Source organism: Pseudomonas sp. G1002 (genome assembly GCF_013385455.1).
Lineage (GTDB): Bacteria > Pseudomonadota > Gammaproteobacteria > Pseudomonadales > Pseudomonadaceae > Aquipseudomonas.
Genome location: NZ_JACAPY010000027.1, coordinates 210,453 through 265,093 on the forward strand (window position 1 = coordinate 210,453; position 54,641 = coordinate 265,093).

59 protein-coding genes (1 of these 59 only partly in view) are annotated in these 54,641 nt (G+C 62.7%); 26 read left to right on the top strand and 33 right to left on the bottom strand.

Annotation, left to right across the window (positions count from 1 at the left end; all coding sequences use genetic code 11):
• Positions 1-10 precede the first annotated feature (10 nt).
• From HX801_RS15180 to HX801_RS15190, 3 genes are read right to left on the bottom strand one after another with little or no spacing between them, the layout of a single operon-like run.
• Positions 11-913: a transporter substrate-binding domain-containing protein gene (locus HX801_RS15180; RefSeq protein ID WP_177022319.1), complete on the bottom strand. Its 903-nt coding sequence runs from the start codon at positions 911-913 to the stop codon at positions 11-13.
• 27 nt (positions 914-940) lie between these two features.
• Positions 941-1,294: a RidA family protein gene (locus HX801_RS15185; protein WP_177022320.1), complete on the bottom strand. Its 354-nt coding sequence runs from the start codon at positions 1,292-1,294 to the stop codon at positions 941-943.
• 10 nt (positions 1,295-1,304) lie between these two features.
• Complete coding sequence (locus HX801_RS15190) at positions 1,305-2,546, bottom strand: D-amino acid dehydrogenase (RefSeq protein ID WP_177022321.1); 1,242 nt, start codon at positions 2,544-2,546, stop codon at positions 1,305-1,307.
• Positions 2,547-2,654: 108 nt separating this feature from the next.
• Here HX801_RS15190 and HX801_RS15195 point away from each other — a divergent pair, with 108 nt between their 5' ends.
• The gene (locus HX801_RS15195; RefSeq protein WP_003216829.1) at positions 2,655-3,557 is read left to right on the top strand and encodes a LysR family transcriptional regulator; all 903 of its coding nucleotides are present in this window, start codon (positions 2,655-2,657) and stop codon (positions 3,555-3,557) included.
• On the opposite strand, the gene HX801_RS15200 is transcribed toward HX801_RS15195, so the two are convergent.
• Positions 3,552-4,169 carry a hemolysin III family protein gene (locus HX801_RS15200; RefSeq protein WP_003216828.1) on the bottom strand — a complete coding sequence of 206 codons (618 nt, stop codon included), beginning with the start codon at positions 4,167-4,169 and terminating at the stop codon, positions 3,552-3,554. The two genes, HX801_RS15195 and HX801_RS15200, sit on opposite strands and share 6 nt — an antisense overlap.
• 235 nt (positions 4,170-4,404) lie before the next feature.
• On the opposite strand from HX801_RS15200, the gene HX801_RS15205 reads away from it, so the two are divergent.
• From HX801_RS15205 to HX801_RS15215, 3 genes are read left to right on the top strand one after another with little or no spacing between them, the layout of a single operon-like run.
• Complete coding sequence (locus tag HX801_RS15205; RefSeq protein ID WP_134327457.1) at positions 4,405-4,971, top strand: chromate transporter; 567 nt, start codon at positions 4,405-4,407, stop codon at positions 4,969-4,971.
• A complete protein-coding gene (locus HX801_RS15210; protein ID WP_008434119.1) occupies positions 4,971-5,513 on the top strand; it encodes a chromate transporter in 543 nt (180 codons plus the stop codon). Before HX801_RS15205 ends, HX801_RS15210 begins: the two co-directional genes overlap by 1 nt.
• A gap of 37 nt (positions 5,514-5,550) precedes the next feature.
• Entirely contained in the window at positions 5,551-6,465 is a 915-nt protein-coding gene (locus HX801_RS15215) for a LysR substrate-binding domain-containing protein (RefSeq protein WP_003216822.1), read from the top strand.
• Positions 6,466-6,621: 156 nt separating this feature from the next.
• Here the strand turns inward: HX801_RS15215 and madM are convergent, their stop codons facing one another.
• The 18 genes from madM to pilG all read right to left on the bottom strand — a co-directional run bounded on the left by madM (position 6,622) and on the right by pilG (position 26,086).
• The gene (gene madM, locus HX801_RS15220) at positions 6,622-7,386 is read right to left on the bottom strand and encodes a malonate transporter subunit MadM (protein WP_003216820.1); all 765 of its coding nucleotides are present in this window, start codon (positions 7,384-7,386) and stop codon (positions 6,622-6,624) included.
• Position 7,387: 1 nt separating this feature from the next.
• On the bottom strand, positions 7,388-7,801 hold the full coding sequence (madL, locus tag HX801_RS15225) for a malonate transporter subunit MadL (protein ID WP_003216818.1): 414 nt from the start codon (positions 7,799-7,801) through the stop codon (positions 7,388-7,390).
• Positions 7,802-8,047: 246 nt separating this feature from the next.
• A complete protein-coding gene (gene mdcH, locus HX801_RS15230; protein ID WP_177022322.1) occupies positions 8,048-8,953 on the bottom strand; it encodes a malonate decarboxylase subunit epsilon in 906 nt (301 codons plus the stop codon).
• Positions 8,950-9,546, bottom strand: a complete 597-nt coding sequence (locus HX801_RS15235) for a malonate decarboxylase holo-ACP synthase (protein ID WP_177022323.1) — start codon at positions 9,544-9,546, stop codon at positions 8,950-8,952. Before HX801_RS15235 ends, mdcH begins: the two co-directional genes overlap by 4 nt.
• Positions 9,540-10,316, bottom strand: a complete 777-nt coding sequence (mdcE, locus tag HX801_RS15240; RefSeq protein WP_102604128.1) for a biotin-independent malonate decarboxylase subunit gamma — start codon at positions 10,314-10,316, stop codon at positions 9,540-9,542. The genes HX801_RS15235 and mdcE overlap by 7 nt, the downstream gene beginning before the upstream one ends.
• On the bottom strand, positions 10,313-11,155 hold the full coding sequence (locus HX801_RS15245) for a biotin-independent malonate decarboxylase subunit beta (RefSeq protein ID WP_177022324.1): 843 nt from the start codon (positions 11,153-11,155) through the stop codon (positions 10,313-10,315). The genes mdcE and HX801_RS15245 overlap by 4 nt, the downstream gene beginning before the upstream one ends.
• Positions 11,148-11,447, bottom strand: a complete 300-nt coding sequence (locus tag HX801_RS15250; protein ID WP_003216806.1) for a malonate decarboxylase subunit delta — start codon at positions 11,445-11,447, stop codon at positions 11,148-11,150. Before HX801_RS15250 ends, HX801_RS15245 begins: the two co-directional genes overlap by 8 nt.
• On the bottom strand, positions 11,447-12,295 hold the full coding sequence (locus HX801_RS15255) for a triphosphoribosyl-dephospho-CoA synthase (RefSeq protein WP_008434131.1): 849 nt from the start codon (positions 12,293-12,295) through the stop codon (positions 11,447-11,449). Before HX801_RS15255 ends, HX801_RS15250 begins: the two co-directional genes overlap by 1 nt.
• Complete coding sequence (mdcA, locus tag HX801_RS15260; RefSeq protein ID WP_023659312.1) at positions 12,296-13,966, bottom strand: malonate decarboxylase subunit alpha; 1,671 nt, start codon at positions 13,964-13,966, stop codon at positions 12,296-12,298. It abuts the gene before it with no gap.
• Between the two features lie 327 nt (positions 13,967-14,293).
• On the bottom strand, positions 14,294-14,722 hold the full coding sequence (locus tag HX801_RS15265) for a hypothetical protein (RefSeq protein ID WP_003216800.1): 429 nt from the start codon (positions 14,720-14,722) through the stop codon (positions 14,294-14,296).
• Complete coding sequence (locus HX801_RS15270) at positions 14,685-15,314, bottom strand: nucleotidyltransferase domain-containing protein (protein WP_003216798.1); 630 nt, start codon at positions 15,312-15,314, stop codon at positions 14,685-14,687. The genes HX801_RS15265 and HX801_RS15270 overlap by 38 nt, the downstream gene beginning before the upstream one ends.
• 62 nt (positions 15,315-15,376) lie before the next feature.
• Positions 15,377-15,703, bottom strand: a complete 327-nt coding sequence (locus tag HX801_RS15275; RefSeq protein ID WP_023659313.1) for a DUF6124 family protein — start codon at positions 15,701-15,703, stop codon at positions 15,377-15,379.
• A 490-nt stretch (positions 15,704-16,193) separates the two neighbouring features.
• Positions 16,194-16,649, bottom strand: a complete 456-nt coding sequence (locus tag HX801_RS15280; protein WP_003213725.1) for a chemotaxis protein CheW — start codon at positions 16,647-16,649, stop codon at positions 16,194-16,196.
• Positions 16,642-22,482 (bottom strand): Hpt domain-containing protein, encoded by a 5,841-nt coding sequence (locus HX801_RS15285; RefSeq protein WP_177022325.1) that lies wholly within the window; start codon positions 22,480-22,482, stop codon positions 16,642-16,644. The genes HX801_RS15280 and HX801_RS15285 overlap by 8 nt, the downstream gene beginning before the upstream one ends.
• A gap of 198 nt (positions 22,483-22,680) precedes the next feature.
• Positions 22,681-24,732, bottom strand: coding sequence for a methyl-accepting chemotaxis protein (locus tag HX801_RS15290; protein ID WP_003213729.1), 2,052 nt, complete (start codon positions 24,730-24,732; stop codon positions 22,681-22,683).
• Complete coding sequence (locus tag HX801_RS15295) at positions 24,729-25,253, bottom strand: chemotaxis protein CheW (RefSeq protein ID WP_102604124.1); 525 nt, start codon at positions 25,251-25,253, stop codon at positions 24,729-24,731. The genes HX801_RS15290 and HX801_RS15295 overlap by 4 nt, the downstream gene beginning before the upstream one ends.
• Before the next feature lie 12 nt (positions 25,254-25,265).
• The gene (gene pilH, locus HX801_RS15300; RefSeq protein WP_003213734.1) at positions 25,266-25,631 is read right to left on the bottom strand and encodes a twitching motility response regulator PilH; all 366 of its coding nucleotides are present in this window, start codon (positions 25,629-25,631) and stop codon (positions 25,266-25,268) included.
• Between the two features lie 47 nt (positions 25,632-25,678).
• Positions 25,679-26,086 (bottom strand): twitching motility response regulator PilG, encoded by a 408-nt coding sequence (gene pilG, locus HX801_RS15305; protein ID WP_003213736.1) that lies wholly within the window; start codon positions 26,084-26,086, stop codon positions 25,679-25,681.
• Between the two features lie 239 nt (positions 26,087-26,325).
• Here pilG and gshB point away from each other — a divergent pair, with 239 nt between their 5' ends.
• From gshB to HX801_RS15340, 7 genes are all read left to right on the top strand, one after another.
• On the top strand, positions 26,326-27,279 hold the full coding sequence (gshB, locus tag HX801_RS15310) for a glutathione synthase (protein WP_003213738.1): 954 nt from the start codon (positions 26,326-26,328) through the stop codon (positions 27,277-27,279).
• Between the two features lie 77 nt (positions 27,280-27,356).
• Positions 27,357-28,256 carry an energy transducer TonB gene (locus HX801_RS15315; RefSeq protein WP_177022326.1) on the top strand — a complete coding sequence of 300 codons (900 nt, stop codon included), beginning with the start codon at positions 27,357-27,359 and terminating at the stop codon, positions 28,254-28,256.
• 67 nt (positions 28,257-28,323) lie between these two features.
• Positions 28,324-28,893: a YqgE/AlgH family protein gene (locus HX801_RS15320; protein ID WP_003213742.1), complete on the top strand. Its 570-nt coding sequence runs from the start codon at positions 28,324-28,326 to the stop codon at positions 28,891-28,893.
• A complete protein-coding gene (gene ruvX / locus HX801_RS15325) occupies positions 28,893-29,330 on the top strand; it encodes a Holliday junction resolvase RuvX (RefSeq protein WP_003213744.1) in 438 nt (145 codons plus the stop codon). Before HX801_RS15320 ends, ruvX begins: the two co-directional genes overlap by 1 nt.
• A 72-nt stretch (positions 29,331-29,402) precedes the next feature.
• Positions 29,403-29,909: a bifunctional pyr operon transcriptional regulator/uracil phosphoribosyltransferase PyrR gene (gene pyrR / locus HX801_RS15330; RefSeq protein WP_177022327.1), complete on the top strand. Its 507-nt coding sequence runs from the start codon at positions 29,403-29,405 to the stop codon at positions 29,907-29,909.
• 24 nt (positions 29,910-29,933) lie between these two features.
• Complete coding sequence (locus tag HX801_RS15335; RefSeq protein ID WP_003213748.1) at positions 29,934-30,938, top strand: aspartate carbamoyltransferase catalytic subunit; 1,005 nt, start codon at positions 29,934-29,936, stop codon at positions 30,936-30,938.
• Positions 30,935-32,206 carry a dihydroorotase gene (locus HX801_RS15340; RefSeq protein WP_177022328.1) on the top strand — a complete coding sequence of 424 codons (1,272 nt, stop codon included), beginning with the start codon at positions 30,935-30,937 and terminating at the stop codon, positions 32,204-32,206. The genes HX801_RS15335 and HX801_RS15340 overlap by 4 nt, the downstream gene beginning before the upstream one ends.
• Before the next feature lie 134 nt (positions 32,207-32,340).
• On the opposite strand, the gene HX801_RS15345 is transcribed toward HX801_RS15340, so the two are convergent.
• Positions 32,341-32,769, bottom strand: a complete 429-nt coding sequence (locus HX801_RS15345) for a TM2 domain-containing protein (RefSeq protein ID WP_003213752.1) — start codon at positions 32,767-32,769, stop codon at positions 32,341-32,343.
• Between the two features lie 250 nt (positions 32,770-33,019).
• Here HX801_RS15345 and HX801_RS15350 point away from each other — a divergent pair, with 250 nt between their 5' ends.
• Complete coding sequence (locus tag HX801_RS15350) at positions 33,020-33,655, top strand: C40 family peptidase (protein ID WP_023659314.1); 636 nt, start codon at positions 33,020-33,022, stop codon at positions 33,653-33,655.
• A gap of 115 nt (positions 33,656-33,770) precedes the next feature.
• Here HX801_RS15350 and HX801_RS15355 read toward each other — a convergent pair whose 3' ends face one another.
• Entirely contained in the window at positions 33,771-34,805 is a 1,035-nt protein-coding gene (locus HX801_RS15355; RefSeq protein ID WP_177022329.1) for a type IV pilus twitching motility protein PilT, read from the bottom strand.
• A 57-nt stretch (positions 34,806-34,862) separates the two neighbouring features.
• Between HX801_RS15355 and HX801_RS15360 the strand changes: the two genes are divergently transcribed.
• The 9 genes from HX801_RS15360 to HX801_RS15400 all read left to right on the top strand — a co-directional run bounded on the left by HX801_RS15360 (position 34,863) and on the right by HX801_RS15400 (position 41,602).
• Positions 34,863-35,549 carry a YggS family pyridoxal phosphate-dependent enzyme gene (locus tag HX801_RS15360; RefSeq protein ID WP_008434154.1) on the top strand — a complete coding sequence of 229 codons (687 nt, stop codon included), beginning with the start codon at positions 34,863-34,865 and terminating at the stop codon, positions 35,547-35,549.
• 33 nt (positions 35,550-35,582) lie between these two features.
• A complete protein-coding gene (proC, locus tag HX801_RS15365; RefSeq protein ID WP_177022330.1) occupies positions 35,583-36,401 on the top strand; it encodes a pyrroline-5-carboxylate reductase in 819 nt (272 codons plus the stop codon).
• A 24-nt stretch (positions 36,402-36,425) separates the two neighbouring features.
• The gene (locus HX801_RS15370) at positions 36,426-37,013 is read left to right on the top strand and encodes a YggT family protein (RefSeq protein ID WP_003213764.1); all 588 of its coding nucleotides are present in this window, start codon (positions 36,426-36,428) and stop codon (positions 37,011-37,013) included.
• Between the two features lie 230 nt (positions 37,014-37,243).
• Positions 37,244-38,383 carry a homoserine O-acetyltransferase gene (locus HX801_RS15375; RefSeq protein ID WP_008434158.1) on the top strand — a complete coding sequence of 380 codons (1,140 nt, stop codon included), beginning with the start codon at positions 37,244-37,246 and terminating at the stop codon, positions 38,381-38,383.
• Between the two features lie 7 nt (positions 38,384-38,390).
• Entirely contained in the window at positions 38,391-39,011 is a 621-nt protein-coding gene (gene metW / locus HX801_RS15380) for a methionine biosynthesis protein MetW (protein WP_003213768.1), read from the top strand.
• Between the two features lie 21 nt (positions 39,012-39,032).
• Positions 39,033-39,467, top strand: a complete 435-nt coding sequence (locus tag HX801_RS15385; protein WP_003213770.1) for a DUF4426 domain-containing protein — start codon at positions 39,033-39,035, stop codon at positions 39,465-39,467.
• Positions 39,464-40,060: an RdgB/HAM1 family non-canonical purine NTP pyrophosphatase gene (rdgB, locus tag HX801_RS15390; RefSeq protein WP_177022331.1), complete on the top strand. Its 597-nt coding sequence runs from the start codon at positions 39,464-39,466 to the stop codon at positions 40,058-40,060. Before HX801_RS15385 ends, rdgB begins: the two co-directional genes overlap by 4 nt.
• Positions 40,057-41,259, top strand: coding sequence for a radical SAM family heme chaperone HemW (gene hemW / locus HX801_RS15395; protein WP_256343980.1), 1,203 nt, complete (start codon positions 40,057-40,059; stop codon positions 41,257-41,259). The genes rdgB and hemW overlap by 4 nt, the downstream gene beginning before the upstream one ends.
• Before the next feature lie 19 nt (positions 41,260-41,278).
• Entirely contained in the window at positions 41,279-41,602 is a 324-nt protein-coding gene (locus HX801_RS15400) for a DUF3392 domain-containing protein (protein ID WP_003213776.1), read from the top strand.
• A 143-nt stretch (positions 41,603-41,745) separates the two neighbouring features.
• Here the strand turns inward: HX801_RS15400 and trmB are convergent, their stop codons facing one another.
• From trmB to HX801_RS15420, 4 genes are all read right to left on the bottom strand, one after another.
• Positions 41,746-42,471: a tRNA (guanosine(46)-N7)-methyltransferase TrmB gene (gene trmB / locus HX801_RS15405; protein ID WP_003213778.1), complete on the bottom strand. Its 726-nt coding sequence runs from the start codon at positions 42,469-42,471 to the stop codon at positions 41,746-41,748.
• Between the two features lie 9 nt (positions 42,472-42,480).
• On the bottom strand, positions 42,481-43,275 hold the full coding sequence (locus tag HX801_RS15410; RefSeq protein ID WP_093204048.1) for a thiazole synthase: 795 nt from the start codon (positions 43,273-43,275) through the stop codon (positions 42,481-42,483).
• Between the two features lie 65 nt (positions 43,276-43,340).
• Positions 43,341-43,541 (bottom strand): sulfur carrier protein ThiS, encoded by a 201-nt coding sequence (gene thiS, locus HX801_RS15415; protein ID WP_177022332.1) that lies wholly within the window; start codon positions 43,539-43,541, stop codon positions 43,341-43,343.
• 71 nt (positions 43,542-43,612) lie between these two features.
• Entirely contained in the window at positions 43,613-43,990 is a 378-nt protein-coding gene (locus tag HX801_RS15420; protein ID WP_177022333.1) for a DUF423 domain-containing protein, read from the bottom strand.
• 74 nt (positions 43,991-44,064) lie between these two features.
• Between HX801_RS15420 and mtgA the strand changes: the two genes are divergently transcribed.
• Positions 44,065-44,787: a monofunctional biosynthetic peptidoglycan transglycosylase gene (mtgA, locus tag HX801_RS15425; RefSeq protein WP_177022334.1), complete on the top strand. Its 723-nt coding sequence runs from the start codon at positions 44,065-44,067 to the stop codon at positions 44,785-44,787.
• A 135-nt stretch (positions 44,788-44,922) separates the two neighbouring features.
• Here mtgA and rpoH read toward each other — a convergent pair whose 3' ends face one another.
• From rpoH to ftsY, 4 genes are all read right to left on the bottom strand, one after another.
• Entirely contained in the window at positions 44,923-45,777 is an 855-nt protein-coding gene (gene rpoH, locus HX801_RS15430; RefSeq protein ID WP_003176698.1) for an RNA polymerase sigma factor RpoH, read from the bottom strand.
• A gap of 129 nt (positions 45,778-45,906) precedes the next feature.
• A complete protein-coding gene (ftsX, locus tag HX801_RS15435; RefSeq protein WP_003213783.1) occupies positions 45,907-46,929 on the bottom strand; it encodes a permease-like cell division protein FtsX in 1,023 nt (340 codons plus the stop codon).
• Complete coding sequence (ftsE, locus tag HX801_RS15440) at positions 46,926-47,597, bottom strand: cell division ATP-binding protein FtsE (RefSeq protein WP_003213784.1); 672 nt, start codon at positions 47,595-47,597, stop codon at positions 46,926-46,928. The genes ftsX and ftsE overlap by 4 nt, the downstream gene beginning before the upstream one ends.
• Complete coding sequence (gene ftsY / locus HX801_RS15445; protein ID WP_177022335.1) at positions 47,594-49,003, bottom strand: signal recognition particle-docking protein FtsY; 1,410 nt, start codon at positions 49,001-49,003, stop codon at positions 47,594-47,596. The genes ftsE and ftsY overlap by 4 nt, the downstream gene beginning before the upstream one ends.
• Before the next feature lie 232 nt (positions 49,004-49,235).
• Between ftsY and HX801_RS15450 the strand changes: the two genes are divergently transcribed.
• The 4 genes from HX801_RS15450 (at position 49,236) to HX801_RS15465 (ending at position 53,871) form a co-directional block, all read left to right on the top strand.
• The gene (locus HX801_RS15450; RefSeq protein WP_003213786.1) at positions 49,236-50,591 is read left to right on the top strand and encodes a pitrilysin family protein; all 1,356 of its coding nucleotides are present in this window, start codon (positions 49,236-49,238) and stop codon (positions 50,589-50,591) included.
• A complete protein-coding gene (locus HX801_RS15455) occupies positions 50,584-52,074 on the top strand; it encodes a pitrilysin family protein (protein WP_003213787.1) in 1,491 nt (496 codons plus the stop codon). Before HX801_RS15450 ends, HX801_RS15455 begins: the two co-directional genes overlap by 8 nt.
• Positions 52,074-52,685 (top strand): 16S rRNA (guanine(966)-N(2))-methyltransferase RsmD, encoded by a 612-nt coding sequence (gene rsmD, locus HX801_RS15460; RefSeq protein ID WP_063026488.1) that lies wholly within the window; start codon positions 52,074-52,076, stop codon positions 52,683-52,685. Before HX801_RS15455 ends, rsmD begins: the two co-directional genes overlap by 1 nt.
• A gap of 190 nt (positions 52,686-52,875) precedes the next feature.
• Positions 52,876-53,871 (top strand): hydrolase, encoded by a 996-nt coding sequence (locus HX801_RS15465; protein WP_177022336.1) that lies wholly within the window; start codon positions 52,876-52,878, stop codon positions 53,869-53,871.
• A gap of 47 nt (positions 53,872-53,918) precedes the next feature.
• Here HX801_RS15465 and HX801_RS15470 read toward each other — a convergent pair whose 3' ends face one another.
• Positions 53,919-54,641, bottom strand: the 3' portion of a protein-coding gene (locus HX801_RS15470; protein ID WP_087693253.1) for a sulfurtransferase. Its footprint extends 132 nt past the window's final position; the window shows 723 of its 855 coding nt (coding positions 133-855); its start codon lies beyond the right edge, outside the window — the gene reads right to left on this strand; its stop codon occupies positions 53,919-53,921.

Here is a 54,641-nt window from a genome sequence, read left to right on the forward strand (position 1 = left end):
TTGCACTCCGCTACTCCACTGGGTCACTCACAGGCGTCGCAATAATCGCCTTCAACTCACTGGTCATCGGGAATTCCAGGTTCAAGCCCTTGGGCGGGATCGGCTGCTCAAACCAGCGCTGGTAAATGCCGTTGATCTCCCCCGAGCTGTACAGCCCGGCCAGGGTCTCGTTGACCACCGCGAGAAAATGCGGGTCGTCCTTGCGCACCATGCAGCTGTAGATTTCCCGCGACTGTTCTTCCCCGACCACCACCCACTTGTGCGGGTCCCTGGCCTTGGCGCGCTCGCCGTAGAGCAACGCGTCATCCATGTAGAACGCCGCCGCCCGTCCGGATTGCAGCATCTGGAAGGCTTCGCCGTGGTCCTTGGCGCTGATCACCGACATGTTCAGTTTGTGATCGACGTTGTAGCTCTTGAGGAACCGCTCGTTGGTGGTACCGGCAGTGGTGACCACGTTCTTGCCTTGCAGGTCGGCGAAGCTTTTGATGCCGCTGTCGTTGGCGGTCAGCAACTGGCCCTTCACGTAGATAAACCCGTAGGAAAACGCCACCTGCTTCTGCCGCTCGGCGGTCACGCCGGTGGAACCGCATTCCAGGTCCACGGTGCCGTTTTGCACCAGGGCTATGCGGGTCTGGGAAGTCACCAGATTGTACTTCACGTTGAGCTTCGGCACACCGGTTTTCTGCTGGATACGCTCGACGATCTTGTTCGCCAGCTCCACCGAATAGCCCATGGGCTTGCCGCTGTGATCCCCCACATAGGAAAACGGCACCGAGGCATCGCGATAGCCGAGGGTGATGCTCCTGGCGTTGGCGATCTTGCTCAGCGTGCCGTCCAAGGGGGCCTCGGTGGCATGGGCCTGAGCCCCCAACAACAGCCCCAGGGTGCAGCCGATCAACGTGATTTTTTGCATTGTTATTCTCCGTTGGTGGTTAAAGGTTCAGGTACGGCGCACTGCAATGACACTGATCTCGACCAGCACGTCCGGTCGCGCCAACTGCGCCTGCAACGTGGTACGCGTCGGTGCCTGCCCCGGCGATAGCCAGGCGGACCAGACTTCATTCATCGGCGCAAAACCCTCCTGGATATTGTTCAGGTAGATGGTCGCATTCAGCAGATGATCCTTGTCGCTGCCGGCCTCGGCCAGCAGTGCATCAATCCTGGCCAGCACCTCCTCGGTCTGGGTCTTCACATCGCGGCCTTCGCCCGGCACCTGGCCGGACAAAAACACCAGGTCCTGAAACACCACGGCGCCAGACAAGCGGCTGTTGCTGTTGATTCGGGTGATGGTCATCGAAATATCCTCAAGCGGCTCGGGGCGCGAAGCCCTGCATATCAATGGAAGTGGTGTGCCGGCCAATCAACTCGGCCAGTACCTGGCCGCTGCCGCAAGCCAGGGTAAACCCGAGGGCGCCGTGGCCGAGGTTAAGCCACAGGTTGCTGTAGGCGCTGGCACCAATCAACGGCACGCCGGTCGGCGTGGCCGGGCGCATACCGGCCCATTCGACCGCGTGCTGGTAGTCACCGGCCAGCGGGAACGTCTCAAGTGCCTGGCGTTTAATCAGCGCCAGGCGCTTGGGTTCCAGGCGGGTGTCGAAGCCGACAATATCCACCATCGCCGCCACCCGCAGTTGCTCACCGATGCGCGCGTAGACGATCTTGCGGTCGTAATCGGTGATGCTGATGTTCGGCGCCTGATGCTGCGCGCCAATCGGCACGCTCAGGCTGTAACCCTTGAGGGGATACAGCGGCAGCGACATACCCGGCAAGGCCAGCTCGGGGCTGCGGTGCCCGGCGGCCAACACCAGGTGCTGCACCGGCAAGACTTCACTGCCCATTTCGATAGCCTGCACGGCGCCTGCGCTGTGACGAATCGCCGTCACCTTGCGCCCCAACAGGAACGTGCAACGCCCCGACGCTTCAAGGCGCGCCGCCAGTTGCTGGCAGAACCCATGGCAGTCGCCGACCTCTTCATTGGGCGTATAGATGCCGCCGGCAAAACTGGCGCTGTCCAGGGTCGGTTCCAGCCGTGCGCAGTCCGCCGCCGAGAGCACTTGCTGTTGCAGCGGGTCGGTCACTTTATTCAAGGCGCGTTCATAGCTGTCGAGGCTGCGAAAGGTCACCAGCTTGCCGTTGCGCCGCCAGTGGAAACCGCCCAGTTGGTCTTCTTCACGCCAGCGTTGCAGGGTGCCCTGGCTCAAGGACGCCAGGCGCAGCAGGTGGGCCGCATTGCGCTGGTTCACCGAGCCACGACAAGCCCCCAGGAACGAGGCCATCCAGCGCCACTGCGCCGGGTCCATGCGCGGGCGCAGCTTCAGCGGCGAGTCACCGCGCAGCATCCAGCCGATGGCTTGCAACGGTACGCCCTTGTCGGCCAACGGCGCGACATAGCGGTAGGACAGTTGCCCGCCGTTGGCGAAGCTGGTCTCGCTGCCCAGGGTTTCCCGGGCTTCGACCACCGTCACCTGCATGCCGGCACGCACCAGCGCGTAGGCACTCGCCAGGCCGATAACCCCGCCACCGATGATGCAAACCTGCTGAGCCATGTGCGTCCCTTAACCGTGCGATGTCAGGCTTGAAGGTTAGAGGCAGGTGACAGCGGCGGGACAATGAATAAAGATGGGTCACCCATAAACAAAGGTTATGGACTGCCCATGCGCTTGCGTCATATCGAAATCTTCCAGGCCATCCGCCAGACCGGCTCCATCAGCGCCGCGGCTCAACTGCTGCATGTCTCGCAGCCGGCGGTGAGCAAGGTGCTGCAGCACGCCGAGTTGCAGTTGGGGTTCCCGCTGTTCCTGCGTATACGCGGCAAGCTGCAGCCAACCCCGGAAGCGCTGGCGCTGGAGCGCGAAGTCGACAAGGTGACCGAAAGCCTGCAAGGCGTGCGGCGCTTGGCGCAGAACCTGCGCCGCGAGCCGGGCCAGAGCCTGCGTATTGGCGCAACACCGGCGCTGGCCCTGTCGTTGCTGCCGCCGGCCATCCGCGAATGGACCCAACGCTACCCGGACATCGCCTGCGAGCTGTCCAGCGCCCACAGCCGCGAGCTGGTGCAAAACCTGTTGATGCGTGAGGTCGACGTGGCGCTGACCCTGCAACCGCCCGATCACCCGGGTCTGACCGCCCAGGCCCTGGCCCACGGCGTGCTGGTGGCGCTGGCGCCGCAGGGTTACTGGAAGGAAAACGAGCTGGGCAAACCGTTGCCGCTGATGGCCCTGGCGGGCGCGCCGTTGATTGGCCTGTCCAGCGCCGACCCGTTGTCGGCGAAGCTGGACAGCTACCTGGAAGCGGTCGATCCACCGCCACGGGTCAGCATCGCAGTGCAGACCTATTCCCTGGCCAGGGCCATGGTCGAATCCGGCGCCGGGCTGGCGGTGATTGATCCGTTCACCGCCCTCGGCGCATCACCGGCCACCACCTGCATTCGCCCGCTGGCGCCGCCGCTGCCAATCACCTTGTACGCCCTGACCCGCGCCGACGAACCGCCGCCGCATATGCTGGCGAGCCTGTTGGAGATCTTCGGCAGCCGGGCCCAGGAGCAATTGGACCGGCTATAACACGTACCCCATGATCGCCACGAAATGCAGCAGGCTGCCGCCAATCACGAACAAATGCCAGATCCCGTGGGAGTGCCGCAAGCGGTCCTCCAGGGCAAAGAAAATAATGCCCACGGTGTACAGCACCCCGCCCGACGCCAGCCAGGCAAACCCGGTAGGCCCCAGCGCAGCAATCAGCGGCTTGACCGCCACCAGCACAATCCAGCCCATCACCGCATAGATCACGATCGACAGGATCCGCGCCTCGGAGCGTGGCTTGATCTCCTGCAGGATGCCGATCACCGCCAGCCCCCACACAATCCCGAACAGCGTCCAGCCCCACGGCCCGCGCAGCGTCACCAGGCAAAACGGCGTGTAACTGCCAGCGATCAGCAGGTAGATCGAAAAGTGATCGACCTTCTGCATGATCGCTTTCTTGCGCCCGCGCACGCTGTGGTAAACGGTGGACGCGCTGTACAGCACCAGCAATGTGAAACCGTAAATGGCCACGCTGACAATCTTCCAGGGGTTGCCGTCCATACTGGCCACCACCAACATCCATACCGCACCCACAAAAGCCGCAACCGCCCCGAGCAAGTGGCTCCAGGCGTTGAATCGTTCCCCGTGATACATGTGTCACTCACCTCGAATAACGGTTATCACCTCGACCATTCTGACGTCACCCACCCAATATCAGGTAACAACCTTTCTTCATTTGCCCAAATACACATGCCGATGGATGATTCGCTTCATCCTGTGGGAGCTGGCTTGCCGGCGATAGCGGTGGGTCAGCAGCAGATGCATGTCTGACCCACCGCTATCGCAGGCAAGCCAGCTCCTACATAAAAGCCCCTCATCGGTAACGCCCATGGCCGACCTCGAACCTGCCCAGCCCCACCCGAGTCTGTGGCAATTGTTTTACAACTTCGCCATGGTCGGCCTGTTCGGCTTTGGCGGCGTGATGCCCTGGGCGCGGCAGATGATGGTCGACCGCAGGCAGTGGGTCAGCGAACAAGGCTTCAACGAGTTGCTGACCACCGGCCAATTTTTCCCTGGGCCGAATATCGCCAACGTCGGCATCATCTACGGTCGGCGCCTGCACGGTTTGCCGGGTGCGGTTGTGACCGTGGTCGGCTTGTATCTGTTCCCCTCGCTGATCACCGTGCTGGCCGGCTTCGCCTATGCCAAATGGTGGAGCCATGACGTGGTGCAGCAGATCTTCGGCGCGGTGATGCCGATCGCCACCGGGCTGATGCTCGGCACCACTCTGCGCCTGCTCAAGGCTATGCCCAGGACCCTGGCGAATTACAGCGCGTTCGTCCTGACCTTCGTGTTGATGGCGGTGCTGGTGCTGCCGTTGTGGATGGTCTTGCTGATCTGCATTCCCAGCTCGTTGGCCTTGAGCTTCATGGGCAAGCAGAAGGTGGCTGGCTGATGCAGAGCGTGCTGTTTCACCTGATGATCCAATGCGCGCTGTGGTCGCTGATGGCGATTGGCGGCAACACCGTGGCCCTGAGCGATATCCATCGCTACACCGTCACCGACATGAACTGGATCACCGACGCCCAGTTCGTCGCCTTCTTCGCCTTGTCCCAGGCCTTGCCGGGGCCCAATGGCATGTTCCTGGTATTTATCGGCCAGCAAGCCGCCGGGTTGCCCGGCGCCCTGGTGGCCCTGACCGCCAAGCTGGTGCCCTGCTCGGTGCTCACCTACTTCGGCGCCGGCTGGCTGGAAAAACACACCAAGACCCCGTGGGTGCAGCGGGTCAAAGGCAGCCTGCTGCCGATCTCCATCGGGCTGATCCTGGCCGCCAGCTACATCCTGATGAACAGCCTGGAAAACAACGCCACCAGCCTGGTACTGACCCTGGCCAGCGCTGCCGTGGTGTATTACACAAGGCTCAACGCAATCTGGCTGATCATCCTCGGCGTGGTGTTGGGCCTGTGCAGCGCATGGCTGGGAGTGAACTGGTTTTAGGGGCACAATCGACGGCATTCGAACAAGAGTCACGCCCATGCTGATCGACGAAGAGTTCACCCTCAAGAAGCTGGAAATCTTCCTGGCGTTCATGCGCACCGGCAACCTGGCGCGGGCGGCGGCTGAATTGCAGACCAGCAACGTCAGCGTGCACCGGGCGATCCACTCCCTGGAAAACGCCCTGCGCTGCCCGCTGTTCAAGCACGAAGGGCGTAACCTCACGCCGCTGGAAAGCGCCTATGTGCTGGAAGAGCGTGCGCAGAAGCTGGTGCAGGATGTGGTGGACAGTGTGCGGGTGACCCGCGAGGCCGCCGGCTTTTCCGCCGAGCGCTTCAAGCTGGGCTCGCTGTATTCGCTGACGGTGAAGACCGTGCCGCAGTTGATCATGGGGCTGAAGATTCGCCGCAGCGAGCTGAATATCGACCTGATCCTCGGCTCCAATTTCGACCTGCTGTACAAGCTGAAGAACATGGAAGTCGACGCGATCCTGATCTCCCTCGACGAGCACGCCAACGATCCGGACTGCGAGCAGATCGCGCTGTTTTCCGACGACATCTTCCTCGCCACCCCGGCCGATTCACCCTTCGACCGCGAGCAGGAAATCGACCTGGCGGACGTGCGCGACGCCACCTTCATCACCCTCACCCAAGGCTTCGCCACCCATCAGGATGGCAACCGCGTATTCAAGCAGGCAGGGTTCGAGCCGAAGGTGGCGATGCAGGTCAACGACATCTTCACCCTGCTGAGCATGGTCAGCTCGGGCGTGGGTTATGCGCTGCTGCCGGGGCGGATTGCGGCGGTGTATGAGAACCGGGTGAAGCTGATTCCCCTGCAACCGCGCTACCGTTTGCAGCAGCACATTGGCGTGGTGTTTCTGAAAGCCAAGGAGCGCGACCCGAACTTGCTCGCGCTGTTGGCAGAGTGCCGGATGTATGCGAATCGTCAAACCTGACAATGATCCCCTGTGGCGAGGGAGCTTGCTCCCGCTCGGCTGCGCAGCAGTCGTAAAATCAGCGCCCGTGTTGTTTCAGGATGAATGCATTGGGACCGCTTCGCGCTCCAGCGGGAGCAAGCTCCCTCGCCACAAAAGCGGTCGACACCTCTCGGGTCAGCCGACAATCCCGCGCACGATGAAGTACAGCACCGACGGCCCCAGCAAACACCCAAGCCCGGTGTGAAAGGTGGCAGTCAACGCGCCATACGGCACCAGCCGCCGGTCCGTCGCCGCCAGGCCTGCCGTCACACCGCTCACCGTGCCGGCCAAACCACCGAACACCATCGCCGAGCGCGGGTTATCCAGGCCCATCCAGCGTGCCGCCATGGGCGTGCCCACCATCACCAGGATCGCCTTGATCAACCCAGTCGCGATGGACAGCGCCACCACATCCGAGCTTGCACCCAACGCCGCCCCGGTCACCGGCCCGACGATGTAAGTCACCGCGCCCGCGCCGATGGTGGTCATGCTGATCGCATCGCGATAACCAAACGCCCAGGCGATACTCGCGCCCACAATAAACGGCAGCACCGTGCCCAACAGCAAGGCAATCGCACCAATCAAGCCGGCCTTGCGCGCCTCGGTGGCCTGTACTTCAAATGCCGTGGCCACGATGGCAAAGTCCCGCAGCATGGCACCGCCCATCAAGCCGATCCCGGAAAACAGCGCCACGTCCGCCAGGCCTTTCTGCCCGCCGGTCAAGGTGCCGCCCACCCAGGCCAGCACCAGCCCGATCACAATCGCGATGGCTGAGCCGTGGATGCGTCCGAAGGTCAGGCGCTTGGACAGCACCACCGAAATCCACATCACCACGCCAACAAATGCAAAGGCGGTGACCAAGCCGTTATTTGCCAGGCCTTTCTCGATGAGTTCCCACATATCAGCGACCTCCCGCGACAGGTGCAGCCGCAATCAGCGGCTCTTCATCGGGCAACGGTTCGCCCTTGTGCGTGCGGCTGATCAAGGCGATCGTGCAACCGCACACCACCACCGAACCAATCGCCGCCAGCACCGCCACCGGGCCGCCGTGCAGCGCGGTGACCACGTTCTGTTGCGCCGCCATCGCCACCACCACCGGGATGTACATGGCACCCCAGAAGCCGACACCCATCTCACATTCCTTGGTCATGCCGCCGTGTTTGTGCATCCACAACCGTGCGCAGATCAGCAGGATCATCGCGATCCCCACCCCGCCCACGTTGGATTTGACTCCCAGCAACACGCCGAGCATGTCGCCCAGAATCACGCCGGCCAACATGCAGATCGCCAGCAACGCCACACCGTAAATAATCATGATGGTTGTCCTCAAAGTGCTTCATCGAAATTGTTGTTTTTGTGCTTCGAAAGCCTTGGGCGGCAATGCCGATCCGATAAAGATGAATACCGTACCTGTGGCGAGGGAGCTTGCTCCCGTTGGGCTGCGTAGCGGCCCTGAAATCCTCGGAGCGCTGCGCACTCCAACGGGAGCAAGCTCCCTCGCCACAGGTCATTGGTGACCCGCTCTATCTCTTGACCGACCAGCATCAGCCTTGGTGGAGCTCTATCGGTGATGGTTTCCCTCCTCTCGCAGCAAGGCCTGCAAGGTGTCCAGGCGGGCGCCTTCGAAGGCGATGACGGTGCCTTGCTCGAACACCCGGCGCGCAAGGCCTGTAAGCACGGCACCGGGAGGCAGTTCGATATGCAGGCGCACACCGCGCTCGAAGGCGCTTTGCACGGTGCCGCGCCAGTCGACGATGCGGCACATGTTGAAGGCGAGGTCGTCGCGCAGGTGTTCGGTGTTGTGGATCGGCCGGGCGCGGGTGCTGCTCAGGTAGTTGATGCTCGGCGGTTTCAGTGTCACTTGGGCGAATGCTTCGGCCAGGGCCTCGGCGGGTTTTTCCAGCAGTACGCAATGAGACGGCACGCTGACGGCCAGGCGTTTGGCGACGCCGTTGCCGCGCACCAGATTGGCGACCGCCTTCATGGCCTCATCGCTGCCGGCGATGACCGTCTGGTTGTCGGCATTGATATTGGCCAGGTAAACCGGGGCTTGCGGGCTGTGGACCTGAGCAAGCAAGGCTTCGACGGTGGACAGGTCCGGGCCGATAAGGGCGGTCATGCCGTAGCCGTGGGGATACGCGTGTTGCATCAATTCGCCGCGCAGGCTGACGAGTTTCAACGCGTCGGCAAAGTCCAGCGAGCCGGCGATCACGGCGGCCGGATAGGCACCAATGGACAGGCCGGCGACGTAATCGGGGGTGTGTTCCAGCAAACGCGCACTGGCCACACCGGCAATCAACAGGCAGAGCTGCACGGCACGGGTCGAGGCCAGCGCTTCGGCAGAATCCAGGGTAAGCACATCCTCATTGAGGGCAGCACTGGCTTCGTCCAGCACCGCACGCGGCAATTGCTGGAGCATGCCGGGACGCTGGGCGCCCTGCCCCGGGAATGCCAGGAGGCTGCTCATGCCACGGCCTGCCAAGGATCGAGCACCAACTGCGCACCGCTGGCGCTCTTCAGCAGCACGCGACGCGAACCACCGGCCCATTCACGCAACGCGACCGCGCCAAACGGCGTTTGCAGTTGCAGGTCCACGGCGCACACCGCCGTATCCAGTATCGCCAGCAGGTCCTCTGCATCGCTGCGATCAAGGCGCTCGGGCGTGCGCAGAATCAAATCCAGATCGCTCTTGGCATGCAGCGCTTCGACGCCGCTGGCCAACTCGAAACCCGCACTGCCGGTGACGCCCCAACTCTCTCCCGCCAGCACCGGTTGCAACTGAGCGAGGGCCTGCAACGCCGGCAAATCCCTTGGCGAGATCACACCGCGCAGGTCTTCCGGCACCACGCGCCGCTGCACCGCCGCCATCGGCATCACGGCGGCGAAGCGCTGCTCGCGCAAGCGCCCGCGTACCCCCACCGCTACCTCGCCCGGCGACGCGACGGCACGCCGCACCACCACCGGATGCCCAGCGGCCAATGCTTCCAGCACCCAGGCCGGCGCATCAGCGGGCGCATGCGCCGGGGTCATGCCCCAGAGCAAGTCGTGAGCGTTCACCATTGCTCCCGCAGCAGTTGGCGCACGTGGCTGGAGGCCGCGCGGTTAGTGGCGCCCAGGCGACCGCTCAGGTCCCGACCGCCGGCCTGCACATCCTTGATCGCCTGCACCAGGCAATCGCTGACCCGCGCCACATCTTCGGTGGTGGGCTGCTCGATCTGGCTGACCGACAAGGTCTCCCAGAGCAAGCCGAGGCTGGCATAGCTGTCGATGTCATAGGCCATCGGCGGCACGCTGGCGGCCAGGGTTTCCAGCTCTTCAACACTGCGCAGGGTTACCCGCGCCGCCGAAGCCTTGCCCATGGCATGCACCATCACGCCGGGGTCGCGCAGGGCAATCAGGCGGTTGGCCTGGTAACCATGGGCGAGGAAGGCGCCGGACATCGCCTTGCCCACCAGCAGCGCGATCACCGGGTGACCGGCCAGGCGGGCACGGGCGTAGCTGTCGGCAGCGGCGGCCAATGCCTGGTGAATGCCCAAGGCCTCTTCGCGACGACCGTAGGCCTGGCTCGGCACATCCACGATGGCAATCAGCGGACGCTTGTCGCCGGTATCGATCGCTTCATCAACCGCCTTGGCCAAACCCCAGCCTTCCAGCAAACCGACTTCACCGTTGCGAGCGCGAGGGAAGCGGTTTTGCGGGTCGGTGACCACCGCGATAAAGCGCACTGGCTGATCACCGAGCACACCGTCGGCAACTTTCAGCGAGTTCGGCAAACCGCTCACTGGCGCTGCGTCGCCGCTCAATGCGTTGAACCACTGCAAACCTCTCATGAGCGTTCTCCCTGATACAGATCGCGAACCGTCGCCGGGTCGATTTGCGGTTCGGCGTTCAGTGCGGCCAGGCGTTCCAGATAGTGATCAACCTGACGGCTGCGCTGGTTTTCCGGCAAGCCTTGTTGCAGCAGTTCAGTGATCTGCTGCTGAATCTGCACCACGTCGTCGGCCACATACCGGTCGGCCAAGCCACTGTTGAAACGCTGCTCACCGCCGGTCAGGCTCCAGATGAAGGGCCGGTCACGGGAGTCGTATTCTTCAAGGCCGGCTTCCTGCTCGATCACCTGCGGGCCGTTCAGGCCAAGGCGCGCCTCACGGGTCACCAGCAGATAACTGCACAAGCCTGCCGCGATGGACATGCCGCCAAAGCAACCGACGCTGCCCGCCACCACGCCGATCACCGGCTGGTACTGGCGCAGGTCGACAATCGCCGCATGGATATCGGCGATGGCAGCCAAGCCCAGGTTGGCTTCCTGCAAGCGCACGCCGCCGGTTTCCAGCAGCAGGATGGCGCGCGTCGGGATGCCGTTGCGGTTGTCTTCAGCAGCCAACTCCAGTGCACCGGCCATCTTCGCGCCGCCGACTTCACCGAGACTGCCGCCCTGGAAATTGCCTTCGATGGCCGCGATGACCACCGGCAAGCCGGCGATGCTGCCCTTGGCGATCACCACGCCATCATCTGCCTGCGGCACCACGCCCTGGCGGCTCAGCCACGGCGACATGACGCGCTGGAACGGGTCGATCAGTTCGCGATAGCTGCCCGCGTCGAGCAAGGCCTTGGCCCGTTGCCGGGCGCCGAGTTCGACGAAGCTGTGTTTGTTCAGCAAGTCAGTCATGACCGATCTCCTCGAAGCCTTGCTCCAGGCGCAAGCGCACCACGCCGGGTGTGGCGCCGAAGTCGTGGATATCGATGTTCAATGCGGGGGGTGTCTGTTCCTGGAAGATCCGTTCGAACAGATGCTGCCAACGCAGCTGCGCACCGTTCACCGAGGTCTGCACCTGGATCGTCAGGGTGCCGGCGGTGCCCGGTTCCAGCAGCACTTCGAGGTCGCCGGAGCCGACGCAGCCTACCAGCGCGCGGCCCTTGGCGGGCTGCCCGGCGGGGAATTCAAAGGATAAGGTTTCCATCACAGCGCTCCGTCGAGGCGGTCGATAAACAGGCAGGCGGCCAACAGGTCGGCGGCGCCACCGGGGGAGGCATTCAGCGCCAGCAGTTGCTGGTCCAGCTCATGCAGTTGGCGGCGGCCGGCGAGGCTTGCGCTGCCGCCGGCGTCCAGTACGGCTTGGGCGCCCTGCTGCATGGCCTGCAAGCCTTCAGGACCGGCGCGGTAGAGCACGCAGGTGTCGGCCAGATCGGTCATGATCGCCAGCAAGGCGTCGAGGCGCGCGTTCTGTTCGCCGTGTTGCTGCAGGCGGCTTTTCTTCAGTTGGGGCAGGCCGCGTTGCAGCACCGACGGAAAGCCCAGTTGCGCCTCTTCGCGGGCACCGCGTGCGCCGTAGCGTTGTGCGACCTGGGCGCCGTGGCTCAGCGGTTGCGGTGCGTAACGGTCGTTGAGCAAGGCCAGGCGGGCGGCGCGCAACGTCACCGCGCTGGCAGTGCAGGATTCGGGTTGCAGTGCGGCGGCGGCGACTAACAGGCCGAGGGCCCAGATCGCGCCGCGATGGGTATTAACGCCGCTGGTGGTGACGAGCATCGCCTGCTCACCTTCGCGACCGATGCGCCCGAGGGCTTCACGCAGGGGCAAACCGACTTCGCCAAATTCGACAGCGGCCTCGGCCATTTCCTTGAACGCCGGCCACAGCGACAGCGCCGAGGCGTGCATCAAGCCGAGGTGCAAATCGGTATGGGCGCCGTTGCCGCGACGGTCTACCAGGGCGGGTTTCGGCGACAGGTCCGCCTCATCGATCAACGCGTCGACGGCCATGTCGGCCAGGCGTTCGGCCAGCGTCAGGTCGTGCAGTTTGAGTGCGTGCATTTACCAGCTCCTGAACTTGGCGGGCGGGTTGTACAAGCCACCGGACCACTCCACCAGATCGGCCACGCTCTTGGCGGCCAGCAGCTCGCGGGTGGCATCGGTGCGGCGGATGCCGAGGTCTTCGGGCAGCGCAATCAAGCCTTCGCGACGCATGCGTGCGGTGTCCTTGGGGTTGTGGCGCAAGCCGATGGCGGTCACCCCGGCCACGGCGGCGATCATCGCCTGGCGCTCTTCCAGGGAACGGGCCTTGTACAGGTAGGCGATGCCTTCTTCGGTGAGCAGGTGCGTGACGTCGTCGCCGTAGATCATGATCGGCGCCAGGGGCATGCCGCTTTTGCGGGCGACTTCCACCGCGTCGAGGGTTTCGACAAAGGTGGGTTTGCCGCCTTCCTGGAAGGTCTCGACCATCTGCACCACGAGCTTTTTGCCGCGTTCGAGCAAGGCCTCGGGAGCGTCGTCGTGGCGCATGTCGAGCCAGGCGGGTGTGCCATGGCGGCGACCGCGCGGGTCGTGGCCCATGTTCGGCGCACCACCAAAACCGGCGAGGCGGCCACGGGTAACGGTGGAGGAATGCCCGTCCCCATCGACCTGTAAGGTGGCGCCGATAAACAGGTCCACCGCGTATTGGCCGGCCAGTTGGCAGAACATTCGGTTGGAGCGCAGCGAGCCGTCGCGACCCGTGAAGAACACATCCGGCCGGGCGGCGATGTAGTTCTCCATGCCCAGTTCGGTGCCGAAGCAATGCACGCTTTCGACCCAGCCGCTTTCGATGGCCGGGATCAGGGTTGGGTGCGGGTTGAGGGTCCAGTTGCGACAGATCTTGCCCTTCAGGCCCAGGGATTCACCGTAGGTCGGCAGGATCAATTCGATGGCGGCGGTGTTGAAACCGATGCCGTGGTTCAGCGATTGAACGTTGTGTTTTTCGTAGATGCCGCGGATCGCCATCATCGCCATCAACACATGCACGGGCTTGATGTGGCGTGGATCGCGGGTGAACAGCGGTTCGATGTAGAAGGGCTTGTCAGCGACCACCACGAAATCGACCCAGCTCGCGGGGATGTCGACGCGCGGCAGGTCGGTGACGTCATCCACCAGTTGGTTGACCTGGACGATGACGATGCCATCGCTGAAGGCGGCCGGCTCGATCAGCGCGGGTGTGTCTTCGGTGCTCGGGCCGGTGTAGATATTGCCGGCGCGGTCGGCCATGAAACCGGCGGAGAGCACGACGTTGGGGATCAGGTCCACCACCAGCCGTGCATAGAGTTCGATATAGGTGTGGATCGCGCCGATTTCCAACAGGCCGTCTTCCAGCAACTGGCTGATGCGCAGGGACTGGGTGCCGGCAAAGGAGAAATCCAGCTTGCGGGCGATGCCCTTTTCAAACAGGTCCAGGTGCTCGGAGCGGCCGACGCTGGGCATGATCATGTGCAGGTCGTGGAGCTTGGCGGGGTCGGCCTTGGCCAGGGAGCGCGAGAGGAAATCGGCCTGCTTCTGGTTGTTGCCTTCCAGAACCACGCGGTCGCCGGGGAGGATCAGGGCTTCCAGGGCTTCGACAATGCGCTCGCTGGGGAGCACGGCGCCATCGGCGAAGGATCGCACCAATGCGAGGCGGCGCTGCTTCTCATCGCGCCGCCGCGTCCAGCGCGAGTCGGGGGAAGTTGTTGTTGTCATGGTCGCTCCACGGGATTTGCTGTCGTGGGCTGTACCTTAGGAGGGTATTGGGGGGGCATCAATCAAGCTGGGCGGTGAACCGTTACGATTGGAGTAATGGTTAATTAGCAAATGCTGAGGCTCGGGCTCAACACAGTTCAAATGTGGGAGCGGGCTTGCTCGCGAATGCGGTGGGTCAGTAGATAAATCGGGTACTGACACACCGCATTCGCGAGCAAGCCCGCTCCCACATTTGCTCAGCGCTGTTCGGGAGAACGTGCGCAGAAGTCCCAAAATGGGAACGATCAGTCCCTTTTTGGGACTGATCTCGCTTCATCACCCAAGCCGCTATTTCTGGTTAGTCACCCACTGTTCGACCTCCTTCAATAGCGCTTGAGTATGCGCAATCAGTTGCTCCAACAACCCCTCATCCTCATCCATATACCCTTCATATTCCGCCAGGTTGCGGCGCTCGTGGCATAGCGCAAACAGTCTTACCTGAACCTTGTTGGCTGCGGTGGTATGAAGCAGGCATTGGAACACCAGATAGCGCTTGTCCGAGCGATAGCCGTGCAAGCGCAAGGCTGTGAGGGCGATTGCGTGGGCCGCGTTGTAAGCCAAATCAAAACGGCTGGCGAAAGATAATTGCGGGGTTTTGGCGTCCTTCAATCGATCACGGGCAGAGCGCATCAACCCATCACATTCCGTGCGATCCGGCGGCTCAGCCTTCAAGCCACCACTACGTTGCAGGTTCTCCAGGTTTGCCTTGCTGTCCATCCTTGGACTCCACGGGGTTTTCCCCAATCAGGTTGATCTTGTCCTGCTCCGCCACCCGCTGCACAAAACTATGACCGGCATTCCATTTGCCGATCCAGTCTTCGGGGGTATAGAGCGTCGGGTTGATGGTGCGGCCCAGTTGCTCTTCCAGCGGCATGAGCTGCTCCATGACTTCACTGTAGTTGAGGCTTTCGCCGATCAGCATCAGATCTATGTCACTGGATGAGTGCGCCTCGCCCTTGGCGATGGAACCGTAGATAAATGCCCACTTCAGTTGCGTGGCAAATGGAGCCAGTGCGTTGCGCAATGGCTCATCCAGGCTCAGGGTCTTGCGCACGATGGCCAACAGCTCCGAGTAAACGGGGCACTGCGGGTTGGCCTGGTAGTGGGTTTGGTTGCCCTGGCGCGTCACCGTCAGGATGCCTGCCAACTGCAAACGCTCCAGCTCGCGGGTCAGGCTGCCCTTGCCCACCTTTGCCCAGCGGGCGATTTCATTGGTGAAGAAGCTATGGTCGGGCTTGCCAAAGAGCAAACCCAAGACTTTCTGCTGAGTCACGGTGAATAGCGCAGTGCTAAGGGGCAGGGTTTGCATGGCAGCGACCGAAGAGTCCCAAAAAGGGAACGATAGGTCCCTTTTTGGGAACGATCAAGTTTTTAGGCTGCGCAAGAAGGAGCAACCTGCTCCAGTGCCTGATCAACCAGTAACTGCCCCAGCTCACTCATCTGCTGAATGGCCAGCACCACGCCGCGCTGGGAACCTTCCAATTCAAAGGCCAGGTTGGAAGTCAGGGCGTTGAGTGAGGCAAAGGTTTCAGAAGCGTTGGCCAGCAGGGCTTCGGTGGATTGAGAGGGGGTGACGGTAAAGAGTGAAGATGAAGCCGAAGTCGGAAAGTAATGATCCATCGCACGCTCGGCGGCGGCCTGGAGTTTGCGGTGTTCGATTTCAGCGTTGTGGGGCGGATTGGGGGTAGGTTTGAACATGATGTGCAGCTCCGATATGTATTAGGGAAGCTGACACCGTCCGCTTGCACGCGAATAAGGTGGCAGCTGTGCGCAGGTGTGCAAGACCGGGCATATCGGACCCCGGCAGACCCCAAGGGATCTCCCACGCACAGCCGCCATAAGAAATACAGCAGGCATAAAAAACGCCCGTTGAATGGCTATGGGCGTTGGTGCGCCGACATGTAACCGGACTTGCACGTCCGTGTCACCGTTTTTTGCGATGACGGACGAAGACTAGGCGCGATCGCAGGGCACAACAAGTTCATGCACAGCGCGAGAGGTTGCAGGAAAAATCCGACTGTAAAGCGCACGCCGATGCGATCGTTCCCACGCTCTGCGTGGGAATGCATCCCGTGACGCTCCGCGTCACCACAGCGCAAGACTTGAGCCTTGCATCGCCAGTTGGACGCAGAGCGTCCGAGGCTTCATTCCCACGCGGAGCGTGGGAACGATCATCAACATGTGTAGCTCAGGCCAATCCGGCCTCGACCAACAACGCCTCCAATCCCATCAAGTCCGGCACCCTGGCCACATGCTCCCCCACCTGCACCGCCGCCAACTCCAGCGGGCACAACGGCACGTCCACATAACTCAACTGGCTATCGAGCTTGTACGAGCGCGGAATCCCCTGGATCACCAACGCAATAAACTTCAACGTCGGCCGTCCTCCGAGGGTGTTCAACACCACAATCCGTGCCCGCTCTCCCACCACGCCCGACTCGCCACACGCGGCCTCAAAGCTGATCAACGGCAACTGCCGATCCCGCCAGGTAACCTGCCGCAAATACCACGGCGGCGCATCACTGGCCGGTTCGCCGCGCTGGAAGTCGATCAGCTCGGCCACGGCGACGTTGGGCAACAACAGGTGACGGTCGGCCAATGGCAGCAGCAAGCCGGTGAGTTGAGTTGCGCGGTGATCAAGCACGGGACTTGCTCCAGTAAGCGATGCTTTCCAGCAGCACCGACTCTTGATAAGGCTTGCCGAGGTAGTCGTTGACACCAATCGCCATCGCACGATCACGGTGTTTTTGCCCGGTGCGGGAGGTGATCATGATGATGGGCATGCGCATCAGCCGCGGGTCGTCGCGCACCTGGATGGCCACTTCGAAACCGTCCATGCGCGGCATTTCGATGTCGAGCAGCATCAGGTCCGGGGTGTGCTCTTCCAGCACGGCCATGGCGTCGATACCGTCCTTGGCGGTGAGCACGTTCATGCCGTTGCGCTCCAACAGGCGGCTGGTGACTTTGCGCACGGTGACCGAGTCGTCCACCACCAGCACCAGCAGCGGGCGCTTTTTCAGCGGGTCGTTGAGGATCAACGGAGCGTCCGCCGCCTGGGCCGGCAACGCCGGTGGCCGCGCGCGGATATGCGCCATCAGGTCGATGATCAGCACCACGCGGCCATCGCCAAGGATGGTTGCGCCAGACACGCCCTTCACCCCGGCAAACTGCGGCCCCAGGCCCTTGACCACGATCTCCCGGGTGCCGGCCATGGCGTCCACTTGCACCGCCACGCGCCGTTCGTTGCATTGCACCAGCAGCACCGGCAGCGGCTGGTACTGGCCCAGCAGGTTCGGCCGGCCGACGGTGTGCAGCAGGTCGCCGAGGTAGAACAGTTCGTAGCGTTGGCCGGCGTATTCGTAGCGCGGCGGGTCCTGCTGATAGTGCCCTTCCAGCTCATGGGGCATGACCCGCACCAGCCCTTCGATGGTGTTCAGCGGGATCGCATATTGATCGTCGGCACACTGCACCATCATCGCCCGGTTGACCGACACGGTGAACGGCAGGCGAATGCGAAAGTGCACGCCCTCTCCCGGCGTCGAGTCGATGACCATCGAGCCGCCCAGCTGGCGCACTTCTTCATGCACCACGTCCATGCCCACGCCACGCCCGGAAATCTGGGTGATTTTTTCGGCAGTGGAAAACCCCGGTTGCAGGATGAACTGCAACACGTCGCGGTCGCTGATTTCCAGGTTGGGGTCGAGCAAGCCACGCTTGATCGCCTTGCGCCGCACGGCTTCAAGCGGCACGCCGGCGCCGTCGTCGCGCATGTCGAAAACGATGTCGCCGCCTTCGTGGGTCAGGTCCAGGGTGATGCGGCCTTTCTCGGGTTTACCGGCCAGCAATCGTGCATCGCGGGATTCCAGGCCGTGGTCGACGGCGTTGCGCAGCATGTGTTCCAGCGGCGCGACCATGCGCTCCAGCACGTTGCGGTCCATCTCGCCTTCGGCATTGCCGACGATAAATTCCACGTCCTTGCCCAGCTCGCCCGCCACCTGCCGCACGATGCGTTTAAGCCGTGGCAGCATGCGTTCGAAAGGCACCATGCGCGTGCGCATCAGGCCTTCCTGCAACTCGGTGTTGATGCGCGCCTGTTGCTGCAGCAGGTTGTGGGCATCCTGGTTGCGGCGGTCGAGGGTTTCCTTGAGGTCGAGCAGGTCGGAAGCCGATTCGAACAAGGCCCGGGACAGTTGTTGCAACTGGGAATGGCGGTCCATTTCCAGCGGGTCGAATTCTTCGTAGCCCAGGCGTTCGGCCTCGGCCTGCTGGCGGCTGAGGATGCGGCCCTGGGTCTCGGTGTCGAGGCGGCGCAGTTGATCGCGCATACGCTCGATGGTGGTTTCCACCTCGTTGAGGGCAACGCTCGCATCGTTGACCTGCTGCTCGATACGCCCACGGAAGATCGAAGTTTCACCCGCCAGGTTGACCAGGTCATCCAGCAAGTCGGCAGAGATCTTCACCATGTCGGCGGCCGGATCGCTGGCCTGCACCGCCTCGGTTTTGGTTGCCGTCAACGCCAGCGGTGCGTCCGTCACTTCAGCCGGACGCACCAGGCTCTTGATGCGCTCGATCAGCAGGTCCACCGAGCCCACCGGCATGCCCGCCGCCACCGCATCGATCATCTGCGCCAGGCGGTCGTGGCAGCCTTGCAGCAAGGCGAACAGCTCCGCCGAGGGCGCCAGCAAACCTGCCGACAAGCCCTCATAGAGAAACTCCAGCTCATGGGCCAGGTCGCCAATCGGGCCGATCTCGACCATGCGAGCGCCGCCCTTGAGGGTGTGCAGGTCGCGCAGCAGTGTCTCGACTTCCTGGCGATTTTTCGGCTCGGCCTGCCAGCGCAACAGCGCGGCGCCGGAGCTGTCGAGGATGTCGGCGGCCTCTTCGAGAAAGATATCCAGCAGCTCGGGATCACTGCCCGGCGTCTCGACTTCGGCGGCCGCTGCGGGCGCCGCTTGTCCGGTGCCTTGGCGCAACTCACGCAAGTGGCTGATCAGGTCGGAGGAGTCGCTCAACGGTTGCTGGTGTTGCAGTTGCTCAAGCAACAGCGCCAGCCGCTCATGACTGGCCATCAACACATTGGCCAGCTCGCTGGAATAGCTGTAGCGACGGTCCACCAAACCTTCGTAAAGGTTTTCCAGCTCAAGGGCCAGGTCGCCCACCGCGCCGATTTCAGCCATGCGCGCGCCACCCTTGAGGGTGTGCAAATCCCGCTGCAACGATGACAGCGGCGCTGCGTTATCCGGGTCCAGCAGCCAACGCTTCAAGGACTGGCCGGCGCTGTCGAGGATGTCCACCGCTTCCTCAAGGAAGATCTCGACGATCTCGTCATCCACCGCAAAACCCTGATCGAGCTTCGCCGTAGCGGCGCCCAGCTCGGAGATGCTCAGCGCGCGGCTGCCATCGGTCTTGATCAAGCCGGTGGCGGACGGGTCGAGGCCTTCATCCAGCAGCTCGCGCAGGGCGCGTACCCGGGCCGGCGCCGCGCTGATTTCCTGGCCGGCGGCCAGTTGGTCGAGCATGTTGATCAGGGCTTCGTGGGCCTGTTCGGCCTCGTGGAAGAAGCGCTCGCTGACCGCCAGGCTGCTTTCTTCCACTGCGCCGTAGAGGTCGAGCAAGGCTTCGCACAATTCGTCCATCGGGTGCAGGTCGGCGAGGTGCGCGCCTTCGCCGAGGGTGGTCAGTTCGTCCAGCAGCGCGCTCAGTTCCTGGCGTTCGCCGGGGTGCTGTTGCCAGCGGCGCAGCAGGCTTTCGGCGTCCAGCAGGATGTCCATGCCCTGGGCCAGGAAGTTGGCGATCAACTGCGGGTCGCGCTTGATCCGCAGGCCGGTGTTGGGCGCATTCAGCAAGGCTTCAAGCTGGCTGTTCAGCAGGTTTTGCGTGCGCTGGATCAGCCCTGCTGCACCATTGATGGCCGCGTGAGGGTCACTGTCCAGCTGGCGCACGCCGCGCTGGAACAACGCTTCGGCCTCCAGCAGCAATTCGATTTCATCCAGGTCCAGCGGCAGGCGGTGGGCCTTGTATTCGCGGGTCAGGTGATCCAGCGGGCGCGCCAGTTCGGCGATGGGCAACACACCGGCCATATAGGCGCTGCCTTTGAGGGTGTGCAGTGCGCGTTGCAGGTCATCACTGACTTGCAGCGGCAGGTGCTCGGTGGCCTGTTGCAGGAAGCGGTTGAGGCTGTCGAGGTGGCTCTGGGCTTCGTTGCGGAAGATTTCCAGCAACTGCGGGTCCAGGGCGGCCGGGTCTGTGGCCGACGGTTCGACACGGCTGGCCAGGGCGTGCGCCCGCGCCGCCAGTTCGTCTACGTCATCGCGCTGGCGCTGGGCATTGTCGGCAAAATCGGTGATCAGCTCCGGCAGCAATTCCAACACGTCATCCAGCACTGCTTGCACATCCGGGCCCGGCGCGACGCTGCGTTCCAGCACGCGGTTGAGCAGGTTTTCCACGGCCCAGGCCAGCTCCGCCAACACCAGGGCGCGCACCATGCGGCCACTGCCTTTCAAGGTGTGGAAGGCGCGGCGCATTTCGCTCAGGGTGGCCTTGTCTTCCAGGCTGGCGGTGCCGGCAGGCACATAGCGATGCAGCACGTCGAGGACTTCGGCGGTTTCTTCGAGGAAGACTTCCCGCAGCTCATCATCGATGGCTTCTTCACCGGCGGGCGGCGGCAGCAGGCTGCCGGGACGCTGGAGTGCCGGCGGGTTGAGGCGCGAGGTGGGGCTGGCCAACGCATCGGCGAGGAACGGGGTTTGCTCCGTGGGCGTGTCACCCTGCTCAAGCAGTGCCTGGCGCCAGGGTTTTTCGGCCGGCAAATAGCCCAGCGCGGCCAGGCCTTCAGCGGCGACTTCCAGCACCCGTTCGCCCGGGGCGTCGTGGTCCTGGAGCATGCGTTCCAGGTAGTACTCGAGGCTGGTGAGCACATCGGCAAAATGCTCAAGCTGCGCCTCGGAAGGTGCGGCGTCGCCGACCATCAGTTGCTCGTTGACGTAGTCATTGCAGCCACGCATCAGGCTCGCCGCACGGGGCAGCGGAATCATCGCCAGCGCGCCGCGCACCTGGGTCAGCAACTCGGGCAGCGACTCCAGGCGCTGGCGGTCCCAGTGAGCCTCGATGCAGTCGATCACCAGCTCTTTGGCCTGGGTCAGGCACTGGCAGGATTCGCGGATGACGAGGTGGTGGATCTGCGTCAGGTCGGTGGTAGGCAGGCGGCTTTCTTCGCGGCGCTCCGGCTCGACAGTGCCGACCATCCCGGCCAGCGTGGCCTCGACGTAGAGCAACGCACCGGCAACGTCCATCAATACCGCATCGTTGGGTTCGCGCTGCCCCTGGGCCAGGCCGAGTACCACCGCCAGTTGGTCGATGATCACTTTGCGCGGCTGGCCGAAGCCCAATACCGCCAGGGTATCGGCGATCTGCCGCAGCGGCGCCAGCAACGCCTCAAGGTCCGAGGCGTGCTGACGGTCGCTGCGTACGAACAGGTCCAGGCGTTCCTTGACCCGCACCAGCTCCTCGCACAACGCGCCGAGCACCGAGCCCATCGCGTCGCGGTCCGGGCCGGCCAGGCGGGCGCGTTCGGCGTCCACCACGGCGCTGTCGGGCAAAGCTTCATCGAGGCCATATCGTTCTTTCAAACTTTGCATCCGTGGAGTCGGTCGGGTGACTTTGGCGACGTAGAACAACAGGCTCTTGAGCAGCTCATCCGGGGCCGGGGTGTTGATGCCGTTGATGCCCTGGATCAGCAGGCGCTTGAGTTGCTTGTCGCAGGCCTTGAGCAAACTGCGTAACGCCGGGCTGTTGGCAACCACGCCAATGAGCATGCCTTCCACCAGCGCCGAGGTGACCTGCCACAACGGTAACAGCGGCGCACCATGGCACAGGGCTTCGAGGCGGGCGAAGACCCGCGCCATGTCTTCCAGGTTGCTGGGGCCGTGGTCTTCGCGCAGCAAACCGACCAGCGCCTGTTGCAGCATCTGCCGCCACTGGCGCAGCAGCTCGGGGAAATCCTCTGGCGTGCGCTGGGCCAGGGCGTCTTCGGGCAGCGGCGGGATCACCAGCAGTTGCGGGCTGAACAGGCTGGTTTCCGAGAGCAGGCTTTCGCCGCGCACGCTGCGCAGGTCGTTGAGCAGCGGCAGCACTACCAGGGGCAGGTCGCGCCGGGCGCTGTGTACGCGGTCGAGGTACAGCGGCAGTTGGCCAAGGCCCTGTTGCAGCAGGCGAATGCCTTCGTCGCGCTGGCTGACGCGCGCGCCTTGCAGGGCGAGGGCCAGTTGTTCCATTTCTTCAGCGAACAGGGCCGCGCCGTAGAACTCGACCATCAACAGGCTGCCATGCACCTGATGGATGCATTCCAGGCACTGGCCGATGGCCTCGCTGCTGCTTTCTTCAACATAGGCGTCCAGCGCCGAGCGGGCCTGTTTCAGGGTTTCGGCAATTTCGCCCTTGACCCATTCGAGGGCCACGTAGTCGTGCCGATCAACCATAACCGCTCCCGTCTGAATTCATGAGTTGCTGGTACTGCTGAGTCATGCGTACACCGATCTCAAAACAAAGGAGATCAACTGTGGGAGCGGGCTTGCTCGCGAATGCGGTGGGTCAGACAAAGCGTCGGCGACTGACACACCGCATTCGCGAGCAAGCCCGCTCCCACATTTGCTTTTCGGTGTTTTCGAGGGCGCATTTCACTCATCCACCCGCTTCGCCGCCGGCAAGGTGAACCCCGACACCGACCGCCGCAACTGACTGGCCATTTTTGCCAGGTTGCCGATGCTCTCGGCAGTGGCCGTAGAGCCCGACGAAGTCTGAGTGGTGATCTGCTGGATCACGTTCATCGTCAGGGAAATCTGCCCTGCCGACGACGTCTGCTGCTGCGCCGCGTTGGAGATACTCTGGATCAGCGCCGCCAGGGTTTTCGACACGCCTTCAATCTCTTCCAGCGCAACCCCGGCGTCCTGGGCCAGCCGCGCACCGCGCACCACTTCGGTGGTGGTCTGCTCCATGGAAATCACGGCTTCGTTGGTGTCCGTCTGGATCGCTCGCACCAGGGTTTCGATCTGCCGGGTCGCCGCCGAAGAACGCTCAGCCAGGCGCTGTACCTCATCGGCCACCACCGCAAAACCACGCCCGGCATCACCGGCCATGCTCGCCTGGATCGCGGCGTTGAGCGCGAGGATGTTGGTCTGCTCGGCGATGTCATCGATCAGGCTGACGATGTCGCCAATTTCCTGGGACGATTCCCCCAGGCGCTTGATGCGCTTGGCGGTGTCCTGGATCTGTTCGCGGATGTTGTCCATGCCGTGGATGGTGTTGTGCACCACCTCGTTGCCCTTGTTGGCAATCTCTACCGAACGCTCGGCCACTGCCGACGATTCGGCGGCGTTGGCCGACACCTGGTCGATGGACTGGGCCATCTGGTTGATCGCCGTAGAGGCTTCGGCAATCTGCTGTGCCTGATGCTCCGACGCTTGGGCCAGGTGCATGGCGGTGGCCTGGGTGTCCTGCACCGCACCAGCCACCTGGCCGGCAGTGAGGTTGATGGTGGCCACCAGGTCGCGCAGTTGGTCCACGGAATAGTTGATGGAGTCGGCGATGGTGCCGGTGAAGTCTTCGGTGACCGAGGCGGTGACGGTCAGGTCGCCGTCGGCCAAGTCTTCAATCTCATCCAGCAGGCGCATGATCGCGTTCTGGTTGCGCTCGTTCTTCTCGGCGGTTTCCCGCAACTGGCGGTTGGTCTCGCGGACCATCACCAGGCCGATCAGGATGATCGAGGCCAGCGCCAGCAAGCCCAGCACGTAGCCGCCGATGGTGTCGAAAGTGCGCCCGTCCGCGAGGTTTTCAAAGCCGGTGGCCAGGTGCGAGGCTTCGTCCAGCAGCGTTTGCGACAGGTTGAAGATATTGCTCGCCGAGGCGCGCACCTGGAACAGCTGCGGCGAGGTCTCGAGGATTTCGTCCACGGAACCGGAGACGAATTCGAACAGCTCGGAAATCTCCGCCAACCGGGCGCGGGCGTCGTGGTCCTCAACCTGGGTGATGCGCAGCCCGGGATTGCCGTTGAGCATGCCACTGAGCACCACGCCGAAACGGCTGGCATCGCGGCCAAAGGCATCGGCGGCCTGCACGGCAGTCTCGTCCCCCGCCAGCACGGTGTTCACCGCCCCCAGGATGCGTTCGGCCAGCAATGACTGGCGCTGGGCCAACGCTACCTGGCTGGCCGGTGCGCCGCGTTGCAGCAGAATATCGACAACCTTTTCCGACTCCATCTGCAACTGCGGAACGGTTTCCGCCAGGGTCGCGGCCACTTGATGCAGCGACAGCACCGTTTGCTCGCTGGCCAGAATCGCATCGGCGTTTTTCAGCAGCGCTTCCCAGTCGGTCTGCACGGCGCGCATTTCGGCACGCACGGCGGTGGGTGCAGCGGGCAGGCCGGTGGCCGGGTCGCCTTTTTTCAGGTAACCCCAGCGCTGGGCAAAATCGTTGCGCGCATCCCCCAGCAGCTTGAACGCCGCCGCCTTGCCGGCGGCAGCCTCGGTGGCGTTCTTGGCGATGCGCTGGGACAGCACCCGCAGCTCACCGGCGTGGCCGATGTACTGTTTGTCGTAGGTGGACTGGGTGTTGAGGTACGCGAAGTTGGCGAACAGCAGCATGATGAACACGATCAGCGCGATAAACAGCACGATGATCTGCGAGCGGCTGCGGGAGGCTTCCTGGGGTTTGACCGGGGTGACGGTACTCATACGGCGACATCCATGAAACCTGGAGCCTGGGCCAGGGCGAAGGGGCTGAAGACCTGCCACAGCTGGTCGCCGTCGAACTGGCCCTGGATAAACGGCGCGCCGCCTGCGGTGCTCGTCGACAACGCGTCTTGTGCGAAATGCTGCATGCCCACCACCTCGTCCACCAACAGGCCGACAAACACGTCCTGATACTCCACCACCAGCACCCGCCGTTGTTTGCGCGCCACCGACAGCTCAAGGCCAAGGAAACCGCCCAGGTCCATCACCGGCAGCAAGCGCCCGCGCAGGTTGGCCACGCCCTTGATCCACGGCTTGACCCCGGGCATCAAGGTACAGCGCGGTTCGTGCAGCACTTCCGCCACCTCGCCCATGGGCGCCACGTACCAGTGTTCGCCCAGGCGAAACCCGATCCCGCTCCAGCTGAGCAGCCGGGTTTCCTGGGACGGCAGGTCGGCAGCCAGCAAGCGGCAGCGGCGGTCGATGTCCAGCAGCAGCTCGAAGGCGGTTTGCGACTCGGTCATGGGAACGTGCCGTCAGCCGGCCAGCACCTTGTTCAGGGTGGCGATCAGGGTTTCTTCGTCTACCGGCTTGGTCAGGTAATCCTTGGCGCCCTGGCGCTCGCCCCAGATCTTGTCGGTTTCCTGATCCTTGGTGGTGATGATGATCACCGGGATGTGGCTGGTCTCGGCATCTTTGGTCAACTGACGGGTGGCCTGGAAGCCATTGAGGCCCGGCATCACGATATCCATCAGCACCGCATCCGGCTTTTCCTGACGAGCCAGCGCAACGCCATCGCCGCCGTTCTGGGCCTTGAGGACGGTGTGACCGTGCTTTTCGAGCATTTCGGTCAGTTTGTACATTTCAGTCGGCGAATCGTCGACGATCAGAACACGTGCCATGGTTTTCCCCACTTATCTAGTAGACGCAAGCCCTCGTGGGGCCCCCGTCAGTGTGCTTGTTCTACTGCGGCGAAGCCCGGTACATAGGCCTTGATCGCGCTCAGCAGTTCTTCCTTGCTGAAAGGCTTGGTCAAAAACTGATCAGAGCCGACGATGCGCCCCTTGGCCTTGTCGAACAGACCATCCTTGGAGGACAGCATGATTACCGGGATCGACTTGAACGCCGGGTTGTTCTTCACCAGCGCGCAGGTCTGATAGCCATCCAGGCGCGGCATCATGATGTCGACAAAGATAATGTGTGGATGATGGTCAACAATCTTGGCCAGGGCATCGAAACCGTCGATGGCCGTGATGACGTCGCACCCTACGTTCTTCAACAGTGTTTCGGCCGTGCGGCGAATCGTTTTCGAATCGTCGATCACCATCACTTTCAAAGCGTTGGAATGCTGTTCCATATCTGCTCTACCATCGCCACAGCGAATAGGTTTTCGGTGTGTACTGCCTGATGTTGCACAGGACGAGCGCCAAAAGCCTCGGAATTCAAGGGCTGATGTGCCATGGCAGCCTTTTTAGCACAGTCTCAGAACGCAATCTATCGGCCGACCCGCGTGGTGGTTTTTCCTTGACCCACAACAGCCGCAGCGCCACTCTGACGCCACTTTTATGCGCCCTTATTTGCTAGAGGAAATCCCCCATGAGCGTTCGCGTCGGCATTGTCATGGACCCTATCGCCAGCATTTCCTATAAAAAGGACAGCTCGCTGGCCATGCTGCTGGCCGCCCAGGCCCGCGGCTGGAGCCTGTTCTATATGGAGCAGCCGGACCTTTACCAGGGCGACGGTGAAGCGCGGGCGCGGATGCGTCCCCTGCAGGTGTTTGCCAACCCCGAGAAGTGGTTCGAGCTGCAAGACGAAATCGACAGCCCCCTGAGCGACCTCGACGTGATCCTGATGCGCAAGGATCCGCCGTTCGACATGGAGTTCGTCTACTCCACCTACCTGCTGGAGCAGGCCGAGCGCGCGGGCGTGCTGATCGTCAACAAGCCCCAGAGCCTGCGCGACTGCAATGAAAAGCTGTTCGCCACGCTGTTCCCGCAGTGCACGCCGCCGACCGTGGTCAGCCGCCGCGCCGATGTGCTGCGTGAATTCGCCGCCAAGCACGGCGATGTGATCCTCAAGCCGCTGGACGGCATGGGCGGTACCTCGATCTTCCGCCACCGCGCCGGCGACCCGAACCTGTCGGTGATCCTGGAGACCCTGACTGCGCTGGGCACCCAGCAGATCATGGGCCAGGCCTACATTCCGGCGATCAAGGACGGCGACAAGCGCATCCTGATGATCGACGGCGAGCCGGTGCCTTACTGCCTGGCGCGCATTCCGGCCGCCGGCGAGACCCGCGGCAACCTGGCCGCCGGTGGCCGGGGTGAAGCCCGCCCGCTGACGGACAAGGATCGCTGGATTGCAGCCCAAGTCGGCCCGACCCTGCGCGAAAAAGGCTTGCTGTTCGTAGGCCTGGACGTAATCGGCGAGAACCTCACCGAAATCAACGTCACCAGCCCGACCTGTATTCGCGAGATCGACAACGCATTTGGCACGAACATCGGCGAAATGCTGATGGCTGCGATTGCCGCCAAGCTACAAGCCAAGTGACATAGAACAGCCGGACACAAACCAACATTGCGTTATCATGCGCCACCTGTGAAACGCGCGATGTTGGTTTTCTTGTCATGACGCTCCCGTCCGATCTGCCCCCCGAACTCTCCCACAGCGGCGTGCGCCCGGCTGATCGGCTCGGATTTACCCTGTTTCTGGCGGCGTTGATTCACCTGGCGCTGATCCTCGGCCTGGGCTTCACCTTTGCCGAACCCAAGCAGATCACCAAGACCCTGGAAATCACCCTCGCCACGTTCAAAAGCGAAAAAAAGCCCGAAAAAGCCGACTTTCTCGCCCAGGACAACCAGCAAGGCAGCGGCACCCTCGACAAGAAGGCCGTGCCCAAGACCACTGAAGTCGCGCCATTCCAGGACAACAAGGTCAATAAGGTCACGCCACCGCCGGCGCCCAAGCCGGAGGTGAAACAGGCCGCCCCCAAGGCGGCGGTCACCACCGTGGCGCCCAAGCCGCAAAAAGCCCCGACCCAGCGCGAAAAGGCCAAGACCGAACCCACGCCGGCCCCGCCGGCCCCGACTTTTGACAGCTCGCAACTCTCCAGTGAGATCTCCAGCCTGGAAGCCGAACTGGCCCACGAACAACAGCTGTACGCCAAGCGCCCGCGGATCTACCGCCTCAACGCCGCCTCCACCATACGCGACAAAGGCGCCTGGTATAAGGATGAGTGGCGCAAGAAGGTCGAGCGCATCGGCAACCTGAACTACCCGGACGAAGCCCGTCGCCAGCAGATCTACGGCAATTTGCGACTGCTGGTGTCGATCAACCGCGACGGCACCTTGTACGAGGTGCAGGTGCTGGAGTCCTCCGGCCAACCGCTGCTGGACCAGGCAGCGCAACGCATCGTGCGCCTGGCGGCGCCTTTTGCGCCGTTTACCGGGGACCTGAACGACATCGACCGCCTGGAAATCATTCGCACCTGGCGCTTTGCCAAGGGTGATCGGCTGTCGAGCAATTGATGCTGGCGGTGATTTCCTGCGCATCCTCAGCTTGTCAGTTCGCCCCTCCAACGCCACACTAGCGGACATGAAAAATGTCAGCCCGACCTACCTCAAGCACCAATTCCTGATCGCCATGCCCCATATGGCCGACCCGAACTTTGCGCAGACCTTGACCTACATCGTCGAGCACACCGCCAATGGTGCGATGGGGTTGGTGGTCAACCGCCCGCAAGACCTCAACCTGGCCGATATCCTCGAGCAACTGCGCCCGGACATCGACCCACCCGCCAGCTGCCAGCACGTACCGATCTACATCGGCGGGCCGGTGCAGACGGACCGGGGTTTTGTGCTGCACCCCACCGGGCCGAAATTCCAGGCGACCGTGGACCTTGAAGGGTTGTCCCTGTCCACGTCCCAGGACGTCCTGTTCGCGATTGCCGACGGCGTGGGGCCTGATCAAAGTGTGATCACCCTCGGCTACGCCGGCTGGGAAGCCGGGCAACTGGAGGCGGAGCTGGCGAGCAATGCCTGGCTGACCTGCCCGTTCGATGCCGACATCCTGTTCAACACCCCCAGCGAACTGCGCCTGGAAGCGGCCGCCGCCAAGCTGCGGATCAACCTCAGCCTGCTGACCAGCCAGGCGGGGCACGCCTGATGGCCTTGCGTCTGATCCTCGGTTTCGACTACGGCACCAAACAGATCGGCGTCGCCGTCGGCCAGGTGATTACCGGCCAGGCCCGCGAGCTGTGCACCCTGAAGGCCCAGAACGGCGTGCCGGACTGGAACCAGGTCGAAGCCCTGATCAAGGAGTGGAAGCCCGACGCCGTGGTGGTCGGCCTGCCGCTGAACATGGACGGCACCCCGAGCGAGATGTGCCTGCGGGCCGAAAAGTTCGCCCGCCGCCTGAACGGCCGCTACAACCTGCCCTTCTATACCCACGACGAACGCCTGACCACGTTCGAAGCCAAGGGCGAGCGCCGTGACCGTGGCGGGCAGAAAGGCAGTTACCGCGACAACCCGGTGGATGCCATCGCCGCGGCCCTGCTGTTGCAGGGCTGGCTGGATGAAAACACCGCTTTATTTGAATCCTGACTGACGCGGCTTGCCGCGTCTTCTTACGTTTGAGCCCGGACCTTGCCTGCGCGAGGCCTAGAAGGAGCACCCATGAGCCTGCCCAATCCCGCCGACCTGATCAGCCAGATGGCGATCCGCCTCAAGGCGCACCTGGAACACCGTGCCATCAGCGAGCCGCGCTTTATCGGCATCCGCACCGGTGGCGTGTGGGTGGCCCAGGCGCTGCTGGAAGAACTGGGCAGCGACTCGCCCCTGGGCACCCTGGACGTGTCTTTCTATCGTGACGACTTCAGCCAGAACGGCCTGCACCCGCAAGTGCGCCCCTCGGCCCTGCCCTTCGAGATCGAAGGCCAGCACCTGGTGCTGATCGATGACGTGCTGATGAGCGGTCGCACCATACGTGCCGCGATGAACGAACTGTTCGACTACGGCCGCCCGGCCAGCGTGACCCTGGTCTGCCTGCTGGACCTGGACGCCGGCGAATTGCCGATCAGCCCGGACGTGGTCGGCGCCACCCTGTCCCTGGAAGCCCACCAGCGGGTAAAATTGTCCGGTCCCACGCCGCTCGAACTCGAACTGCAAGACCTTACCCTTTAAACCGCCTTGTAAAGAGTCCCCGCGATGACGCCTCTAGATGCCAAGCGCCCGCTGCAGCTCAATGCTCAGGGCCAGCTGCAACACTTCCTGTCCCTCGACGGCTTGCCCCGCGAACTGCTCACCGAAATCCTCGACACGGCCGACTCGTTTCTCGAAGTCGGCGGCCGGGCGGTGAAGAAAGTCCCGTTGCTGCGCGGCAAGACCATCTGCAACGTGTTCTTCGAGAACTCGACCCGCACCCGCACCACCTTTGAACTGGCGGCCCAACGCCTGTCGGCTGACGTGATCACGCTGAACGTGTCCACCTCGTCGGCGAGCAAGGGCGAAACCCTGCTCGACACCCTGCGCAACCTGGAAGCCATGGCCGCCGACATGTTCGTGGTGCGCCACGGCGATTCCGGTGCTGCGCACTTCATCGCCGAGCACGTGTGCCCGAATGTGGCGATCATCAACGGCGGCGACGGCCGTCACGCCCACCCGACCCAGGGCATGCTCGACATGCTGACCATCCGGCGGCACAAGGGCAGCTTTGAAAACCTCTCGGTGGCCATTGTCGGCGACATCCTGCACTCGCGGGTTGCACGCTCGAACATGCTGGCCCTGAAAACCCTGGGTTGCCCGGACATCCGCGTGATCGCCCCCAAGACCCTGCTGCCGATCGGCATCGAGCAGTACGGCGTGAAGGTCTACACCGACATGGCCGAGGGCCTCAAGGATGTGGACGTGGTGATCATGCTGCGCCTGCAGCGCGAGCGTATGGCGGGCGGCCTGCTGCCGAGCGAAGGCGAGTTCTATCGCCTGTTCGGCCTGACCACCGCACGCCTGGCCGGCGCCAAGCCGGACGCCATCGTGATGCACCCGGGGCCAATCAACCGTGGCGTGGAGATTGAGTCGGCGGTGGCCGATGGCGCGCAGTCGGTGATTCTCAACCAGGTCACGTACGGCATCGCCATCCGCATGGCGGTGTTGTCCATGGCCATGAGCGGGCAAACCGCGCAACGTCAATTCGAGCAGGAGAACGCCCAGTGAAGCTCAGCATTCTCGGCGCCCGAGTCATCGATCCGGCCAGCGGCCTGGATCAAGTCACCGATCTACACCTGGAAGCCGGCAAGATCATTGCCATCGGCGCCGCACCCGCAGGCTTCAGCGCCAGCGAAACTATCGACGCCAAAGGCCTGATCGCCGCGCCTGGCCTGGTTGACCTGAACGTCGCCCTGCGTGAGCCGGGCTACAGCCGCAAGGGCAACATCACCAGCGAAACCCGCGCCGCCGCTGCCGGTGGCGTGACCAGCCTGTGCTGCCCGCCCCACACCAAACCGGTGCTGGACACCTCGGCGGTGACCGAACTGATCCTCGACCGCGCCCGCGAAGCCGGCAACTGCAAAGTGTTCCCCATCGGCGCCCTGAGCAAAGGGCTGGACGGCGAACAACTGGCCGAACTGATCGCCCTGCGCGACGCAGGCTGCGTGGCCTTCGGCAACGGCCTGGAGAGCTTTCGCAGCACCCGCACCCTGTGCCGTGCGCTGGAATATGCGGCGACTTTCGACCTGACCGTGATTTTCCACTCCCAGGACCGTGACCTGGCCGAAGGCGGCCTGGCCCACGAAGGCGCCACCGCGAGCTTCCTCGGCCTGCCGGGCATCCCGGAAACCGCCGAGACCGTGGCCCTGGCCCGCGACCTGCTGCTGGTGGAACAAAGCGGCGTACGCGCGCACTTCAGCCAGCTGACCAGCGCTCGCGGCGTGGCCCTGATCGCTCAGGCCCAAGCCCGCGGATTGCCGGTGACGGCGGATGTGGCGCTGTATCAGCTGATTCTGACGGATGAGGCGCTGATCGACTTCTCCAGCCTGTATCACGTGCAGCCGCCACTGCGTACCCGCGCTGACCGTGACGGTTTGCGGGCGGCGGTGAAGTCCGGGGTGGTTTCGGCGATCTCCAGCCATCACCAGCCCCACGAGCGGGATGCCAAGCTGGCGCCGTTCGGCGCGACGGAGCCAGGCATCAGCAGCGTCGAGCTGTTGCTGCCGCTGGCAATGACGTTGGTGGAAGATGGTTTGCTGGACCTGCCGACCCTGCTGGCGCGCCTCAGTGCGGGCCCTGCCGAGGCGCTGCGCCTGCCGGCGGGCAAGCTGGCGGTGGGCTCGGCGGCGGACCTGGTGCTGTTTGATCCGGCCAGCTCCACGATTGCCGGGGAACACTGGCTGTCCAAGGGTGAAAACTGCCCATTCATCGGCCATAGCCTGCCGGCGACTGTGCGGTACACGCTGGTGGATGGGCGGGTCAGCTACCAGGCTTAAATCCAATCCGGAGTGGGCACAGTAAATGTGGGAGCGGGCTTGCTCGCGAAAGCGGTGGGTCAGTCAATAGAGATGTCGACTGACACATCGCATTCGCGAGCAAGCCCGCTCCCACATTTGGATCTTCACACATCTTATCGGCCGCCGTTGCGCTCGGCATTGCGGATCGAAATCTGCGTATTCAGCGTCCAGAAGTCATACAGCACCCCGATCAGGAACAAGCCCCCGGTCAGCAGGTAAATGATCCCGCTGATCCATTTGCCCTGATACATGCGGTGCAAACCGAACACACCCAGGAACGCCAACAGAATCCAGGCCACGTTGTACTCGATCGGCCCGGCGGTAAATCGCAGGTCCGCTTCGCGGTCCATTGCCGGAATCAGGAACAAGTCGATCAACCAGCCAATCCCGAACAAACCGAAGGTGAAAAACCAGATCGTCCCGGTCACCGGCTTGCCGTAATAAAAGCGGTGAGCACCGGTAAAACCGAAAATCCAAAGCAGGTAGCCGATCACCTTGCTGTGGGTGTCTTGTTGCGAAACATCCTGTCGATAGGTGTTCATGGAGTACCTCTTTAGCCTCGATAGATAAATATTTCTGGTTTCTTTGTGACTTTTTTACGGGCGCCCGACATGCGGCAAATGGTATCTTCGCTTCCCTCAAAGCCTTATACCGCCTGACTTGTGTAGGACAATCGCGGCAATTCGTCACGGTTTTCCTGAATTTGACCCCAGGGTTCAGTCGACAAACGGCCTTAGCACGACACAAAAAGCTGTTATAAAGTTGCGCGCAAACCAAAAAGAGCCACGCCTAATGCGACCATTTTTCAAGACATGGCTAACCATTTGCCTATTAATGCCACTGGCCGCCCACGCCACCAATCGTGAGCAACGACTTCCCAACGTTAACGGTTTCACCCCTAAAGTTCACGCCACCACCAGCTCCGCCAAATCGGTAAAGCTGACCGTGAAGCGCCCGACTCAACTGAGCAAGGCCCACGGTAATGCAGCGCCAGGGCTGATGGCCGTCAACACCAAGCAAAGCAGCAACGTCCTCAGCCGTGCCGTCAACGTGCTCGGTACTCCTTATCGTTGGGGCGGCAGCAGCCCAAGTAAAGGGTTCGACTGCAGTGGTTTGGTGAAATATGCGTTTAACGACGTAAAAGCCGTGGATTTGCCGCGCACTTCCAACGCCATGGCCGCCGGCCACGGGCTGAAGGTTGAGCGCAAGGATTTGAAACCGGGTGACCTGCTGTTCTTCAAACTGAAGAGCCGCCAGGTGAACCACGTTGCCATCTACCTGGGCAACGACCGTTTCATCCACGCACCGCGTCGTGGCAAGTCCGTGAGCATCGATACGCTGAAGAAGCCGTTCTGGGACAAGAACTACGTGATTGCCAAGCGTGTCCTGCCTAAAGAACAGAACAACCTGCGGATTGTGCAGCGCTGATTGATCGTTCCCACGCTCTGCGTGGGAATGCCTCACTGGACGCTCCGCGTCCGCTCTTGTGACGCAGAGCGTCACGGGCTGCGTTCCCACGCGGAGCGTGGGAACGATCATGATCTTAAATATCCCCTGGCACCCTCGCCTTCTCCCGGGCATGTTCCCGGCTGATCAGCCCCTGGCTGACCAACGCCTTCAAACTCATGTCCAGCGTCGTCATCCCCAACGCCCCGCCGGTCTGAATCGCCGAATACATCTGCGCCACCTTGTCCTCGCGGATCAAATTACGAATCGCCGGTGTGCCGAGCATGATTTCGTGAGCCGCCACCCGCCCGCCGCCGACCTTCTTCACCAGCACCTGGGACACCACCGCCTGCAATGACTCCGAGAGCATCGAGCGGACCATGGTCTTTTCCCCCGCCGGAAACACATCCACCACCCGGTCCACGGTTTTAGCCGCCGACGTGGTGTGCAACGTGCCAAACACCATGTGCCCGGTTTCCGCCGCCGTCAGCGCGAGCCGAATGGTTTCCAGGTCCCGCAATTCGCCAACCAGGATCACATCCGGGTCCTCCCGCAATGCCGAACGCAGGGCAGCCGAGAAGCTGTGGGTATCGCGATGCACCTGTCGCTGGTTGATCAGGGCATTTTTCGGGTGGTGGATAAACTCGATCGGGTCTTCAAGGGTGAGGATGTGCTGACGGCGATGGGTGTTGAGGTAATCAATCATCGCCGCCAGGGTCGTGGACTTGCCGGAACCGGTCGGCCCGGTGACCAGTACCAGACCCCGTGGCAGGTCTGCGATGCGCCGGAACACCTCGCCCAACCCCAGGTGTTCCAGGCTCTGCACCGTTGAGGGGATGGTACGAAACACCGCGCCCATGCCCCGGTGCTGCTGGAACACATTCACCCGAAACCGCGCCACCTCGGGCAACTCGAAGGCAAAATCCGTTTCAAGAGATGTTTCGAAATCCTTTTGCTGGTGATTGTTCAGCAAAGGGCTGAGCAACGCCGCCACTTGCACCGGCGCAAGTACAGGCCAATCGAGTGGCCAGACCTCGCCATCCACTCGCAGCATCGGCGCCAACCCCGCCGACAGATGCAGGTCGGAGGCCCGCAGGCGTACGCCGGCGGCCAGCAGTTCAGTGATATCCATAGGGCTTTCCATTTCCAGTAGAATGCCGCGGACTCCATATCCACGGGCGCAACTTGAATGTCGACCATAGCAGACAACATCGGCCTGGTTTCCGAGCGGATCCGGGCAGCCGCCGAGGCCGCGCAGCGCGACGCAGGCAGCGTGCACCTGCTGGCCGTGAGCAAGACCAAACCCGCACAGGCCGTGCGCGAAGCCTATGCCGCCGGGATGCGTGACTTTGGCGAGAACTATCTGCAGGAAGCCCTGGGCAAACAGGCCGAATTAACCGACCTGCCCTTGAGTTGGCACTTCATCGGCCCCATTCAATCGAACAAGACTCGTGCGATCGCCGAGAACTTCGCCTGGGTGCATTCCGTGGACCGCCTGAAAATCGCACAACGCCTGTCCGAACAACGCCCGGCTGACCTGCCGCCGCTGAATATCTGCATCCAGGTCAACGTCAGTGGCGAAGCCAGCAAGTCCGGCTGTACACCCGCCGACCTGCCCGCCCTGGCCGAAGCCATCAGCGCCCTGCCGCGCCTGAAGCTGCGCGGCCTGATGGCGATTCCCGAGCCGACCGACGACCGTGCAGAGCAAGACGCAGCCTTCGCCACCGTGCGCGACCTGCAAGCGAGCCTCGACCTGGGGCTCGACACACTTTCCATGGGCATGAGCCATGACCTTGAGTCGGCCATCGCCCAAGGGGCCACCTGGGTGCGGATCGGTACCGCCCTGTTTGGTGCCCGCGACTATGGCCAGCCTTGAAATGGCTGACTTCCATCTGAGTAAGGACCTGTCATGAGCAACACGCGTATTGCCTTTATCGGCGCCGGCAACATGGCGGCCAGCCTGATCGGCGGCCTGCGGGCCAAGGGCCTGGAAGCACAACAGATTCGCGCCAGCGACCCGGGCGCCGACACCCGCGCCCGCGTCAGCGCCGAGCACGGCATCGACACCTTCGCCGACAACGCAGAAGCGATTGAAGGCGTGGACGTGGTAGTGCTGGCGGTCAAGCCACAAGCCATGAAAGCCGTGTGCGAAAGCCTGCGCCCAAGCCTCAAGCCCCATCAACTGGTGGTGTCCATCGCCGCCGGCATCACTTGCGCCAGCATGACCCACTGGCTCGGCGCCCAGCCGATTGTGCGTTGCATGCCCAACACCCCGGCGCTGCTGCGCAAGGGCGTGAGCGGCTTGTACGCCACATCCGAAGTCACTGCCCAACAGCGCGACCAGGCACAAGAGCTGCTGTCCGCCGTAGGTCTCGCCGTGTGGCTGGAACAAGAGCAGCAACTGGACGCCGTCACCGCCGTCTCCGGCAGTGGCCCGGCGTATTTCTTCCTGCTGATCGAGGCCATGACCGCCGCTGGCGTGAAACTCGGCCTGCCGCATGAAGTCGCCGAGCAACTGGCCGAGCAGACCGCACTGGGCGCCGCGCAGATGGCCGTGACCAGCGATGTCGACGCGGCCGAGTTGCGCCGTCGCGTGACCTCGCCGGGCGGCACGACCCAGGCGGCAATCGAATCATTCCAGGCCGGGGGCTTTGAAGCCCTGGTGGAAAAAGCACTGGGTGCCGCAGCACATCGTTCGGCCGAAATGGCCGAGCAGCTGGGCAAATAGTCGTCCCCCACATAGGAATCAAACATGCTCGGAATCAATGACGCTGCCATTTTCATCATCCAGACCCTGGGCAGCCTGTACCTGCTGATCGTGCTGATGCGTTTTATCCTGCAACTGGTGCGGGCGAACTTCTACAACCCGCTGTGCCAGTTCGTGGTAAAGGCCACGCAGCCGCTGCTCAAGCCTCTGCGCCGGGTGATCCCGAGCCTGTTCGGCCTGGACATGTCGTCGCTGGTATTGGCGCTGCTGCTGCAGATCCTGCTGTTCGCGGTCATCCTGCTGCTCAATGGCTATCAGGCCACCACGCTGCTGTTGCTGCCGTGGGCCTTGATCGGGATCTTCTCGCTGTTCCTGAAGATCATTTTCTGGTCGATGATCATCAGCGTGATCCTGTCCTGGGTCGCTCCGGGCAGCCGCAGCCCGGGTGCCGAACTGGTGGCACAGATCACTGAGCCGGTGCTGGCACCGTTCCGTCGCCTGGTACCTAACCTGGGTGGCCTGGATATCTCGCCGATCTTCGCGTTTATCGCGATCCAGTTGCTGCAAAGCTGGGTGATTCCGCGCTTGGCGTTCTACGCATTCATGCCCAAAGAACTGTTCGGTCTGATCTGACAACAATGTGGCGAGGGAGCTTGCTCCCGCTGGGCTGCGCAGCAGCCCCAAAACGGCCGACCGCGTTGCATATGCAAAATCGCGGCAACCGGACCGGGACCGCTTCGCGCTCCAGCGGGAGCAAGCTTCCTCGCCACAAAAAGCCTTAAAAACACCAGCCGCTGGCCTTTGCTTGCCGCTGGGTGCAGCGGTCTTTAGACTTACGCCTCATTTAAACGAGAGCAGGGTCGATGCCAACTGCCTTCCCCCCCGATTCTGTTGGACTGGTCGTGCCCCAAGTGGCGCACTTCAGCGAACCGCTGGCCCTGGCCTGCGGCCGTTCGCTGCCCGCCTACGACCTGATCTATGAAACCTACGGCCAACTGAACGCTACGGCCAGCAACGCCGTGCTGATCTGCCACGCCCTGTCCGGCCACCACCACGCTGCGGGTTTCCACAGCATGGACGAGCGCAAGCCCGGCTGGTGGGACAGCTGCATCGGCCCCGGCAAGCCCATCGACACCAACAAGTTCTTCGTGGTCAGCCTGAACAACCTCGGCGGCTGCAACGGCTCCACCGGCCCCAGCAGCCTCAACCCGGAAACCGGCAAGCCGTTTGGCGCCGATTTCCCGGTGCTGACCGTGGAAGACTGGGTGCACAGCCAGGCGCGCCTGGCCGACGTACTGGGCATCGCCCAATGGGCCGCCGTGATCGGCGGCAGCCTGGGCGGCATGCAGGCCCTGCAATGGACCATCACCTACCCGGACCGCGTGCGCCATTGCCTGGCCATCGCCTCGGCCCCCAAGCTGTCGGCGCAGAACATCGCCTTCAACGAAGTGGCGCGCCAGGCGATCCTGACCGACCCCGAGTTCCACGGCGGTTCGTTCCAGGAAGCGGGCGTGATCCCCAAGCGCGGGCTGATGCTCGCGCGCATGGTCGGGCACATCACCTACCTGTCGGATGACTCCATGGGCGAGAAATTCGGCCGTGGCCTCAAGAGCGAGAAGCTCAACTACGACTTCCACAGCGTCGAATTCCAGGTCGAGAGCTACCTGCGTTATCAGGGCGAGGAGTTTTCCGGGCGTTTCGACGCCAACACCTACCTGCTGATGACCAAGGCCCTGGACTACTTCGACCCGGCGGCGAATTTCGACGATGACCTGGCGCGCACCTTCGAGGCGGCCACCGCCAAGTTCTGCGTGATGTCGTTCACCACCGACTGGCGCTTCTCCCCGGCCCGCTCGCGGGAATTGGTGGATGCGCTGATGGCCGCCAAGAAAGACGTCTGCTACCTGGAGATCGACGCACCGCAAGGCCACGACGCCTTCCTGATCCCGATCCCGCGCTACCTGCAGGCCTTCAGCAACTACATGAATCGAATAGCACTGTGAGAACGCCATGAGAGCCGACCTGGAAATCATCCAAGACTGGATCCCCGCCGGCAGCCGCGTGCTCGACCTGGGTTGCGGCGATGGCGAACTGCTGAGCTGGCTGCGCGACAACAAGCAAGTCACCGGCTATGGCCTGGAAAACGACCCGGACAACATCGCCCAGTGCGTGGCCAAGGGCATCAACGTGATCGAGCAGGACCTGGACAAGGGCCTCGGCAACTTTGCCAGCAACAGCTTCGACATCGTGGTCATGACCCAGGCCCTGCAAGCCGTGCACTACCCGGACCGGATCCTCGACGAAATGTTGCGCGTCGGCCGCCAGTGCATCATTACTTTCCCCAATTTCGGCCACTGGCGCTGCCGCTGGTACCTGGCCACCAAGGGCCGCATGCCGGTGTCGGACTTCCTGCCGTACACCTGGTACAACACGCCCAACATCCACTTCTGCACCTTTGAAGACTTCGAAGCGCTGTGCGGCGAGCGCGAAGCCAAAGTCATCAACCGCCTTGCCGTCGATCAACAGCATCGTCACGGCTGGGCGAGTAAGCTATGGCCCAACCTGCTGGGTGAGATCGGGATCTACCGGGTCAGCAGCCCGGGCCTGACGGACCACCAGATTGCCGTCTAACCATTTTCAAGGAGGACGATCATGAGTCGCCTGGCTGTTTTTCTACTCACCGCGTGCCTGAGCGTCAGCGCTATGGCGGCGGATGTTATCGATGGTAATCGTCAGAAAGAATTCGGCGATATCACGGTGCACTACAACACCCTGACCACCAGCTTCCTGACGCCGGAAATGGCTCAGGAAGCCGGGATCGTACGCAGCAAAGAGCTGGGCATGATCAATGTGTTCGTAAACAAGGGCGTCGAATCGATAGACGCCACCGTTACCGGCACAATCAAGGACCTGGGCGGCAAGAGCGAGATGCTGACGTTCAAGAAAATCACCCAGAAAGGTTCTACGCTTTACGTCGCCCAGTACCCGGTGCCGCAGCAGGAAACCAAGATTTTCACCATCAACGTTGAAACCGGTGGCAAAGCCCACGGTTTCAGTTTCAACCAGGAACTGTTTCCGGCGCAATGATGAACCTTACTCAACTCGTACTGGCCAGCCATAACGCCGGCAAGCTCAAAGAACTCCAGGCCATGCTCGGCGACTCGGTGCAACTGCGCTCGATTGGCGAGTTCAGCCAGGTAGAGCCGGAAGAGACCGGCCTGTCGTTTGTCGAGAACGCCATCCTCAAGGCCCGCAACGCCGCGCGTATTTCCGGCCTGCCGGCACTGGCTGACGATTCTGGCCTGGCCGTGGACTTCCTGGGCGGCGCGCCCGGCATCTACTCGGCACGTTACGCCGACGGTAAAGGCGATGCGGCCAACAACGCCAAGCTGCTGGACGCCCTCAAGGACGTGCCCGACGCGATGCGCGGCGCGCAGTTCGTCTGCGTGCTGGCCCTGGTGCGTCACGCCGATGATCCATTGCCGATCCTCTGCGAAGGCTTGTGGCACGGGCGCATCCTGCATGCGGCCAGCGGCGAGCACGGTTTCGGTTATGACCCGTTGTTCTGGGTGCCGGAGCGCAATGTCTCCAGCGCCGAATTGAGCCCGGCCGACAAGAACCAGATCAGCCACCGCGCCCGCGCAATGGATTTGCTGCGCCAGCGCCTGGGCATGAAATGACTCAGAACACCTCCGCGCAGCCACTGATTCTCGGTGGCGCGCAAACACCTCGGGCGGCCCTGCCTCACCTGCCGCCCCTGGCGCTGTATATCCACATCCCGTGGTGCGTGCGCAAATGCCCCTATTGCGACTTCAACTCCCACACCGCCAGCAAGGTGCTGCCGGAGGAAGAGTACGTCGACGCGTTGCTGGCCGACCTCGATCAGGACCTGCACGCGGTGTACGGCCGTGAGCTGAGTTCGATCTTTTTCGGCGGCGGCACCCCAAGCCTGTTCAGCGCCGTTGCCCTGGGCCGGTTGCTCAAGGGCGTGGAAGCGCGCATCCCGTTTGCCGGCGATATCGAGATCACCCTGGAAGCCAACCCCGGTACCTTCGAGCAAGAGAAGTTCGTGGCGTACCGCAAGCTGGGGATCAATCGGCTGTCGATTGGCATCCAGAGTTTCCAGCAGGAAAAACTCGAAGCCCTGGGCCGCATCCACAACGGTGACGAAGCCGTGCGTGCCGCCGGCATGGCGCGCCAGGCCGGGTTCGACAACTTCAACCTGGACTTGATGCACGGTTTGCCCGATCAGTCCCTGGAGGACGCCCTGGGCGACCTGCGCCAGGCCATTGCCCTCAAGCCCACGCATCTGTCCTGGTATCAACTGACCCTGGAACCCAACACCGTGTTCTGGAACCAGCCGCCCGTGCTGCCGGAAGACGACACCCTGTGGGACATCCAGGAAGCCGGCCAGGCGCTGCTCGCCGAACACGGTTACGCCCAGTACGAAGTCTCGGCCTACGCCCAACCGGGCCGGCCGGCGCGACATAACCTGAACTACTGGAGCTTTGGCGATTTTATCGGCATCGGCGCCGGTGCCCACGGCAAGCTCAGCCATCCGGATGGGCGCATCGTGCGCACCTGGAAAACCCGGGCACCGAAGGACTACCTCAACCCGGCGAAAAACTACCAGGCCGGCGCGAAAGAACTGACCAACGAAGAGTTACCGTTCGAGTTCCTGATGAACGCCCTGCGCCTCACCGACGGCGTCGAAGCCAGGCTTTACGCCGAGCGTACCGGCCTCGAACTGGCCAGCCTCGATGAAGCTCGCCGCGAGGCAGAACAAAGTGGCCTGATGCAGGTCGAACCGTCACGCCTGGCGGCCACCGACCGCGGGCAACTCTTTCTCAATGACCTGCTGCAGAAGTTTTTGAGCTGATTGCTCTTAAGGAAATCAAATGGATCTGGTACTCGACCTGCTCGCCACCGTATCCCGCTGGAGCCGTAGCAACCTGTCGGAAATCTCCCTGGCGTTGGTAGGCTGCCTGCTGGTGCTGTTTGGCGCCGACATCAAGGGCTGGGTCGAAGCACGGCTGGGCAGCATCGCGGGTGCGCTGCGCGTGCCGCTGATGGCGCTGGTGTGCATGATCGGCAGCGGTGCAGCACTGATCTATGCCACGCCGTGGATTGTTCGCGGGTTGAGCCAGTTCAACAACTACAGCCTGGCGCCGGTGTTGTTGGTGGTGCTGGTGTTGATTGGGGTGGTGGCGGATCGCCGCTGACCTTAAGCGCGGCACAAAACAAATGTGGGAGCGGACTTGCTCGCGAATGCGGTGTGTCAGTCAGCGTAAATGTCGACTGATCTACCGCATTCGCGAGCAAGCCCGCTCCCACATTTTTTACTGCATTTCAAGCCTGGGACTTATCAGTCCACTTTCTCGAACTTCAAATCCCAAACCCCATGCCCGAGTCGCTCGCCGCGACGTTCGAACTTGGTGATCGGCCGCTCGGCCGGGCGCGGGACGCATTTGCCGTCTTCCGCCAGGTTGCGGTAGCCAGGGGCGACGTTCATCACTTCCAGCATGTACTCGGCATACGGTTCCCAGTCGGTGGCCATGTGCAGGATGCCGCCCACTTTCAGCTTGCTGCGCACCAGTTCCGCGAAGGAAGCCTGGACGATGCGGCGCTTGTGGTGGCGGCTCTTGTGCCATGGGTCCGGGAAGAACAGCATCAGGCGGTCGAGGCTGTTGTCGGCGATGCAGCGGTTGAGCACTTCGATCGCGTCGCAGTCGTAGACCCGCAGGTTGGTCAGGCCCTGAGTCAGCACGCCGTTCAGCAGCGCGCCAACACCCGGACGGTGTACTTCAACCCCGATAAAATCCTGCTCCGGCGAAGCCGCGGCCATTTCCAGCAGGGAATGGCCCATGCCGAAGCCAATCTCCAGGGAGCGTGGTGCCGAGCGGCCAAACACCTGGTCGTAATCCACCGGCGCGTCTGCCAGCGGCAGGACGAACAGCGGCGTGCCCTGCTCCAGGCCCTTTTGCTGGCCCTCGGTCATGCGACCGGCGCGCATCACAAAACTCTTGATGCGGCGGTGCTTGGACTCGTCGCCTTCTTCCAGGGTGTTCGGCGTTTCGTTTGATTCAGTCATCAATGGCTCTTACTTGATCAGACCATCCAGCGGCGAGGAGGCGCTGGCGTAAAGTTTTTTCGGCATGCGCCCGGCGAGGTACGCCAGGCGGCCGGCGACGATTGCGTGTTGCATAGCTTCGGCCATCATGATCGGCTGCTGGGCATGGGCGATGGCCGAGTTCATCAGCACCGCATCGCAACCCAGTTCCATGGCGATGGTGGCGTCGGAGGCAGTGCCCACGCCCGCATCCACCAGCACCGGGATCTTGGCTTCTTCAAGGATGATCTGCAGGTTGTACGGATTGCAGATACCCAGGCCGGAACCGATCAGACCGGCCAGCGGCATCACCGCGATGCAGCCGATTTCGGCCAGTTGGCGGGCGATGATCGGGTCGTCGCTGGTGTAGACCATCACGTCGAAGCCTTCCTTGACCAGGGTCTCGGCGGCCTTGAGGGTTTCGATCACGTTGGGGAACAGGGTTTTCTGGTCGGCCAGCACTTCCAGCTTCACCAGGTTGTGGCCGTCGAGCAGCTCACGGGCCAGGCGGCAGGTGCGCACGGCTTCGATGGCGTCGTAGCAACCGGCGGTGTTCGGCAGGAAGGTGTAGCGATCCGGCGACAGCACTTCGAGCAGGTTCGGCTCGCCCTCGATCTGGCCGAGGTTGGTGCGGCGCACGGCGAAAGTAACGATCTCGGCGCCCGAGGCTTCGATGGCCAGGCGGGTTTCTTCCATGTCGCGGTACTTGCCGGTGCCGACCAGCAGACGCGACTGGAAGGTACGACCGGCCAGGACGAAAGGCTTGTCGCTACGAACGATGCTCATGGGAAATCCTCGAGTTGGGGTGAGGTTCTGCAGAATGCGGGTTGGCGCCCTGGAGCGCCGGACGGCTAGCCGCCGCCGATGGCGTGGACCACTTCGACCTGGTCACCCTCGGTGAGCGCGGTCTCGACGTGCTGGCTACGCGGGACGATATCCAGATTGAGCTCCACTGCGACGCGGCGTCCGGTCAAGTCCAGACGGGTCAGCAGGGCCGCAACGGTTTCACCGTCGGGCAGTTCAAAGGGTTCGCCGTTCAACTGAATGCGCATGCCACGGGCCGCCATCGTTTTTAGGGGCCAGCATTCTAGCGTGATTGACGTTGCTGGCCCAAGCCCCTTGGTCAGGCAGCCTGTAGACGCCACGCCGCCAAACCGAGGAAGAACCAGCCCAGCAGGAACGCCAGGCCACCAAACGGGGTGATGATGCCGAGCTTGCTGACGCCGGTCATGGTCAGCACATACAGGCTGCCGGAGAACAGCAGGATGCCCACGGCAAAAGACACACCCGCCCACGTCACCAGCCTGCCCGGGATGTGCGCCGCCAACAGTGCCACGCCGAACAGCGCCAGGGTGTGCACCAACTGGTAGGTCACGCCGGTGTGGAAAATCGCCAGGTACTCGGCGCTCAGGCGGTTTTTCAGGCCGTGGGCGGCAAACGCACCCAGGGCGACGCCGGTGAAACCGAAAAAGGCAGCCAGCATCAGAAAGCCACGCAACATGAGGAACTCCAGTCAGACTCAGGGGGCAGGGTCTGTATAATGGCCCGCTCAACGGGTTCGGCCAAGCCATCTCTATGCTGCGTCTCCTCTTCAAGCGTTTTCTCAAAGCCCTCAAGTGGTTTGCCATCGGCAGCGTGCTGCTGGTGCTGCTGTTCCGTTTCGTGCCACCACCGGGCACTGCGCTGATGGTTGAGCGCAAGGTCGAGTCCTGGGTCGACGGCGAGCCGATTGACGTACAGCGCACGTGGGTGCCGTGGGATCAGATCTCCGACGAACTGAAAGTGGCGGTGATGGCCGGCGAAGACCAGCGCTTCCCGCAACATTGGGGTTTTGATTTCGACGCGATCCAGGCGGCGTTGCTGCATAACGAGCGCGGCGGTTCGATTCGCGGCGCCAGCACCTTGAGCCAGCAGGTGTCGAAGAATCTGTTTTTGTGGACCGGCCGCAGCTATTTCCGCAAGGGCCTGGAAGCCTGGTTTACCGGGCTGATTGAGATTCTCTGGCCCAAGCAGCGAATTCTTGAGGTGTACCTCAACAGCGTGGAGTGGGATGAAGGCGTGTTCGGCGCCGAAGCGGCGGCGCGGCATCACTTTGGCGTGAGCGCCAAGGCGCTGACCCGCCAGCAGGCCAGCTACCTGGCGGCGGTGTTGCCTAACCCGCGGGTGTGGAGTGCCAGCCATCCAACGTCGTATGTCGCGCGACGGGCGGCGTGGATGCGGCAGCAGATGAGTCAGTTGGGTGGCGACAGCTATTTGAATGAGCTGAACAACTCGCGCAAGGCGCCTTGGGCTGACTGACCCACCACAAAACAAAAGTGGGAGCGGGCTTGCTCGCGAAAGCGGTGTGCCAGTCAATACTTTAGGTGACTGATCCACCGCCTTCGCGAGCAAGCCCGCTCCCACATTTCGATCGCGCTGTCCTAGCTACCTGTGTCAGGCGGCGATCGACAGTTTCAGCTTGTTCATCGCACTCTTCTCGAGCTGACGAATCCGCTCGGCCGACACGTTGTACTTCTGCGCCAGGTCGTGCAGCGTGGCTTTTTCTTCTGCCAACCAGCGCTGGTAGAGAATGTCACGGCTGCGGTCGTCCAGCACTTCCAGCGCTTCGTGCAGGTTGTGATTGGAGTTGTCGCTCCAGTCGGCATCTTCCAGCTGACGCGCCGGGTCGTACCGGTGGTCTTCCAGATAGTTGGCCGGCGATTGGAAGGCGCTGTCGTCGTCCGCTTCGGCGGCCGGGTCGAAGGCCATGTCATGGCCGGTCAGGCGACTTTCCATCTCGCGCACTTCACGTGGCTCTACGCCGAGGCTTTCGGCCACGCGATGCACTTCTTCGTTGTTCAGCCACGCCAGGCGTTTCTTCTGGCTGCGCAGGTTGAAGAACAGTTTGCGCTGGGCCTTGGTGGTCGCGACTTTCACGATGCGCCAGTTGCGCAGGATGAATTCGTGAATTTCCGCCTTGATCCAGTGCACAGCAAACGACACCAGGCGCACACCCATTTCCGGGTTGAAGCGCTTCACGGCTTTCATCAGGCCAACGTTGCCTTCCTGAATCAGGTCAGCCTGGGCCAGGCCGTAGCCGCTATAGCTACGGGCGATATGTACGACAAAACGCAGGTGGGCGAGCACCATCTGCCGAGCCGCCCCCAAATCCTGCTCATAGTAGAGACTCTCGGCCAGTTCACGCTCCTGCTCGGGCGTCAGCAATGGAATGCTGTTGACCGTGTGCACATAGGCCTCCAGGTTCGCACCCGGGACCAGAGCATAAGCAGGTTGCAAAGAAGTGGTCATACGAAAAAACCTCCGACTCACATAACTCGTGCAGTTCAGCACTGCGAAAATTGACCGGGAACCGTAGGACAAGTTCCCTAAACCACTGATACGGTCAATACAAACGAAACCACATTACCCTGACATTAACTACTTCGGTGCCAGCTCACGTAAATGCCGTGCGACCGCAATCCAAGCACCGATATACCCCAAGAGCACTGCCCCAAGCAACAATGACAGACCATCGGCTGCCGGCACGCCGGCCAGGGCAAAATCGCTGCCGTACAAACCGGCAAGCCCCACCACCGCATCGTTCAGCCAGTTCAGGCCAAAAGCCAGTACGCCCCAGGACAAAATTCCCGCACCGAAGCCATACAGCGCGCCCATGTACAGAAAAGGCCGACGCACATAGCTGTCCGTGCCGCCGACGAGTTTAATCACTTCTATCTCGGTGCGGCGGTTTTCAATATGAAGACGAATGGTATTGCCTATCACCAAAAGTAATGCAGACACCAGCAACACCGTCAGGCCGAACACAAACCGGTCGCCCAGCTTGAGAATCGCGGCCAACCGCTCTACCCAGACTAGATCAAGTTGTGCCTGTTGGACCTTCGGCAGCTCTGCGAGTTTTTGTCGCAGGGCTTCCAGGGTGGTCTTGTCGACCTCGTTCGGGGTGACCAGCACCACGCCCGGCAGCGGGTTTTGCGGCAACTCCTTGAGCGCCTCGCCCAGGCCGGACTGTTGCTGGAACTCTTCCAGGGCTTGATCGCGGCTGATGTACTCAGCCTCGGCCACACCCGGAATGCCCTTGATCTGGTCGCGCAGGGACTCACCGTCCTGGGCGCTGGCATCCAGGTTCAGGTACAGGGAAATCTGCGCCGCCCGCTGCCACGAACCGCCAAGGCGCTCGACATTGTTCAGCAGCAATGACAAGCCCATGGGCAGGCTCAAGGCCACGGCCATGACCAGGCAGGTAAAAAAGCTGCCGATCGGCTGCTTGCCGAGGCGGCGCAGGCTGTCTACCAGGCTGGCACGGTGGCTTTCGATCCAGGCATGCACCAGGGTGCCGAAATCCGGGCCATCGTCTTCGTCGCGTTTTTTCTTCTGTGGCTGCGGGTCGGCCGCCTTTGGCGCGACGCGCTCGGAAACCTTCGGGCTGCGTGTTGCACTCATACCCCAGCCTCCCCGTCACCGATCAGGCGGCCGCGTTGCAGGGTCAGCATGCGGTGGCGCATGCGGGCGATCAGCGCCAGGTCGTGACTGGCGATCAGCACGCTGGTGCCCAGGCGGTTGATGTCTTCGAACACGCCCATGATTTCTGCGGCCAGGCGCGGGTCGAGGTTACCGGTGGGTTCGTCCGCCAGCAGCAAGGCCGGGCGATGGACGATGGCGCGGGCGATGCCGACGCGCTGTTGCTGGCCGGTGGACAGGTCGCCCGGGTACAGGTCGGTCTTGTCCGACAGCGCCACGCGCTCCAGGGCCGAATCCACGCGCTTGACGATTTCGGCCTTGGACAGACCGAGAATCTGCAACGGCAAGGCGATGTTGTTGAACACCGTGCGATCGAACAGCAACTGGTGGTTCTGGAACACCACGCCGATCTGGCGACGCAGGAATGGAATCTGTGCGTTGCTGATGGTTGCCAGGTCCTGGCCCGCCAGCAGCAGTTTGCCGGTGGTTGGGCGCTCCATGGCCAGCAGCAGGCGCAACAAGGTACTTTTACCGGCACCCGAATGGCCGGTCACAAACAAGAATTCGCCGCGACGCACCCGGAAACTCAGCTCATGCAAGCCAACATGCCCGTTGGCGTAGCGTTTACCGACCTGTTCGAAACGAATCATGAACGCTCCCGCTCGGCAAACAGTGCCTGTACAAAGGGTTCGGCTTCAAAAGTGCGCAGGTCGTCGATGCCTTCACCGACGCCGATGTAACGAATCGGCAACCCGAACTGCTTGGCCAGGGCGAAGATCACACCGCCCTTGGCCGTGCCGTCGAGCTTAGTCAATGCCAGGCCGGTCAGCTGGACCGTCTGGTGGAATTGTTTGGCCTGGCTGATGGCGTTCTGGCCGGTACCGGCGTCCAGCACCAGCAATACCTCGTGGGGCGCGTCGGCATCGAGCTTGCCGATGACGCGGCGAACTTTCTTCAGCTCTTCCATCAGGTTGTCTTTGGTGTGCAGGCGACCGGCGGTATCGGCGATCAGCACATCAATGTTGCGCGCTTTGGCGGCCTGCACCGCATCGAAGATCACCGAGGCCGAATCGGCGCCGGTGTGCTGGGCGATGACCGGGATCTTGTTGCGCTCGCCCCAGACCTGCAATTGCTCCACGGCGGCGGCACGGAAGGTGTCACCGGCGGCGAGCATGACTTTCTTGCCTTCCAGTTGCAGCTTCTTCGCCAGCTTGCCGATGGTGGTGGTCTTGCCGGCGCCGTTGACGCCAACCACCAGGATCACAAACGGCTTTTTCTGCGTATCGATGATCAGCGGCGCTTCCACCGGCTTGAGCATGTTGGCCAGCTCGGCCTGCAGCGACTTGTAGAGCGCATCGGCGTCGGTCAGTTGCTTGCGCGCGACCTTCTGGGTCAGGCTCTGGATGATCACGGCGGTGGCTTCGACGCCCACGTCGGCGGTCAGCAGGCGGGTTTCGATGTCCTCCAGCAGCTCGTCATCGATGGTCTTTTTGCCGAGAAACAGGCTGGCCATGCCTTCGCCGATGCTGGCGCTGGTCTTGCTCAGGCCTTGCTTGAGGCGGGCGAAGAAACCGGTCTTGCCGGTTTCGGCAGGAACAGCAGGCTCTTCGATGACTGCTGGCGCGGCGACGGCGACCGGAACAGGTTCGGCGACCACCGGTGCAGGCACCTCAACCACTGGCGGCGCCTGGACCACAACGGGCGCAGGCTCCACGAGGGCCGGAATCGGCGGCGCCACATGCTCGGCCTGCTCGTCTTCAACCAGCGCTACAGGCTCTTCTGCCACCGGCAACACCAGCCATGGCTTGTGCTCTGGCTCTGGCGCAGGTTCTGGCTCAACCACCGGCTGCAACACCGGCTCGGCCATCGGCAACACCACCGGGGCCGGGGTTTCGGCAACCGGCTCGGCTTCTACTATGGATTCGGGGATCGGTTCAGCTTGAACCTGCGGCTGTTCGACGACGGTTTCCTGCGGCTTTTTGCGCAGCCATCCGAACAGGCCTTTTTTCTCGCCAGCCGCAGCTGGGGTCTTCTTGTCGTCGTTGGAACCAAACATGGAGACGGCTATCTCAAGGTAGCGACGCGCCAGGGGGCGTGCCGGTAAATAAAATTCGATGCGTAACAGACTGTTTTTTAGCCAGCTCGTTCATGCGCAACATTTTGTAAGGCCTAAATAGAGCCTTAACAAGACAGCCATAGTGGCCGTCCCTAGGTCGGACCAGTATCCTAGCACCTCCTCGCCCGCCGACGCTAAGACCAAGCGGGCAGCCCAACAGGTTTAAAAACGAATGAATGCTCTAGCCCGCCGCGCCGCAGGCCTGCTGCTCAGCACAGTTTGTCTGCCCCTTTCAGCTTTGGCTGCCGACCCACAACCCACCCACGAATTCACCCTGGACAACGGCCTCAAGGTCGTCGTGCGCGAAGACCATCGCGCCCCGGTGGTGGTTTCCCAGGTCTGGTACAAGGTGGGCTCCAGCTATGAAACCCCGGGCCAGACCGGTTTGTCCCACGCCCTGGAACACATGATGTTCAAGGGCAGCGCCAAGGTCGGCCCCGGCGAGGCTTCGTTGATCCTGCGTGACCTGGGTGCCGAAGAAAACGCCTTCACCAGCGACGACTACACCGCTTACTACCAAGTGCTGGCCCGTGACCGCCTGGGTGTCGCCTTCGAGCTGGAAGCCGACCGCATGGCCAGCCTGCGCCTGCCGGCCGACGAGTTCAGCCGCGAGATCGAGGTGATCAAGGAAGAGCGCCGGATGCGCACCGACGACAACCCGATGTCCAAGGCCTATGAGCGCTTCAAGGCCATGGCCTACCCGGCCAGCGGCTACCACACGCCGACCATCGGCTGGATGGCCGACCTGGACCGCATGAAGGTTGAAGAGCTGCGCCACTGGTACCAATCCTGGTACGTGCCGAACAACGCCACCCTGGTAGTGGTGGGCGACGTAACCCCGGATGAAGTCAAAACCCTGGCCCAGCGCTATTTCGGCCCGATCCCCAAGCGCGACGTCCCCCCGGCGAAAATCCCGCTGGAACTGGCCGAGCCCGGTGAACGCCTGCTGACTATGCATGTACAGACCAAACTGCCGAGCGTGATCCTTGGTTTCAACGTGCCGAGCCTGGCCACCGCTGAAGACAAACGCTCGGTCAACGCCCTGCGCCTGATCTCGGCCCTGCTGGACGGCGGCTATAGCGCGCGCATCTCGACACAACTGGAGCGCGGCGAAGAGCTGGTGTCCGGCGGCTCGTCGAGCTACGACGCCTACACCCGCGGTGACAGCCTGTTCACCCTGACTGCCACACCGAACCTGCAAAAGAAAAAGACCGTGGCCCAGGCTGAAGCCGGCCTTTGGCGCCTGCTGGATGAGCTGAAGGCCAAGCCACCGAGCGCTGAAGAACTGGAGCGTATCCGCGCCCAGGTCATCGCCGGCGTGGTTTACCAGCGCGACTCGATTACCAGCCAGGCCACTGCCATCGGCTCCCTGGAGACGGTGGGCCTGTCCTGGAAACTCATGGACACCGAGCTGGCCGAGCTGCAAAGCGTCACCGCCGAAGATATCCAAAAAGCTGCACGCACCTATTTCACCCGCGAACGTCTCAGCGTCGCCCATGTCTTGCCTGAGGAGACCGCTCATGAGTGAACGTAAAAACAACCGCCTGGTGCTGCCCGGCCTGATCGTGGTGACTTTGGCTGCGGCCTGCGCGGTGTATTTGCTGCGCCCCAGCGAATCCGTCGCCAGCCAGGCGCTGGAGCAGGCCAAGTCCGCCAACAAGCTGCAATCCCTGGCCGAGCTGGACGACAAGGCGCCGACCAACCGCAAGCTCGACGTGCAAACCTGGACCACCGCCGAAGGCGCCAAGGTGCTGTTCGTCGAAGCCCATGAACTGCCGATGTTCGACATGCGCATCCTGTTCGCCGCCGGCAGCAGCCAGGACGGCGCAACACCAGGCCTGGCGCTGTTGACCAACGCAATGCTCAACGAAGGCGTGCCGGGCAAGGACGTCAGCCAGATTGCCGCCGGTTTCGACGGCCTGGGTGCCGATTTCAGCAATGGCGCCTACCGCGACATGGCGCTGGTTTCCCTGCGCAGCCTGAGCGCCAGCGACAAGCGTGACGCCGCCCTGTCACTGTTTGACGACGTGATCGGCAAGCCGACCTTCCCGGCAGACTCTCTGGCGCGCATCAAGAACCAGTTGCTGGCGGGCTTCGAGTACCAGAAACAGAACCCCGGCAAACTGGCGAGCATCGAGCTGTTCAAGCAGCTCTATGGCGACCACCCTTACGCCCATCCGAGCGAAGGCAACGCCGAGAGCGTGCCGAAGGTGACTCTTGCGCAATTGAAGGACTTCCACGCCAAGGCCTACGCCGCCGGCAACGCAGTGATTTCTGTAGTCGGCGATCTGACCCGCGCCGAAGCCGAAGCCATGACCGCCAAGGTTTCCGCGTCCCTGCCAAAAGGCCCGGCGCTGGCGAAAATCGCCCAACCGGTCGAGCCCAAGGCTGGCACCACGCACATCGAGTTCCCGTCCAAGCAGACAACCCTGCTGCTGGCGCAACTGGGTATCGACCGTGCCGACCCGGATTACGCCGCGCTGTCACTGGGTAACCAGATTCTCGGCGGCGGTGGCTTCGGCACCCGTTTGATGAGCGAAGTGCGCGAGAAACGCGGCCTGACCTACGGCGTATACTCCGGCTTCTCGCCGATGCAGGTACGCGGTCCGTTCATGATCAACCTGCAAACCCGCGCCGAAATGAGCGCCGGCACGCTGCGATTGGTGCAGGACGTACTCGCCGACTACCTCAAGACCGGCCCGACACAGAAAGAACTCGATGACGCCAAGCGCGAACTGGCCGGCAGCTTCCCGCTGTCCACCGCGAGCAACGCCGATATCGTCGGGCAGCTGGGCGCCATGGGTTTCTACAACCTGCCGCTGAGCTACCTGGAAGATTTCATGAAACAATCCCAGGCGCTGACCGTTGACCAGGTCAAAGCTGCTTTGAACAAACATTTGAGTGCCGACAAGATGGTCATCGTGACCGCCGGCCCGACGATTGCGCAAAAGCCACTACCGCCCCCCACTGATAAACCCGCCGAGCAACCGCTCGGGGTTCCGGAGCATTAATGGCCCGTCCATCCCGTCCCAAAAAACCTGTCCACAACGTTCACAACGGTGTGGGCCAACTGCGCATCATCGGCGGAGAGTGGGGCAGCCGTAAGCTGAGCTTCCCTGATGTCGTGGGCCTGCGCCCGACGCCAGACCGCGTGCGTGAAACCCTGTTCAACTGGCTCGCGCCGTATATCGCCGGGGCCAAGGTGCTGGACCCGTTCGCGGGTAGCGGCGCGCTGTTCCTGGAGTCGCTGTCCCGTGGCGCGGCGCTGGGCCAGGCGCTGGATGCCAGCAATGTGGCGGTCGCCAGCCTCAAGGAACACCTGGGCACCCTGCGTTGCACCACCGGGCAAGTGCAGACGGCTGATGCGTTGCGCTACCTGGAAACCCAGGAAGCCCGTGAGTTTGACGTGGTGTTTCTTGATCCGCCGTTCAACCAGAACCTGCTGCCGACTGTATGTGCGCTGCTGGAAGAGCGTCAGTGGTTGGCGCCGGATGCCTGGATCTACACTGAAAGCGAAACCGCACCGTCCACACTCGGCCTGCCGGGCACGTGGCGCCTGCACCGCGAGCAGAAATCCGGGCGGGTGTATTACGCGTTGTGGCAACGTACGACACAAAGCTAACCCTGTGGCGAGGGAGCTTGCTCCCGCTGGGCTGCGCAGCAGCCCCAAAGCAGGCGACCGAGTTTTCTGAGAGATTGAGGGGGCGGTTTTAGGGCCGCTTCGCGGCCCAGCGGGAGCAAGCTCCCTCGCCACAGCAAGCTCCCTCTCCACAGGTTGCTCATCCGCTCTGCCACCTGCCGCGAGAACCATCGTGTCAAAAACGCCCGACCGCTTTACCCCCGCCTTCGGCCTCGGCAACCCGCACCTGCAAACGTTGTGGGGACCGCTGTGGCGCAAAACCACGCACATCGAACGCCAGCGCGAACGGCTGTGGCTGGCAGACGGCGACTTTCTCGACCTCGACTGGCATGGGCCCCATGACGCAACCACCCCGCTGGTGCTGGTACTGCACGGGCTGACCGGCTCGTCCAACTCCCCTTACGTCGCCGGCCTGCAAAATGCCCTCGCAACCCAAGGCTGGGCCAGCGTCGCGCTAAACTGGCGTGGCTGCTCCGGCGAACCCAACCTGCTTGCCCGCAGCTACCATTCCGGCGCCAGTGAAGACCTGGCCGAAACCATCGTTCACCTGCGGGCCAAGCGCCCGTTGGCGCCGCTGTATGCGGTGGGGTATTCACTGGGCGGCAATGTGCTGCTCAAGTACTTGGGCGAAACCGGCGAAGCCTGCGGGCTGCAAGGCGCGGCCGCCGTGTCGGTACCGTTTCGCCTGGATCAGTGCGCCGATCGCATTGGCCTGGGCTTTTCTCGGGTTTATCAGAAGCATTTCATGCGCGAAATGCTGGCCTATATCCGCATCAAACAAAGCCGGTTTCTCAAGGATGGCCGCGAGGCAGGCCTGAAAACCCTCGCCGACCTGGGCTCGCTGGAGAAGATGCGCACGTTCTGGGACTTTGACGGCCGCGTCACCGCGCCGCTGCACGGGTTCCTCAGTGCCGAGGACTACTACCGCCGCGCCTCCAGCCGCTACTACCTCGGGGGCATTCGCACACCAACCCTGATCATCCAGGCCGCGGACGACCCGTTCGTGTTCGCCCACAGCCTGCCCGAGGCCAGCGAACTGTCGGATTGCACCGAGTTCGAACTGCTGGCCAAGGGCGGGCATGTCGGGTTTGTGGACGGCTCACTGAAACAGCCAACTTACTACCTGGAACGGCGAATCCCGGAGTGGCTACTGACACAACGCCGATAAAAATGTGGGGGCTCCCACACTTTGGATCAGACCGGGTCAGGCAGACCTCAGTCGCCTGTTGCAACTTCCCGCTTTGGATCAGTGATCCACTCGCTCCACGACCCCGCGTACAACTTGCCCAACGGGTAACCCGCCAGGCACAGCGCAAACAGGTTGTGGCAGGCAGTCACGCCCGAGCCGCAGTAGGCCACCAGGTCATCCGGCGAGCGGTCTTGCAGCTTGGCGGCGAAGCGTTGCTTGAGCTGGTCCGCCGGCAGGAAACGGCCGTCGCTGCCCAGGTTTTCATTGAATGCGGCACATTGCGCGCCGGGGATATGCCCGGCAACCGGGTCGATCGGCTCCACTTCACCACGAAAACGCGGCTGGGCGCGGGCGTCGATCAGGGTCAGGCCGGGCTGGCCAAGGCGTTTCTGCAGGTGTTCGGCGTCCAGTTGCAAGTGGTTGTCCGGCGTGCCGCTGAAGGTGCCGGGCTCGATCACCGGCGCATCCAGGCTCAACGGGAAGCCCGCCGCGTGCCAGGCTTTCAGGCCGCCATCGAGGATGAACACACCGTCGCGCTTGCCCAGCCAGGCCAGCAGCCACCAGGCACGGGCGGCATAGGCACCGGGGCCGTCGTCATACAAAACGATATCGCTGTCGGCGTTAACGCCCCATGCCCGCAGTTGCCGGATAAACGCATCCGGCGCCGGCAACGGATGGCGACCGGTCACGCCCTTGATTATCGGCCCGCTGAGGTGGCGCTCCAGGTCGGCATACTGCGCCCCTTCGAT

Coding starts and splice junctions, on each gene's coding strand:
- rsmD (WP_063026488.1), top strand. CDS start 52,074: ATGGCCCGTCCATCCCGTCCCAAAAAACCTGTCCACAACGTTCACAAC.
- HX801_RS15455 (WP_003213787.1), top strand. CDS start 50,584: ATGAGTGAACGTAAAAACAACCGCCTGGTGCTGCCCGGCCTGATCGTG.
- HX801_RS15190 (WP_177022321.1), bottom strand. CDS start 2,546: ATGGCTCAGCAGGTTTGCATCATCGGTGGCGGGGTTATCGGCCTGGCG.
- pilH (WP_003213734.1), bottom strand. CDS start 25,631: ATGGCACGTGTTCTGATCGTCGACGATTCGCCGACTGAAATGTACAAA.
- mdcE (WP_102604128.1), bottom strand. CDS start 10,316: ATGAGAGGTTTGCAGTGGTTCAACGCATTGAGCGGCGACGCAGCGCCA.
- HX801_RS15285 (WP_177022325.1), bottom strand. CDS start 22,482: ATGGTTGATCGGCACGACTACGTGGCCCTCGAATGGGTCAAGGGCGAA.
- thiS (WP_177022332.1), bottom strand. CDS start 43,541: ATGCGCATTCAGTTGAACGGCGAACCCTTTGAACTGCCCGACGGTGAA.
- pyrR (WP_177022327.1), top strand. CDS start 29,403: ATGAGCCTGCCCAATCCCGCCGACCTGATCAGCCAGATGGCGATCCGC.
- mdcA (WP_023659312.1), bottom strand. CDS start 13,966: ATGACAACAACAACTTCCCCCGACTCGCGCTGGACGCGGCGGCGCGAT.
- HX801_RS15210 (WP_008434119.1), top strand. CDS start 4,971: ATGCAGAGCGTGCTGTTTCACCTGATGATCCAATGCGCGCTGTGGTCG.
- HX801_RS15320 (WP_003213742.1), top strand. CDS start 28,324: ATGAAAAATGTCAGCCCGACCTACCTCAAGCACCAATTCCTGATCGCC.
- ruvX (WP_003213744.1), top strand. CDS start 28,893: ATGGCCTTGCGTCTGATCCTCGGTTTCGACTACGGCACCAAACAGATC.
- HX801_RS15250 (WP_003216806.1), bottom strand. CDS start 11,447: ATGGAAACCTTATCCTTTGAATTCCCCGCCGGGCAGCCCGCCAAGGGC.
- proC (WP_177022330.1), top strand. CDS start 35,583: ATGAGCAACACGCGTATTGCCTTTATCGGCGCCGGCAACATGGCGGCC.
- HX801_RS15345 (WP_003213752.1), bottom strand. CDS start 32,769: ATGAACACCTATCGACAGGATGTTTCGCAACAAGACACCCACAGCAAG.
- ftsE (WP_003213784.1), bottom strand. CDS start 47,597: ATGATTCGTTTCGAACAGGTCGGTAAACGCTACGCCAACGGGCATGTT.
- HX801_RS15215 (WP_003216822.1), top strand. CDS start 5,551: ATGCTGATCGACGAAGAGTTCACCCTCAAGAAGCTGGAAATCTTCCTG.
- HX801_RS15200 (WP_003216828.1), bottom strand. CDS start 4,169: ATGTATCACGGGGAACGATTCAACGCCTGGAGCCACTTGCTCGGGGCG.
- HX801_RS15245 (WP_177022324.1), bottom strand. CDS start 11,155: ATGACTGACTTGCTGAACAAACACAGCTTCGTCGAACTCGGCGCCCGG.
- HX801_RS15180 (WP_177022319.1), bottom strand. CDS start 913: ATGCAAAAAATCACGTTGATCGGCTGCACCCTGGGGCTGTTGTTGGGG.
- gshB (WP_003213738.1), top strand. CDS start 26,326: ATGAGCGTTCGCGTCGGCATTGTCATGGACCCTATCGCCAGCATTTCC.
- HX801_RS15275 (WP_023659313.1), bottom strand. CDS start 15,703: ATGTTCAAACCTACCCCCAATCCGCCCCACAACGCTGAAATCGAACAC.
- HX801_RS15355 (WP_177022329.1), bottom strand. CDS start 34,805: ATGGATATCACTGAACTGCTGGCCGCCGGCGTACGCCTGCGGGCCTCC.
- HX801_RS15410 (WP_093204048.1), bottom strand. CDS start 43,275: ATGAGCATCGTTCGTAGCGACAAGCCTTTCGTCCTGGCCGGTCGTACC.
- HX801_RS15185 (WP_177022320.1), bottom strand. CDS start 1,294: ATGACCATCACCCGAATCAACAGCAACAGCCGCTTGTCTGGCGCCGTG.
- madL (WP_003216818.1), bottom strand. CDS start 7,801: ATGATTATTTACGGTGTGGCGTTGCTGGCGATCTGCATGTTGGCCGGC.
- metW (WP_003213768.1), top strand. CDS start 38,391: ATGAGAGCCGACCTGGAAATCATCCAAGACTGGATCCCCGCCGGCAGC.
- pilG (WP_003213736.1), bottom strand. CDS start 26,086: ATGGAACAGCATTCCAACGCTTTGAAAGTGATGGTGATCGACGATTCG.
- HX801_RS15255 (WP_008434131.1), bottom strand. CDS start 12,295: ATGCACGCACTCAAACTGCACGACCTGACGCTGGCCGAACGCCTGGCC.
- HX801_RS15385 (WP_003213770.1), top strand. CDS start 39,033: ATGAGTCGCCTGGCTGTTTTTCTACTCACCGCGTGCCTGAGCGTCAGC.
- HX801_RS15315 (WP_177022326.1), top strand. CDS start 27,357: ATGACGCTCCCGTCCGATCTGCCCCCCGAACTCTCCCACAGCGGCGTG.
- ftsX (WP_003213783.1), bottom strand. CDS start 46,929: ATGAGTGCAACACGCAGCCCGAAGGTTTCCGAGCGCGTCGCGCCAAAG.
- HX801_RS15205 (WP_134327457.1), top strand. CDS start 4,405: ATGGCCGACCTCGAACCTGCCCAGCCCCACCCGAGTCTGTGGCAATTG.
- HX801_RS15265 (WP_003216800.1), bottom strand. CDS start 14,722: ATGGACAGCAAGGCAAACCTGGAGAACCTGCAACGTAGTGGTGGCTTG.
- HX801_RS15235 (WP_177022323.1), bottom strand. CDS start 9,546: ATGGTGAACGCTCACGACTTGCTCTGGGGCATGACCCCGGCGCATGCG.
- HX801_RS15370 (WP_003213764.1), top strand. CDS start 36,426: ATGCTCGGAATCAATGACGCTGCCATTTTCATCATCCAGACCCTGGGC.
- HX801_RS15360 (WP_008434154.1), top strand. CDS start 34,863: ATGTCGACCATAGCAGACAACATCGGCCTGGTTTCCGAGCGGATCCGG.
- rdgB (WP_177022331.1), top strand. CDS start 39,464: ATGATGAACCTTACTCAACTCGTACTGGCCAGCCATAACGCCGGCAAG.
- HX801_RS15335 (WP_003213748.1), top strand. CDS start 29,934: ATGACGCCTCTAGATGCCAAGCGCCCGCTGCAGCTCAATGCTCAGGGC.
- HX801_RS15295 (WP_102604124.1), bottom strand. CDS start 25,253: ATGACCGAGTCGCAAACCGCCTTCGAGCTGCTGCTGGACATCGACCGC.
- HX801_RS15420 (WP_177022333.1), bottom strand. CDS start 43,990: ATGTTGCGTGGCTTTCTGATGCTGGCTGCCTTTTTCGGTTTCACCGGC.
- ftsY (WP_177022335.1), bottom strand. CDS start 49,003: ATGTTTGGTTCCAACGACGACAAGAAGACCCCAGCTGCGGCTGGCGAG.
- mtgA (WP_177022334.1), top strand. CDS start 44,065: ATGCTGCGTCTCCTCTTCAAGCGTTTTCTCAAAGCCCTCAAGTGGTTT.
- HX801_RS15400 (WP_003213776.1), top strand. CDS start 41,279: ATGGATCTGGTACTCGACCTGCTCGCCACCGTATCCCGCTGGAGCCGT.
- HX801_RS15450 (WP_003213786.1), top strand. CDS start 49,236: ATGAATGCTCTAGCCCGCCGCGCCGCAGGCCTGCTGCTCAGCACAGTT.
- HX801_RS15195 (WP_003216829.1), top strand. CDS start 2,655: ATGCGCTTGCGTCATATCGAAATCTTCCAGGCCATCCGCCAGACCGGC.
- trmB (WP_003213778.1), bottom strand. CDS start 42,471: ATGACTGAATCAAACGAAACGCCGAACACCCTGGAAGAAGGCGACGAG.
- HX801_RS15270 (WP_003216798.1), bottom strand. CDS start 15,314: ATGCAAACCCTGCCCCTTAGCACTGCGCTATTCACCGTGACTCAGCAG.
- madM (WP_003216820.1), bottom strand. CDS start 7,386: ATGTGGGAACTCATCGAGAAAGGCCTGGCAAATAACGGCTTGGTCACC.
- HX801_RS15375 (WP_008434158.1), top strand. CDS start 37,244: ATGCCAACTGCCTTCCCCCCCGATTCTGTTGGACTGGTCGTGCCCCAA.
- HX801_RS15290 (WP_003213729.1), bottom strand. CDS start 24,732: ATGAGTACCGTCACCCCGGTCAAACCCCAGGAAGCCTCCCGCAGCCGC.
- hemW (WP_256343980.1), top strand. CDS start 40,057: ATGACTCAGAACACCTCCGCGCAGCCACTGATTCTCGGTGGCGCGCAA.
- HX801_RS15350 (WP_023659314.1), top strand. CDS start 33,020: ATGCGACCATTTTTCAAGACATGGCTAACCATTTGCCTATTAATGCCA.
- mdcH (WP_177022322.1), bottom strand. CDS start 8,953: ATGAGCAGCCTCCTGGCATTCCCGGGGCAGGGCGCCCAGCGTCCCGGC.
- rpoH (WP_003176698.1), bottom strand. CDS start 45,777: ATGACCACTTCTTTGCAACCTGCTTATGCTCTGGTCCCGGGTGCGAAC.